Annotated in this window: 48 protein-coding genes (2 of these 48 cut by a window edge); 30 read left to right on the forward strand and 18 right to left on the reverse strand. The window is 72.0% G+C overall.

The annotated features are described in order from the left end of the window. Both AC07FT_RS05460 and AC07FT_RS05465 read left to right on the forward strand, forming a co-directional pair. Positions 1 to 206, forward strand: partial view of a DUF6531 domain-containing protein gene (locus tag AC07FT_RS05460; protein WP_479174152.1) — the 3' end only. The gene continues 4078 nt to the left of window position 1, outside the view; the window shows 206 of its 4284 coding nt (coding positions 4079-4284); its start codon lies beyond the left edge, outside the window; its stop codon occupies positions 204 to 206. After that, positions 203 to 628, forward strand: a complete 426-nt coding sequence (locus AC07FT_RS05465) for a hypothetical protein (RefSeq protein ID WP_479174154.1) — start codon at positions 203 to 205, stop codon at positions 626 to 628. The genes AC07FT_RS05460 and AC07FT_RS05465 overlap by 4 nt, the downstream gene beginning before the upstream one ends. A 736-nt stretch (positions 629 to 1364) precedes the next feature. Here AC07FT_RS05465 and AC07FT_RS05470 read toward each other — a convergent pair. Continuing rightward, the gene (locus AC07FT_RS05470) at positions 1365 to 1733 is read right to left on the reverse strand and encodes a hypothetical protein (RefSeq protein WP_479174156.1); all 369 of its coding nucleotides are present in this window, start codon (positions 1731 to 1733) and stop codon (positions 1365 to 1367) included. Positions 1734 to 2430: 697 nt separating this feature from the next. Between AC07FT_RS05470 and AC07FT_RS05475 the strand changes: the two genes are divergently transcribed. Then, entirely contained in the window at positions 2431 to 3381 is a 951-nt protein-coding gene (locus tag AC07FT_RS05475; RefSeq protein WP_479174158.1) for a CPBP family glutamic-type intramembrane protease, read from the forward strand. A 13-nt stretch (positions 3382 to 3394) separates the two neighbouring features. On the opposite strand, the gene AC07FT_RS05480 is transcribed toward AC07FT_RS05475, so the two are convergent. Next, entirely contained in the window at positions 3395 to 4069 is a 675-nt protein-coding gene (locus AC07FT_RS05480; RefSeq protein WP_479174159.1) for a GntR family transcriptional regulator, read from the reverse strand. Positions 4070 to 4189: 120 nt separating this feature from the next. Here AC07FT_RS05480 and lhpI point away from each other — a divergent pair, with 120 nt between their 5' ends. Continuing rightward, positions 4190 to 5179: a bifunctional Delta(1)-pyrroline-2-carboxylate/Delta(1)-piperideine-2-carboxylate reductase gene (gene lhpI, locus AC07FT_RS05485; RefSeq protein WP_479174161.1), complete on the forward strand. Its 990-nt coding sequence runs from the start codon at positions 4190 to 4192 to the stop codon at positions 5177 to 5179. A 4-nt stretch (positions 5180 to 5183) separates the two neighbouring features. Here the strand turns inward: lhpI and AC07FT_RS05490 are convergent, their stop codons facing one another. Then, positions 5184 to 5711, reverse strand: a complete 528-nt coding sequence (locus tag AC07FT_RS05490) for a hypothetical protein (RefSeq protein WP_479174163.1) — start codon at positions 5709 to 5711, stop codon at positions 5184 to 5186. Continuing rightward, positions 5704 to 6249 (reverse strand): ribonuclease FAU-1 family protein, encoded by a 546-nt coding sequence (locus AC07FT_RS05495; RefSeq protein WP_479174165.1) that lies wholly within the window; start codon positions 6247 to 6249, stop codon positions 5704 to 5706. The genes AC07FT_RS05490 and AC07FT_RS05495 overlap by 8 nt, the downstream gene beginning before the upstream one ends. A gap of 272 nt (positions 6250 to 6521) precedes the next feature. Here AC07FT_RS05495 and AC07FT_RS05500 point away from each other — a divergent pair, with 272 nt between their 5' ends. From AC07FT_RS05500 to argF, 12 genes are all read left to right on the forward strand, one after another. Then, positions 6522 to 7685 (forward strand): AAA family ATPase, encoded by a 1164-nt coding sequence (locus AC07FT_RS05500; RefSeq protein WP_479174167.1) that lies wholly within the window; start codon positions 6522 to 6524, stop codon positions 7683 to 7685. A 169-nt stretch (positions 7686 to 7854) separates the two neighbouring features. Next, positions 7855 to 8238 carry a nucleotide pyrophosphohydrolase gene (locus AC07FT_RS05505; RefSeq protein ID WP_479174169.1) on the forward strand — a complete coding sequence of 128 codons (384 nt, stop codon included), beginning with the start codon at positions 7855 to 7857 and terminating at the stop codon, positions 8236 to 8238. Positions 8239 to 8393: 155 nt separating this feature from the next. Beyond that, positions 8394 to 8879 carry a DUF6099 family protein gene (locus AC07FT_RS05510; protein WP_479174171.1) on the forward strand — a complete coding sequence of 162 codons (486 nt, stop codon included), beginning with the start codon at positions 8394 to 8396 and terminating at the stop codon, positions 8877 to 8879. An 18-nt stretch (positions 8880 to 8897) separates the two neighbouring features. Then, complete coding sequence (locus AC07FT_RS05515) at positions 8898 to 9821, forward strand: LLM class F420-dependent oxidoreductase (RefSeq protein WP_479174172.1); 924 nt, start codon at positions 8898 to 8900, stop codon at positions 9819 to 9821. 69 nt (positions 9822 to 9890) lie between these two features. Next, a complete protein-coding gene (gene mmuM, locus AC07FT_RS05520; protein ID WP_479174174.1) occupies positions 9891 to 10829 on the forward strand; it encodes a homocysteine S-methyltransferase in 939 nt (312 codons plus the stop codon). 33 nt (positions 10830 to 10862) lie between these two features. Beyond that, positions 10863 to 12485 (forward strand): 3' terminal RNA ribose 2'-O-methyltransferase Hen1, encoded by a 1623-nt coding sequence (locus AC07FT_RS05525; RefSeq protein ID WP_479174175.1) that lies wholly within the window; start codon positions 10863 to 10865, stop codon positions 12483 to 12485. Beyond that, positions 12482 to 15100, forward strand: a complete 2619-nt coding sequence (locus AC07FT_RS05530) for a polynucleotide kinase-phosphatase (RefSeq protein ID WP_479174177.1) — start codon at positions 12482 to 12484, stop codon at positions 15098 to 15100. The genes AC07FT_RS05525 and AC07FT_RS05530 overlap by 4 nt, the downstream gene beginning before the upstream one ends. Before the next feature lie 231 nt (positions 15101 to 15331). Beyond that, positions 15332 to 16051, forward strand: coding sequence for a Crp/Fnr family transcriptional regulator (locus AC07FT_RS05535; RefSeq protein WP_471192930.1), 720 nt, complete (start codon positions 15332 to 15334; stop codon positions 16049 to 16051). A 398-nt stretch (positions 16052 to 16449) separates the two neighbouring features. Continuing rightward, positions 16450 to 18555 carry a hypothetical protein gene (locus AC07FT_RS05540; protein WP_479174179.1) on the forward strand — a complete coding sequence of 702 codons (2106 nt, stop codon included), beginning with the start codon at positions 16450 to 16452 and terminating at the stop codon, positions 18553 to 18555. A 14-nt stretch (positions 18556 to 18569) separates the two neighbouring features. Next, a complete protein-coding gene (locus AC07FT_RS05545) occupies positions 18570 to 19370 on the forward strand; it encodes a hypothetical protein (protein ID WP_479174181.1) in 801 nt (266 codons plus the stop codon). Positions 19371 to 19530: 160 nt separating this feature from the next. Further along, on the forward strand, positions 19531 to 20760 hold the full coding sequence (locus AC07FT_RS05550; protein WP_479174182.1) for an arginine deiminase: 1230 nt from the start codon (positions 19531 to 19533) through the stop codon (positions 20758 to 20760). Between the two features lie 147 nt (positions 20761 to 20907). Then, on the forward strand, positions 20908 to 21912 hold the full coding sequence (argF, locus tag AC07FT_RS05555) for an ornithine carbamoyltransferase (RefSeq protein ID WP_471192938.1): 1005 nt from the start codon (positions 20908 to 20910) through the stop codon (positions 21910 to 21912). Between the two features lie 40 nt (positions 21913 to 21952). Here the strand turns inward: argF and AC07FT_RS05560 are convergent, their stop codons facing one another. Next, positions 21953 to 22411, reverse strand: coding sequence for an ATP-binding protein (locus AC07FT_RS05560; protein WP_479174183.1), 459 nt, complete (start codon positions 22409 to 22411; stop codon positions 21953 to 21955). 277 nt (positions 22412 to 22688) lie between these two features. Between AC07FT_RS05560 and AC07FT_RS05565 the strand changes: the two genes are divergently transcribed. Both AC07FT_RS05565 and AC07FT_RS05570 read left to right on the forward strand, forming a co-directional pair. Further along, positions 22689 to 23516, forward strand: a complete 828-nt coding sequence (locus AC07FT_RS05565) for an enoyl-CoA hydratase family protein (protein WP_479174185.1) — start codon at positions 22689 to 22691, stop codon at positions 23514 to 23516. Beyond that, positions 23501 to 25846, forward strand: a complete 2346-nt coding sequence (locus tag AC07FT_RS05570; protein WP_479174186.1) for a bifunctional salicylyl-CoA 5-hydroxylase/oxidoreductase — start codon at positions 23501 to 23503, stop codon at positions 25844 to 25846. Before AC07FT_RS05565 ends, AC07FT_RS05570 begins: the two co-directional genes overlap by 16 nt. On the opposite strand, the gene AC07FT_RS05575 is transcribed toward AC07FT_RS05570, so the two are convergent. Together AC07FT_RS05575 and AC07FT_RS05580 are read right to left on the reverse strand one after the other, a co-directional pair. Continuing rightward, positions 25843 to 26685, reverse strand: a complete 843-nt coding sequence (locus tag AC07FT_RS05575) for a PaaX family transcriptional regulator (protein ID WP_479174188.1) — start codon at positions 26683 to 26685, stop codon at positions 25843 to 25845. The two genes, AC07FT_RS05570 and AC07FT_RS05575, sit on opposite strands and share 4 nt — an antisense overlap. Before the next feature lie 4 nt (positions 26686 to 26689). Beyond that, positions 26690 to 28363: an AMP-binding protein gene (locus AC07FT_RS05580; protein ID WP_479174190.1), complete on the reverse strand. Its 1674-nt coding sequence runs from the start codon at positions 28361 to 28363 to the stop codon at positions 26690 to 26692. Positions 28364 to 28451: 88 nt separating this feature from the next. On the opposite strand from AC07FT_RS05580, the gene AC07FT_RS05585 reads away from it, so the two are divergent. From AC07FT_RS05585 to AC07FT_RS05600, 4 genes are read left to right on the forward strand one after another with little or no spacing between them, the layout of a single operon-like run. Continuing rightward, positions 28452 to 29576 (forward strand): acyl-CoA dehydrogenase family protein, encoded by a 1125-nt coding sequence (locus tag AC07FT_RS05585; RefSeq protein WP_479174192.1) that lies wholly within the window; start codon positions 28452 to 28454, stop codon positions 29574 to 29576. A gap of 5 nt (positions 29577 to 29581) precedes the next feature. Next, entirely contained in the window at positions 29582 to 29986 is a 405-nt protein-coding gene (locus AC07FT_RS05590) for a RidA family protein (protein ID WP_479174519.1), read from the forward strand. A gap of 56 nt (positions 29987 to 30042) precedes the next feature. Beyond that, on the forward strand, positions 30043 to 30576 hold the full coding sequence (locus AC07FT_RS05595) for an ArsR/SmtB family transcription factor (protein WP_471192949.1): 534 nt from the start codon (positions 30043 to 30045) through the stop codon (positions 30574 to 30576). A 35-nt stretch (positions 30577 to 30611) separates the two neighbouring features. Beyond that, on the forward strand, positions 30612 to 31712 hold the full coding sequence (locus AC07FT_RS05600) for a serine hydrolase domain-containing protein (protein WP_479174194.1): 1101 nt from the start codon (positions 30612 to 30614) through the stop codon (positions 31710 to 31712). A gap of 65 nt (positions 31713 to 31777) precedes the next feature. Here AC07FT_RS05600 and AC07FT_RS05605 read toward each other — a convergent pair whose 3' ends face one another. Next, positions 31778 to 33265, reverse strand: a complete 1488-nt coding sequence (locus tag AC07FT_RS05605) for a DUF1254 domain-containing protein (protein WP_479174196.1) — start codon at positions 33263 to 33265, stop codon at positions 31778 to 31780. Positions 33266 to 33439: 174 nt separating this feature from the next. Further along, positions 33440 to 34714, reverse strand: a complete 1275-nt coding sequence (locus tag AC07FT_RS05610; protein ID WP_479174198.1) for a PucR family transcriptional regulator — start codon at positions 34712 to 34714, stop codon at positions 33440 to 33442. Positions 34715 to 34893: 179 nt separating this feature from the next. Here AC07FT_RS05610 and AC07FT_RS05615 point away from each other — a divergent pair, with 179 nt between their 5' ends. From AC07FT_RS05615 to AC07FT_RS05625, 3 genes are all read left to right on the forward strand, one after another. Next, entirely contained in the window at positions 34894 to 36504 is a 1611-nt protein-coding gene (locus AC07FT_RS05615; protein ID WP_479174200.1) for a long-chain-fatty-acid--CoA ligase, read from the forward strand. A 27-nt stretch (positions 36505 to 36531) separates the two neighbouring features. Next, complete coding sequence (locus AC07FT_RS05620; RefSeq protein WP_479174201.1) at positions 36532 to 37122, forward strand: hypothetical protein; 591 nt, start codon at positions 36532 to 36534, stop codon at positions 37120 to 37122. 226 nt (positions 37123 to 37348) lie between these two features. After that, complete coding sequence (locus tag AC07FT_RS05625) at positions 37349 to 37993, forward strand: SRPBCC family protein (RefSeq protein WP_479174203.1); 645 nt, start codon at positions 37349 to 37351, stop codon at positions 37991 to 37993. Between the two features lie 105 nt (positions 37994 to 38098). On the opposite strand, the gene AC07FT_RS05630 is transcribed toward AC07FT_RS05625, so the two are convergent. After that, a complete protein-coding gene (locus AC07FT_RS05630) occupies positions 38099 to 39628 on the reverse strand; it encodes a helix-turn-helix domain-containing protein (protein ID WP_432011750.1) in 1530 nt (509 codons plus the stop codon). Positions 39629 to 39738: 110 nt separating this feature from the next. Between AC07FT_RS05630 and AC07FT_RS05635 the strand changes: the two genes are divergently transcribed. Both AC07FT_RS05635 and AC07FT_RS05640 read left to right on the forward strand, forming a co-directional pair. Beyond that, complete coding sequence (locus AC07FT_RS05635) at positions 39739 to 40719, forward strand: DUF1648 domain-containing protein (protein WP_479174205.1); 981 nt, start codon at positions 39739 to 39741, stop codon at positions 40717 to 40719. A gap of 1 nt (position 40720) precedes the next feature. Then, positions 40721 to 41080 carry a GntR family transcriptional regulator gene (locus AC07FT_RS05640; RefSeq protein WP_479174207.1) on the forward strand — a complete coding sequence of 120 codons (360 nt, stop codon included), beginning with the start codon at positions 40721 to 40723 and terminating at the stop codon, positions 41078 to 41080. Between the two features lie 34 nt (positions 41081 to 41114). On the opposite strand, the gene AC07FT_RS05645 is transcribed toward AC07FT_RS05640, so the two are convergent. Next, complete coding sequence (locus AC07FT_RS05645) at positions 41115 to 41684, reverse strand: Uma2 family endonuclease (protein WP_479174208.1); 570 nt, start codon at positions 41682 to 41684, stop codon at positions 41115 to 41117. A gap of 90 nt (positions 41685 to 41774) precedes the next feature. Then, positions 41775 to 42671 (reverse strand): LysR family transcriptional regulator, encoded by an 897-nt coding sequence (locus AC07FT_RS05650; RefSeq protein WP_479174210.1) that lies wholly within the window; start codon positions 42669 to 42671, stop codon positions 41775 to 41777. A 531-nt stretch (positions 42672 to 43202) separates the two neighbouring features. Between AC07FT_RS05650 and acnA the strand changes: the two genes are divergently transcribed. Then, a complete protein-coding gene (gene acnA, locus AC07FT_RS05655) occupies positions 43203 to 45917 on the forward strand; it encodes an aconitate hydratase AcnA (protein WP_479174211.1) in 2715 nt (904 codons plus the stop codon). A gap of 96 nt (positions 45918 to 46013) precedes the next feature. On the opposite strand, the gene AC07FT_RS05660 is transcribed toward acnA, so the two are convergent. Beyond that, on the reverse strand, positions 46014 to 46895 hold the full coding sequence (locus tag AC07FT_RS05660) for a GNAT family N-acetyltransferase (RefSeq protein WP_479174213.1): 882 nt from the start codon (positions 46893 to 46895) through the stop codon (positions 46014 to 46016). A 161-nt stretch (positions 46896 to 47056) separates the two neighbouring features. Here AC07FT_RS05660 and AC07FT_RS05665 point away from each other — a divergent pair, with 161 nt between their 5' ends. Further along, positions 47057 to 48043, forward strand: coding sequence for an NAD-dependent epimerase/dehydratase family protein (locus tag AC07FT_RS05665; RefSeq protein WP_479174215.1), 987 nt, complete (start codon positions 47057 to 47059; stop codon positions 48041 to 48043). A gap of 57 nt (positions 48044 to 48100) precedes the next feature. Here the strand turns inward: AC07FT_RS05665 and AC07FT_RS05670 are convergent, their stop codons facing one another. The 5 genes from AC07FT_RS05670 to AC07FT_RS05690 all read right to left on the reverse strand — a co-directional run bounded on the left by AC07FT_RS05670 (position 48101) and on the right by AC07FT_RS05690 (position 55545). Further along, on the reverse strand, positions 48101 to 48580 hold the full coding sequence (locus AC07FT_RS05670; protein WP_471192972.1) for a hypothetical protein: 480 nt from the start codon (positions 48578 to 48580) through the stop codon (positions 48101 to 48103). An 11-nt stretch (positions 48581 to 48591) separates the two neighbouring features. Beyond that, positions 48592 to 50340 carry an alpha/beta hydrolase gene (locus AC07FT_RS05675; RefSeq protein WP_479174217.1) on the reverse strand — a complete coding sequence of 583 codons (1749 nt, stop codon included), beginning with the start codon at positions 50338 to 50340 and terminating at the stop codon, positions 48592 to 48594. Positions 50341 to 50349: 9 nt separating this feature from the next. Further along, the gene (locus AC07FT_RS05680; RefSeq protein ID WP_479174218.1) at positions 50350 to 50838 is read right to left on the reverse strand and encodes a hypothetical protein; all 489 of its coding nucleotides are present in this window, start codon (positions 50836 to 50838) and stop codon (positions 50350 to 50352) included. Positions 50839 to 50987: 149 nt separating this feature from the next. Further along, complete coding sequence (locus AC07FT_RS05685; RefSeq protein WP_479174219.1) at positions 50988 to 54842, reverse strand: GH92 family glycosyl hydrolase; 3855 nt, start codon at positions 54840 to 54842, stop codon at positions 50988 to 50990. A gap of 202 nt (positions 54843 to 55044) precedes the next feature. Next, positions 55045 to 55545 carry a hypothetical protein gene (locus AC07FT_RS05690; RefSeq protein ID WP_479174221.1) on the reverse strand — a complete coding sequence of 167 codons (501 nt, stop codon included), beginning with the start codon at positions 55543 to 55545 and terminating at the stop codon, positions 55045 to 55047. Positions 55546 to 55910: 365 nt separating this feature from the next. Between AC07FT_RS05690 and ngcE the strand changes: the two genes are divergently transcribed. Then, a protein-coding gene (gene ngcE / locus AC07FT_RS05695; protein WP_471192981.1) for an N-acetylglucosamine/diacetylchitobiose ABC transporter substrate-binding protein crosses the window boundary here: on the forward strand, positions 55911 to 57318 show its 5' portion. 29 nt of this gene lie beyond the right edge of the window; 1408 of the gene's 1437 nt are visible here — the first part of the coding sequence; its start codon is at positions 55911 to 55913; its stop codon lies off the right edge, out of view.

Raw genomic sequence — 57318 nt, forward strand, 5'->3', positions numbered from 1 at the left:
AGGCTCCTGTCGCCGTGGTCAGAGTGGATCCCGATGGCCCGCACCCGGACTCGACGACTGGCATGACCTGGCGGGAGAAATTCGAGCAACGCATGACCGACAGACGCAACAGAGATGAGCGCGGAGAGCGCGTTCCCCCTACGGGCCTGGCAGAACGACCCCAACATGTGAGAAATCCCCGCAGAAGAAAGTGCAAGAAATCATGACGGTGATCGAACGCCTCTGGCAGGAATACGAACTGCCTGCTGTGGACGGTCTCTATTTCGCCGATGGCAGGGCATATGAGGTGTCGGTCTCCCCGACAGAGCCCGTACTGCGCATCGATGAGACACTCGACGTCGATCAGCTGCTGTCAGAAGAGCCGGATCTCGTCGCTCGTGTCGACGGATTGAGCAGCCATGAACTGGCCGATGGTGATGTCCTGTGGGCTGGGGAAGGCTCCTACGGCTCAGACGGATTCTTCGGCCGCGTCCATTCCGACCGGGGCCTCGTATGGGCGGTCTTCCTGGAGGAAGTCGATCCGTTCCGCACCATCGAGGTGTCAGGTCGGAAAGCCACCTTCACATCGACGTCCGGGTTGACCATCACAGTCGACATGGACGATCCGTCGGGGACCGGGGTTACGTAAATCGTCGGGGCGGGTGGTGGGCCTGGCACCGATGGATGAGGCCCACGCCATTCCGGATCTTGAGCGGTGCGGAGATGTCCGCGGGCTCGGCGGGTGGTTGACACAGCGTGTCCGTAGTCGCTGGCTCTCGACGTCGCGGAAGCCGAACGCACTACGGACGACGAGTCGGGCCATGCGGTTGGTCCCCTCGCTTTTTTGGCCCGGCTCACGCCCAGCAGCAGCTACACCGCCAAGGACTCCTCTGACCAGCATCGACAGCTCACTCGTCTGTGCCCACCCCCGCCGAGAGCGGAAGTACACAGACGCAAATGCGGCGGGACCCGGCGGGACGGCCCTGCCACCGGTGCCAAGAGCCGATGACTTCTCCTCCACTCGCGCTCCTTCAGAGCGGGAGTGGCTTCCTGGCCCAGGCCCGCGACCGCGCGGTCGGCTGCTGGCCCTGACGTCGTTCCTGACTGCCGCATGGACGAGACGGTGCGGTCGTAGGTATCGGTGCGGGAACTGACCGTCGACCGTCGCATGCGCGGGCAGGACGTGGCGGACCGCGGTTACCTGTGGCGGCCACCGCCGTGCGGGACCGTCGGCCTCATCTGCACCAGCACCTCGGAGAGGAGAGGACGGGGCCGCACGCGCGTGGTCAGCTGACCGCCGTCACCAGGATGAGTGGCTCCTTGCCGTCGCTGCCCGCGATGCAGGCGATGGCCCGTTTGCAGAGCAGGGCTTCGTGGAAGTCGTCCTACGGGGCGCCTGGACGGACGACGGACGTGTGGTCGTGCGGGTCGGGCAGTTTCTCGGCGATGTAACTGCGGAAACCACCAAGGCCGGAGAGCTTCGCCAGGACGTCGGCCGGCGGCTGGAGGCCGTCGGCGGCGGCGATCTCCTCGACGCGGGCCACGCGCTTGGTATCGGGGATGGGGGGCGATGCCGTCATCCTGGGCGAGGAGCCAGGCGGGTTGCCGCGCCGGAAGTCGCCTTCACGGTCCTCGATGCCGCGGGTCCACAGCGAGTACTCGGGCTGCCCGGCGGTGACGGGGTGGACAGCGTGGGCGCGGCGGATGAACACCCGGGCATCCGGCTCCGCGCGGCGAATGGCTGCACGCTCCATGTGCCCGTGCTCTGCCCTGCCGAAGGACTTGTGGCACTCTCTTTCGCCTCACCACTGTCCAGGCGGCTTGTTCCGTCCTGAGCAGGAGGGACGGACGCCGACCGTGACGCTCGTTTGACGCTCTGGGGGTCTGCACGAAGGACGATGAGCCGAGAAACGGGCTCTGACCAGGTCTTTTCTGGGATCCGTTCAGGCAGACATCTTTCCGATGACGCATCATGTGGAGTGCGTGATGATCCTGGAGCCGGCCACAAAGGGCTCCTGACCCGCAGGTTCGTCGTGTCCGTCGTCTGGGACCTGCCGACGAGGGCGGTGCGGCCGGAATTCCGGCACCCCAGCAGCTCGCAGACGACGGTGACCGGCAGGGGTACCGCCGGGACCTCGCGGTCGCGATGGACGGCCTTGGCCGGGCCCTCGCTGCCGAGGATGAGGGCGCCGCTCGAGCGGCAGTCCCGGTCCCGGAGGATGCGTTGCCCGTGAGCTTGGCCCGCTTGGCGGCCACGGCCTCCGGGTCGGCCGGGCCGTGAGCCCGGTCGAAGTCGGCGATCAGCTCGTCCAGCCGTCCGGTGGGTCGAAGGATGTAGTCCGCTTTCCCCCTCCAGCAGGAGCCCGGGCCCCGGACCGCCCGTGAGGATGGGAACGGAGCGGGCGCCGACGTCGGATGCGCCGTCCGGTCCGGATACGGGGGAGTGGGCAGATGGCGGGATCTCATGCCGGTGGGAGCGGGGCGTCGCGTACCGGGGCGCTGGGCCGGGCCCTGGTCGGTGGGCTCGTCATGGCGACGGCGCTGGGGGTGGGGACCGGGCTGGGTCCGGCCCTCGCTGATGCGGTGGGGGCGTCGGGGCTGGTGGCGCGTCTGGTACCGGCGGCCCTCGTCACGGCTCTCGCCCTTTCGCTGGTGGCCGTGGCACACCGGGGGCGACCGTTCCGGCGGCTCGGGTTCGGCGGGCCGGGGGCGAGCGCGGTCGCCTTTCTGGCCGGCGCGGCGGTGACAGCCGTGGCGGCGGCGCTCGTGCTGGGCGCGGCGACGGTGGGGGGTCTGCTGCGCTGGTCGGATCCCGATCCCGGTGCGCTGGCCCGGTTCCTCGCCTCCAACGCGGTGGTCGCCGTGCTGCTGGAGGCCCTGCCGGAGGAGACCACACTGCGCGGCTACACCTGGACGTCGCTGCGCTCCCGGTTCGGCGGCAAAGGCACCGCGCTGGCCACCACGGCGGTGTTCCTGCTGGTCCCCGGGGTGTCAACGGTCGTGGCGGCCGGGGCCGCACGGCTGGTCGGACGGGACGCGGGGCCGATCGGCGTCGCGCCGGGCGGACAGGATCCGGTCGACTACCTCGTCCTGATCATGGTGTTCGGGCTGACCCTGGTCGCGGCTCGGACGGCCTTGGCGCGGGCTCCGCTGTGGACCTCCATCGGCGTCCATCTGACCTTTCTGACCGTCAACCGGATCGCCCTGGAGGGCGACGGGCGTCACGCGGGCTGGTACGTCGAGCACGGCGCGGGGACCGCGGGTCTGCTGGTGCCGGTGTATCTGCTGGTGGTCGCGGGTGTGTTCGCGCTGTGGGGACGGCGGAGGCGACGGCATCGCCGGGAGGGGGCGGCGCGCATGGCGGACCTGCCCCGCCCGGAGGCGGTCGGCGCGGTGCGCTGACGGGGCCCGGGCGTCAGGTGGAGTGCGGTGCCCCGGGGCGTGCCCACTCGGCGCGGACGTGGTGCAGATGCGCGCGCAGCAGGCTCTCCAGACGGGCGGTGTCCCGCTCGGCGACGGCGGCCAGGATGGCGCGGTGCTCACCGGCCGCGCCGCCGAGCGAGCCGCGCGCGGCGAGCGCGTCCATGCCGTAGAGCCGGGTCCGGTCGCGCAAGGCGGCCACGGTATCGACAAGTCGACCGTTGCCGCCGAGTGCCAGCAGTTCGAGGTGGAACCGCCGGTCGGCGTCGAGGAGACGGGGCACATCGCGCGCGTCGGCGGCGGCCTCGATCTCCTCCGCGATCGACTCCAGACGGCGCAGGTCCTCCGGTCCGGCGTGGGCGGCGGCCTTGAGGGTGCCGGGGATCTCCAGGAAGAGCCGCATCTCGTGGATCTCGTCGAGGTCGTGTTCGCTCATCGGGACGACGCGGTAGCCACGGTTGCGAACGGGCTCCAGCAGCCCCTGGCCGACCAGCGTCAGCAGGGCCTCGCGCACCGGACTGCTGGAGACACCGAGCCGGGTCGCCAGCGCCGCCGCCGAGTAGATGTCACCGGGGCGGATCTCACCGGAGACCAGAGCCTGCCGGACCATCGCGAGGATCTGGTCGCGCAGGCTGGTGCGGTGCAGCGGTGCGGATTCCGGTTCGGTCACCTGATGCCGCTCCTCTGCTGCGCCGCTGATCTGCCGGTATTCCACGGGCCCTTGACGCCGGGGCGAGGGCGGTTGCATCGTACCCGGCACTGGTAGCCGGTAACCGGTTACCAGCGAGTAATGTCCGAGCCGTCAGCCGCCTCACGCCCCAAGGACGCCATGCTGCGCTTCACCGCCGAGGACACCATCCGTGCGCTGCCGTTCGACGCGCTGATCCCCGCGCTGCGACAGGGCTTCGCCCGCGGTGCCCACACCCCGCCGCGCCACCACCACACCCTGGACGAACGGAGTGACGCCACCCTGCTCCTGATGCCGTCCTGGACCCCGGGGACCTGGGCCGAGGGCGACTTCGTGGGCGTCAAGCTGGTCAACGTCTTCCCCCGGAACGCCGACCAGGGGCGTCCGGCGCTGTCCTCGGCCTACCTCCTCGCCAGCGCCGCCACCGGTGAGCACCTGGCGCTGATCGACGGCAACGAGCTGACCCGGCGCCGCACAATGGCCACCTCCGCACTCGCCGCCTCCTACCTCGCCCGCCCGGACAGCACGACCCTTCTGGTCATCGGCGCGGGTCACATCGCCCGTCTCGCGGCCGCCGCGTACCGCAGTGTGCTCGATATCCGGACGGTGCTCGTCCATGACCGCACCCCCGCACATGCCGAGCGGCTGGCAGGGCAGTTGCGCGCGGAGGGGCTGGACGCGCGGGTGGCGCCGGACCGGGCCGAGGCGGTGGCCTCCGCCGATGTGATCAGCTGCGCGACCCTGGCCACCGAACCCCTGGTATGCGGTGAATGGCTGCGCCCGGGCACCCACCTCGATCTGATCGGCAGCTTCCGGCCCATCATGCGGGAGGCGGACGACACCTGCGTACGGCGCGGCTCCGTCTATGTCGACACCCCGGTCGCGCTGGAGGAGTCCGGCGATCTGACCCAGCCGATCGCCTCCGGCGCGCTCGCCCCGGACGGGGTGCTGGGCACCCTGCCTCAGCTGTGCCGGGAGGAGGTGCCAGGCCGCCGCGGCCACGAGGAGATCACCGTGTTCAAGACCGTCGGCAGCGGACTCGCCGACCTGGCTGCGGCGGCCCTGGTCTACCGCGGGGCGAGGACCGGCTGAGGCGTCACTGTGCCTCGTGCAGGGCGGTCCGCGCCGCGTCGACGAATTCGGTCAGGGCTTGCCAGAACGGCCGGTAGGCGCTGTCGAAGCGGTCCGCCGCCTCCGTGTCCCCGGCGCGCATCGCGCCCAGGGCCCGGTGGAAGCGACCGGTCGACTTCTGCAGTGCGTTCGCCGCGGCGGCCGCGGCGGCCGGACCCTCCAGCTCCACCACCCGGACGCAGCGGCGCAGCTTGCCGTACTCGTCACGTTCGCGTTCGGCCAGTTCGTCGAGGACCGGGGGGCGGCGCCGGACCTCACCGGTCCGGTCGGCCGCGGACACCTCCCAGTACAACTCACCCATGCCGTGGGCCTGTTCGATGAGGTCCAGATAGGCGGTGCGCCGGCTGTCGCGCAGCCGCTCCGCCCGCTGGGCGAGCGCCGCGGTGTCCGCCTGTATACGGGCCGCGCGGGTGTTGCCGCGGCTGGTGACCCAGCTGGCCACGACGGCGGTGCCACCGGTGAGGGCGGCGATCCAGAAGGTGTTGTCAGCCACGGCCGTCCCGTGCCGGGCTCCCGGTGAGCAGGGCGTCGAACCCGCCCTCGCGCACGAGCCGTTCCAGTTCGTCGAGGGCCTCACGGGCCCGTCCGGCGGCGGCCGGGTCGCGCTCGGCGAGTCCGCTCTCCAGGAACTCGTCCTCGTCCAGCCGCAGGGCGGACGTCCGGTCGGCCGAGACCCACAGGTCCAGATCGAGGTCGGTGACGACCAGGGTGTCCGGCTCGACCTCGGTGGGCCGTGTGATGTCGCAGTACCAGCCCTTGAGCGTGCCGGAGGCCGACCGGACCTCCTTGACCGCGTACCAGCGGTCGCGCCAGTAGTGCTCGGTGAAGACGTCACCGCTCTCGAAGCGGACGAAGCCGAAGTCGCGCACCGCCGCACCGGCCCAGGGGGCGCGCACGGTCACCCGTACGCCGTCGTCGGCGACCACGGTGGCGGGGTAACGGACGTCGGGGCGAGGGTGTTTGACGAGTCTGACCGTGATCCCGCCGCCCGGTGTCAGTGTGCCGGGTGTCGTGGTGTCCGTGCCGCTCATGGTGGTTTCGCTCTCCCCGCTTCGGTGGGCGTGCTCGGGCTCGTGCGCGCCGTGTGGTGTGGCGCGCGGCGCCCCGGTGGGCGGTGAGCCGTGGCCGTTCGTCGCCGGTGCCGTCGCCGAGCCTTTCGTACACGTGGTCACAGCGGCCACTCCATTTCCCTGGTCATCCGGCGGCTCAGGGTCATCTTCGGTAACCACCCTTATCCCCCGATGGTAGGAAGATACGGAAGGCGTAACGGTTCGCCGGTATATTCCAGGGATATGTTCCAGGCATGAGCGCATCGGGGCTGCTGCCCAGGACCGAACTGCGGCCCATCGTCTCCGAGTTGAGGCTGTCGGCCTTCAAGAGGCACCGCCGTGCCTCCTTCTCGCTGGGTCCGCTGACCTTGATCTCCGGCCCCAGTGGCAGCGGCAAGTCCGGTGTGCTGGAGGCGTACACGGCCCTCGGGCGGCTCGCGGGCGGCGCCCGGCTCCCGGAGGTGTTCCGCGATCCGGCGGCGTACATCCCGCGCTGGGCGCGGCCGGACCGGCAAGGGCGGCGCGGCTTCCGGATCGGCTGCACGGTGGACGGTCCGGTCGGGCCGGTGCGGCTGGACGTCGCCGTACAGGCCGAGCCCGAGCTGCGGATCGTGGGCGAGCGGCTGACCGGCGCGGGGGAGATCCTGCTGGAGACCGCGCTGCGCGACCCGGGGCGGCGCTGTGTCCAGGCGGCCTGGCACACCGCCGGGGCGGTCGCGGTCACCCGCGCGCCGCTGCCCGACGACCGGCTGGCCACCTCGCTGCTGCCGCTGCGGGTGGCGGGCACCACGGAGGGGCAGCGGCTGGCGCTGTCCGCCGCCGAGCAGGTGGTCATCGCGCTGCGTTCGGTCTTCCCCTGCGATCCGCGGCCGGAGCGGATGCGGGCACCGGCGCCGCCGCGTGACGGCCGGTTACGCGGCGGCTGCGAGAACCTGGCGGCGGTGCTGCGGCGGACCAGCCGGGAGTGCGGCAGCCGCCACGCGGCGCTGGTCGCGGCGGTCCGGGCGGGCTGCGCGGGGCCGGTCGAGGGTCTGGTGACGGAGGGGCGCGCGGACGGGGTGGTGCGGGCCCTGCTGGAACAGGGCCCGCTGGGCTCCATGCCGGTGGAGCAGCTGGGGGACGGCGAGCTGCGGTACATCGCGCTCGCGCTGGTGCTGCTCACCGGACCGGGGGTGCTGGCGGTGGACCCGGCGGCCGATGTGCTGCCCGCCCGCCAGGCGCTGACGGTGCTCGCGGACGGGTTCGACCGGTGCCTGGACCGGCGGCAGGCCCGGGAGCTGGTGGGGGTGGCGGCCCGGATGTGCGCACGGGGGCACATCCGGCTCGTCGGCACGGTCGGGGCGGTGGGGGACCTGACGGGGGCGTTGGGGGGTGCCCCCGTCACGGTGGTAGACCTGGGGCGTGAGCGAGTCTCCTGAGAGCCAGTCCCCGAAGAGTCAGCCCCTGAAGAACCAGTCGTCGGATGGTCGGTCGCCCGGGAGCCAGCCGGTCGGCGGTCAGCCGGTCGGGAGCGGGCCCCCGATGGGCGGGTCCCAGGCCGGCGGGTCCCCGACGAGTGCGTCCCCGGCGAGCGGGTCCGCCGTGGGCATGGAGCCCACGGGCGGATCTGCGGGCGGTGGGCCCCGTCCGTCCGGGGGCCGTGCCGACGGCCTCGACGTGGCGGGGCTCCAGGGCAGGCTGGCCGCGTTCGCGGCGGCGCGCGACTGGCAGCAGTACCACACCCCCAAGAACCTGGCGGCGGCGCTGAGCGTCGAGGCGTCGGAGCTGGTGGAGATCTTCCAATGGCTCACGCCGGAGCAGTCGGCGCGGGTGATGGAGGACGCGGGGCAGGCTGCCCGCGTCGAGGACGAGGTCGCCGATGTGCTGGCCTATCTGCTCCAGTTCTGCGAGGTGTTGGGGGTCGACGCACTCGCCGCGCTCTCCGCGAAGATCGACCGCAATGAGGCACGGTTCCCGGCGAAGGCCCCCTGAACCCCGTCCGTAACTCTCGGTAGTGGCGACGTTATCCACAACGCAACTGTTGTCAACAGATTCCTGAATTCCCCTAGCTTTTCGGCCTGTTAGTCATCACTCTGGGTAGTGGAGGAGTGACGGGTGCGAGAAATCCGTTGAGAGGGGAGCGGGGCATGGACGCGATGCGGCTGATCGGTGTCACGCGGCACGCCCTGGCCAAGGCCGGGAGTGTGCACGACATCGTGGCCGAAGCCTGGCAGGTCCAGGCACTGGCAGAGGCGGTCGGCGGATATTTCGTGGTCAGCGGCCCGGCGGCGGCGCGGGGCGAGGCACGAGGGCTGTGCGAGGCGGGTGGCAGGGCGAGGGGCGCCCTCTTCCACCCCGCGTTGCACCACCCGGCGCTGCACAACGGCGGCTTACGGGCCGCGCAGCTGTCGGAGGTGCGGGACCCCAAGGCGGTGCTGCTCGCGCTGGGGGACCTGCTGGCGGAGGCGGGGTTCGCCCTGGTGGGAGTGGCGTCCAACACCGAGGAGGAGGCGCTGTACTGGCAGTGCGTGGAGGCGATCGACGCGGCGGACGAGGCCAGGGACCGGGTGCACGGCATGCTCAGGCACCTCACGGTGCGGGAGTGGAGCGGAGAGTGGGGCGGCGCGGCATGACGAGGCAGGATGGAGTGCATGGATCTTCGCATCTTCACCGAGCCCCAGCAGGGGGCGAGCTACGACACCCTGCTGACCGTTGCCAAGGCCACCGAGGCCCTTGGCTTCGACGCCTTCTTCCGCTCGGACCATTACCTCCGCATGGGCGATGTCGACGGGCTGCCGGGCCCGACCGACGCGTGGATCACCCTGGCCGGGCTGGCCCGCGAGACCCGGCGGATCCGGCTCGGCACCCTGATGACCGCCGCCACGTTCCGGCTGCCGGGCGTGCTCGCGATCCAGGTGGCGCAGGTCGACCAGATGTCCGGCGGCCGGGTCGAGCTGGGGCTGGGCGCGGGCTGGTTCGATGAGGAGCACCGGGCCTACGGAATCCCGTTCCCGAAGGAGAAGTTCGCCCGGCTGGAAGAGCAGTTGGAGATCGTCACCGGTCTGTGGGAGACACCGGCCGGGGAGACCTTCGGCTACGACGGGGCGCACTACCAGCTGGCCGATTCGCCCGCGCTGCCCAAGCCCGCGGGGAACAGGGTGCCGGTGCTGATCGGCGGTCACGGGGCGACCCGCACCCCGCGGCTGGCGGCGCGGTTCGCGGATGAGTTCAATATGCCCTTCGCCTCGGTCGCCGACACCGTGCGGCAGTTCGGCCGGGTGCGGGAGGCGGCCGAGGCCGCCGGTCGCAAGGGGGACGACCTGGTGTACTCCAACGCGCTGGTGGCCTGCGTCGGCGGGGATGACGCCGAGGTCGCACGGCGGGCCGCGGCGATCGGCCGGGAGGTCGAGGAGCTGAGGGAGAACGGGCTGGCGGGGTCCCCGGCCGAGGTCGTCGACAAGATCGGCCGCTATGCGGAGGCCGGAGCGTCCCGGATCTACCTCCAGATCCTGGACCTGGACGATCTCGACCACCTGGAGCTGATCTCCTCCCAGGTCCAGGCCCAGCTGGGCTGATACCCCGCCCGCCGTCCGGACCAGTTTCAGTCCCAGCCCCGACCAGCCCGCCGACCAGGAGTACCCACGATGTCCGCCCGACCGATGTCCTTCACCGCCGCGCTGGAAGGTCCACCACTCGTCCTCGACGGCGGGCTGTCCAACCAGTTGGAGGCGCAGGGCTGCGATCTGTCCGACGATCTCTGGTCGGCGCGGCTGCTGGCCGACGAACCCGGGCAGATCGAGGCCGCGCACCTGGCCTATGCGCGGGCGGGCGCACAGGTGCTGATCACCAGCAGCTATCAGGCGACCTATGAGGGGTTCGCCCGCCGGGGGGTGGGCCATGAGGAGGCGGCGGAGCTGCTGCGGCGCAGTGTGCGGCTGGCCCGGAGCGCGGCGGAAGAGGCGGCCGGGGCCACGAAGAGGGCTCCGGAGAGTGCCGGACGGGTGTGGGTGGCCGCCTCCGTCGGCCCGTACGGCGCGATGCTCGCGGACGGCAGTGAATACCGCGGGCGGTACGGGCTGAGCGTGGCGGAGCTGGAGCGGTTCCACCGGCCGCGGATCGAGGCACTGGCCGGGGCCGCACCGGATGTGCTGGCGCTGGAGACCGTGCCGGACAGCGATGAGGCGGAGGCGCTGCTGCGGGCGGTCGAGGGGTGCGGGGTGCCCGTCTGGCTCTCGTACAGCATCGCGGGGGAGACCACCCGGGCCGGGCAGCCCCTGGCCGAGGCGTTCGCCCTGGCCGCCGGGCACGACCAGGTGGTCGCCGTCGGCGTCAACTGCTGTGCACCACAGGACGCCGACCGGGCCGTGCGGATCGCGGCCGGCACCACCGGAAAGCCGGTGGTGGTCTATCCGAACAGCGGAGAGGAGTGGGATGCCGCGGCGCGCGGCTGGCGCGGGCGGCCGACGTTCGGCGCGGACCGGGTGCGGGCCTGGCGGGACGCCGGGGCACGGCTCATCGGTGGTTGCTGCCGGGTGGGACCGGACCGGATCGCCGAGTTGGGCGATTTGCTGAGAAAGCATTAGGAACGAGGTCGCCGGACGGTGATACTCGGACGGGTGTTCTTGACGATTACCACCACCGGCACCGATGAGCGCCCCGCGACCGACCTCGGGTTTCTGCTGCACAAGCATCCCGACAAGGCGCAGCGGTTCTCCACCTCCCATGGCACCGCGCATGTCCTCTACCCCGAGGCGACCCCTCAGCGCTGCACAGCGGCGCTGATGCTCGAGGTGGACCCCGTGGCGCTGGTGCGGCGCGGGCGTGGCAAGGGCCGGGGCGGCGCGCCCGACTCCGCACTGGCGCAGTACGTCAACGACCGTCCGTACGCGGCCTCCTCACTGCTCGCCGTGGCGCTGAGCAATGTCTTCTCCAGCGCGCTGCGGGGCCAGTGCAGGGCCCGGCCCGAGCTGCCGGCGCGGCCGATGCCGCTGCGGATCGAGGTGCCCGCGCTGCCCGCCCGCGGCGGTGCCGAGCTGGTCGAGCGGCTCTTCGCACCGCTGGGGTGGACGGTGACGGCCGAACCAGTCGCACTGGACGAGGAGTTCCCCGAATGGGGTGACTCCCGGTACGTCCGGCTGGTGCTGGAGGGCGAGCTGCGGCTGGCCGACGCACTGCGCCATCTGTATGTGCTGCTGCCGGTGCTGGACGGCGCCAAGCACTACTGGGTCGCCCCGGACGAGGTGGACAAGCTGCTGCGGTCCGGGGAGGGCTGGCTGGAGGACCACCCCGAACAGCGGCTGATCACCAGCCGCTATCTGGCCCGCCGCTGGTCGCTGACGCGCAACGCGCTGGAGCGGCTGGAGCTGGCCCGGCTCGCCGAGGCGGACGACACCGAGGTGGAGGAGATCGACAACGCGGTCGCCGGGACCACGGAAGAGTCCGGCGGCGAGGGTGACGATGACGGGACACCGGCGACCGGGGGAGGAGTGGACGACGGGGAGACGGCGGATGCCGGGAAGCCGGTGCCGCTGGCAGTCCAGCGGCGCGAGGCGATCCTCGAGGCGTTGCGCGGGACCGAGTCCGCCCGGGTGCTCGACCTCGGCTGCGGACAGGGGCAGTTGCTGGTGGCGCTGCTGAAGGACGTGCGGTTCACCGAGATCGTCGGCGTCGATGTGTCGATGCGCGCGCTCAACGAGACGGCGCGGCGGCTGCGGCTGGACCGGATGTCCGAGCGGCAGTCGGCCCGGCTGAAGCTGATGCAGGGGTCGCTCGCGTACACCGACAGCAGGCTGCGCGGCTATGACGCGGCGGTGCTCTGCGAGGTGATCGAGCATGTGGATCCCCCGCGGCTGCCCGCTCTGGAGTACGCCGTGTTCGGCGCCGCGCGGCCCCGCGCCGTCGTGCTGACCACGCCCAACGTCGAGTACAACGTGCGCTGGGAGACGCTGCCCGCCGGGAAGGCGCGCCACCCCGACCACCGCTTCGAATGGACCCGGGAGGAGTTCCGCGGCTGGGCCCGGCAGGTCGCCGAACGGCACGGCTACACCGTGGAGTTCCGCCCCGTCGGACCGGACGACCCCGAGGTGGGGCCGCCCACCCAGCTCGCCCTGTTCCGCCTCGGTGACGGCGACACACGCACCGACAGCGGCACAAGCACTGACCACGGCACGAGCACGAGTAGCAGCGACACCGGCACCGAGACCACCAGCACTACGACCGCGAAGGAGGCGGCCGCGTGACCGACACCGACCTCACCACCGCCAGGCGCAGCCTCGCCGTACCCGACCTGTCCCTGGTGGTCCTCATCGGCACCACCGGTTCCGGCAAGTCCACCTTCGCCCGGCGCCATTTCCTGCCCACCCAGGTCGTCTCCTCCGACGTCTGCCGCGGGCTGGTCGCCGATGACGAGAACGACCAGAGCGCCACCCCCGACGCCTTCGACGTCCTGCACTACATCGCGGGCAAGAGGCTGGCGGCCGGCCGGCTGACCGTCGTGGACGCCACCAACGTCCAGCCCGAGGCCCGCCGCAGTCTGATCAGGCTCGCGCGCGAGCACGACGTCCTCCCCGTCGCCATCGTCCTCGACGTCCCCGAGGCCGAGTGCGCCCGGCGCAACGCGGCGCGGCCGGACCGCGCCGGGATGCCCACCCATGTCATCCCGCGCCAGCGCCGCGAGCTGCGCCGTTCCCTGAAGTCCCTGGAGCGCGAGGGCTTCCGCAAGGTGCACGTCCTGCGCGGCCCGGAGGAGGTCGACGCCGCGGAGATCACCACCGAGCGCCGCTACAACGACCTGCGCCACCTCACCGGTCCGTTCGACATCGTCGGTGACATCCACGGCTGCCGCTCCGAGCTGGAGACCCTGCTCGGCAGGCTGGGCTACGTCCTGCGCCGTGACGAGCGCGGCCGCCCGGTCGACGCCACCCACCCCGAGGGCCGTACCGCGGTCTTCGTCGGCGACCTCGTCGACCGTGGCCCCGACAGCCCGGGGGTGCTGCGCCTGGTGATGGGGATGGTGGCCTCGGGCGGGGCGCTGTGCGTGCCCGGCAACCACGAGAACAAGCTCGGCCGCTACCTCAAGGGCCGCAAGGTCCAGGTCACCCACGGCCTCGCCGAGACCGTGGAGCAGCTGGAGCGGGAGCACATCGAGGACCCGGAGTTCGGCGACCGGGCCCGGGTCTTCATCGAGTCGCTGATCAGCCACTATGTGCTGGACGGCGGGGCGCTGGTGGTGTGTCACGCCGGGCTGCCCGAGAAGTACCACGGCCGCACCTCGGGCCGGGTCCGCTCGCACGCGCTGTACGGGGACACCACCGGTGAGACCGATGAGTTCGGGCTGCCCGTGCGCTATCCGTGGGCCCAGGACTACCGGGGCCGCGCCGCGGTGGTCTATGGCCACACACCGACCCCTGTGGCCTCCTGGCTCAACAACACCATCTGTCTGGACACCGGCTGTGTCTTCGGCGGCCGGATGACCGCACTGCGCTGGCCGGAGCGGGAATTGGTGGACGTCCCGGCCGAGCGGATCTGGTACGAGCCGGTGAAGCCGCTGACCAACGAAGCCCCGGGCGGGGCCGAGGGCCGTCCGCTGGACCTCGGAGACGTGCAGGGCCGCCGGGTGGTGGAGACCCGGCACATGGGCCGGATCGCGGTCAAGGAGGAGAACGCGGCGGCGGCGCTGGAGGTGATGAGCCGGTTCGCGGTCGACCCGCGGCTGCTCGGCTACCTCCCGCCCACCATGGCGCCCTGCGCCACCTCCACGGAGGAGGGCTATCTGGAGCACCCGGCCGAGGCATTCGCCGCCTACCGCGCCGACGGGGCGCGCGAGGTGATCTGCGAGGAGAAGCACATGGGCTCCCGCGCGGTGGCCCTGGTCTGCCGTGACGAGGAGGTCGCGCGGAAGCGCTTCGACGCACCGGACGGGGTGTCCGGCATGGTGTACACCCGCACCGGCCGGCCGTTCTTCGACGACCCGGCGCTGATGGAGACCGTGCTGCGCCGGGTGGGCCGGGCCGTCGAGGGCGCCGGGCTCTGGCAGGAGCTGGACACCGACTGGCTGTTGCTGGACGCGGAGCTGATGCCCTGGTCGCTGAAGGCCGCGGGACTGCTGCGCAGCCAGTACGCGGCGGTCGGCGCCGCCTCGCGCGCCGTCCTCCCCGGTGTGCTCACCGCGCTGGAGGGCGCGGCGGCGCGCGGGGTGGAGGTGTCGGGGCTGCTCGACAAGCACCGGGGCCGCGCCGCGGACGCTGCGGCGTTCACCGACGCCTACCGGCGCTACTGCTGGCCCGTCGACGGGCTGGAGGGTGTCCGGATGGCGCCGTTCCAGATCCTCGCCGCACAGGGCCGCAGCCTGGCCGCGCTGCCGCATGACCAGCAGCTCGCGCTGATCGACCGGATGGTCGAGGCCGACACGCCGGGTGACGCCGCTCCGGAGCGGGAGCGGCCGCTGCTCGTCCCCACCCGCCGTCTGATCGTCGACACCGAGGACGACTCCTCCCGCGCCGCCGGGACGCAGTGGTGGCTGGACCTGACGGCGGCCGGGGGCGAGGGCATGGTCGTCAAACCGCTCCAGGGCTTTGTGCGCAAGGGCGACGGCCGTCTGGTCCAGCCGGGTGTGAAATGCCGCGGCCGTGAGTACCTGCGCATCATCTACGGCCCGGAGTACACCCGTCCGGACAATCTGGACCGGCTGCGGGTGCGCCACCTCGGCCACAAGCGCTCCCTCGCGCTGCGGGAGTACGCGCTCGGGCTCGAGGCGCTGGACCGGCTGGCCGACGGTGAGCCGCTGTGGCGGGTGCACGAGGCGGTCTTCGCGGTGCTCGCGCTGGAGTCCGAGCCGGTTGACCCCCGGCTGTAGCCCAGCCCGCCGGAGCCGTCCGCCGGAGTCCGCCCGAGCGGCGGGCTCCGGCGTGCGGTGCCGGGGCACGGCGGGGCGCGACCGGCGCGAGACCATTGACGTGACCGTGCCAGCTGCCTAGCGTGCTGCTCGATCCCATCGTCGCCTTCCGATCGTCTCCACCAGCAGACCGACCCCAGCCCTTCGGTTCTCCGCGAGCGTGACGACCAACGAGCAGAGCGGGGAGGGCGGATGAGTCTCTTCGAGGACGGACGGCCGTTCCTCCACGCGCTTCCCGCCGACGACCGGCGCGCGCTGCTCGCACTCGGCAGTCCCAGGGCCTACGCCCCCTCCGAGGTCGTCCTGCGTGAACACGACCGCACGACCTTCGTCGTCGCCATCACCTCCGGCTGGGCCACCGTCTCGGTGGAGACCGAGCGCGGTGTCCGGCTGATCCTCGCGCTGCGCGGCGCGGGCGAAGTCGTCGGCGACCAGGCCGCGGTGGACCACGGTTCGCGCAGCGCCACCGTCACCGCGCTCGGGCGGATGGAGGCGGTGGTGGTCTCCGGCGACCGGTTCCGCGCCTATCTGGCGGCCCGTCCGGTCGCCACTGTGCTGATCATGCGTCAGTTCAGCTCCCGGCTGCGCAGTTCCGACGGCGAACGGCGCTCCCTCGCCTCCGAGAAGGTACTCCAGCGGCTCGCCGCGCGGCTGGTCGAACTCGCCGAGCGCACCGGTCACTCCGGCCCCGGTGGCGCCATCACCGTCGATCTCCCGCTGCCGCAGCACGACATCGCCGCTGCCGTGGGCTCGACCAGGGAAGCGGTCGCCAAGGCGCTGCGGCTGCTGCGCGACCAGGGTGTCGTACGGACCGCCGCACGCCGTTTCGAGGTGACGGACCTCGGCCTGCTGCGGCTGCTGGCCGAGGGGCGCGCGACGGGCGAACAGATCCTGGCGCGCCCCCGCGACTGAGCGCCGGCGCGTACGCCCCGCCCGTTTCCGCGACTGTGTAAACGGCTACAGCCCCCGGACCGCTCCCCGGGCACGCTGGACGGGCACGGGAGCGGGACCGTGTGCGACGGGGGTGCACACGGCCCGGCGCCCGGTACCGGAGAGGGGCGGTGGGACGGGCAGGGGGAGAGACGTCCCGCCGCCCGCTCCGGACCCCGCCTCCGGCGGGCCGGCAGTCGGGCACCCGGGCGGCACGGCACAGGCGGCACGACCACCGGGCGGCACGGCACGGGCGGTACGGCGCACCGGGGCACAGCACCCCGGGCCCCGGGCCCCGGCGCTCCCGCATCCCACACCCCCACGCGAAGACGACGAGCCCCCGGCCATCCGGGGGCGGGCGGCGCGAAGGACGGCGGGCCATGAACGGAACCGAGAACACCGACCTCACCGCGGACACCGGCATCCGGCGGCTGGACATCCCTCAGGGCGGCCCGCTGGACGGCGCGGGCGAGCCGGGCGGCGCCCGCACCGCGCGCGAGGCCCGGGCCCATCTGCACATCGCCGACGGTCCGGCACCGCTGCCCGCCGGATCCGGCGAGGAGGTGTGGTCCGCTCTCCCCGAAGGGCCCGTATCCGAGGAGGAGTTGGCGCGGCTGCACCGGCTCCACCGGCCCGCCCCCGGTCACTGCGCCCTGCGGGAGCGGCTGCGGCGCACCCATCTGCTCGCGCTGTGCGGCGAACCCGGCACCGGCCGGGCCTGGACCGGTCTCGCACTCCTGGCCGCCTGTGCCGCACGCACCGGAGGCGGGGTCGAACGCCTCGGCCCCGGCCTGCTCCTCGGCACCTCCGTGGAGCGGCAGCGGTTCCACCGAGGTCATGGCTACCTCATCGAACTCCCCGCCGGAGCCACCGATTCCACCGACTCCACCGGAGCCATGACCACGCCGGGGCCGCCACCGACGGACATCCGCCTCGACCGGCTGCGCACCCGGCTCGTCGAGCACGGGGCGTTCGCCGTGGTCCTCGTTCCCGGCGGCCCGGTGGCCGAACGGCTGCTGGGCACCGGCCGTCATGCGCTGCCGTACGAGCCGCCCGCCGCCGACGGCGTCCTCGACGGCCATCTCGCCGACCTGCTCGCGGAGGGCCCCGCCGAACTGCTGGAACCGGCCCGGTCCACCGCCGCCCGGCCCGAAGTGGCCGAGGCCCTCGGTCTGGACGAGCTGCGCCCCGCTGAGGCGGCGCGGCTCGCCGGCCACCTCGCCGATCACGCACGGGGACGGATCTCCGACGCCCGGCTGCTGGCGCACTGCCGGTCGTTCGCCCCGCGCCAGGCGCGTGCGTGGTTCACGGCCCCCGGCCGCCCCGACACCCTGCCCGCGGCCCTGCCCGAACTGCGGGCCGCCGCGCTGCGGATCGCCCTCGCCGTCTTCAACGGCTCCGCGCACAGTCTCACCTCCGAGGCCGCCGAACTGCTGACCTGGGAGCTGGCCGTCACCCTCGACCCCCAGTACGCCCCGGGCCGACCGCTGTTCACCGCCCGCCCCGGGGTCGCCCCCGCCACCGCCCGCGCGGTGTGCGGCGACGGTGTGGAGGACCTCGGCGAAGCGTCCGTGCCGGTCCGCGCCGTGTGGTTCCAGGGGCGGCGGCTGGCGCCCGCGGTGCTCTGCGAGGTGTGGGACGGGCACCACAACCTCCGCGGTCCGGTGGCCCGTTGGCTGCGGACGCTGTGCGACGACCCGCGTCCGCAGGTCTGGGTGCGGGCCGCGGTCGCCGCGGGGGTGCTGTGCGCCCGCGACTACCTCTACGGACTGGTCGAACTGCTGCTGCCGCTGGTGCGCAGCGACAGCCCGGTGCAGCGCATGGCGGCCGCCACCGCGCTCGCCGAGGCGTCCCGCGCCCCCGAGATACGCCCCGCCGTGGACGGTCTGCTGCGCGCCTGGGCGCGTGGTGAGGACGAACGCGAGCGCGAGACCGCGGCGCTCGCCCACGGCTACGGCCTGGCGGCGGGTTCGGTCCCGGCGTCCCTGGCGGAGCTGGGCCGGATCGCCTGTGCCGACGGCGGCGTCACCACCTCCTACGGGGCGGTGCGGCTGCTGGCCGGGACGGAGCCGGAAGCGGTGCTGGACGGGCTCACCCACTGGCTGCGCGACCCGCGCAGACCCCGCCGTGACCTGGCGCTGCTGACGGCGCTGCGCGCGGTCACCACCCGCACCTCGTATCTGTGGGGTCTCGCGGAGGTGCCGGAGCTGGAGCCCTACGCCGCCTGGCCGTTGGCCACGGCGCTGCTGGCCGCCCGGCCCGGCTGCGCGCCCCAGCTGTCCGAACTGCTGCGGGCCGCGCTGACCTGGGCCCGTTCGGCCGGTGCCGCCGAGGACGCGCTCGTCGGCTGGATCCGGCGGGCGGCCCGCGACGAACGGCAACTGGCGGTGTTGTGCGGCTTCCTGCCCCGGTTGGCACAGGACGGAGACGAACCGCTCGACGTCCGGGCGGCCACGCGGATACGGGAGGTGCTGGAAGCGCTGTGAGGAGAGGAACGGGGATGGTGAAGGAGACGGAGACGGACCGCACGACGTGTGCGGAGGAGGAGAGCGGGCCCGGCGGCGCGCGGGAGGCCACGCCCCGCGACACCCCCGCCCGCCGGTTCTCGGTGACCGGCGCGCGGCGGCTGCGCGAGGCGCTGCGCACTGGCGGGGACGACCTCGCTGCCGCGCTGCGCGAGGCCGACGACGGGGTACTGCTCAGCGCGCTCGACGAGGGGCCGCCCGCCGGGCGGGCCACCCGGATCGTCGTCGAGCTGGTGCGCCGGGCGCCGGAGCGGGGGCCGGGGCTGGCGGACGCGGTCTGCGAGAAGGTGCTGGTAGCCCATCTCTACCTCGATGCCCCGGCCGGTCGCCAGAACCCCGGCGGGACGGGTCCGGAGCCGGACGCCCGGCTGCGCGTGCGCAACGCGCTGATGCTCTACGAGGGCCTGGTGCGCCCGTACGCGGAGCGCGGGGCGGTGCCCGAGCTGATGGCGTGTGTCCTGCCCGGTCTGTGGAGTGCGGGTGACGGCGCCGGCGGTGAGGTGGTGCGCCGGATCCTCGGCACCCGGAAGCCCACCGGATTCGGTGAGCGGGGCTGGAAGGCGCTGTTCGGCGCGGTCGCCGAGGAGTGCCGGGAGCGCGAGGAGGAGGTGCGCCGGACCGCCCGGCCGAAGACGCGGCGGCGGCGCTTCCGGCCGCGGCGCGGGGCGGACGACGGCGGGCGGATCGAACTGCAGCCGGGCCAGCTGTGGGTTTCGGCCCTGCTGGGCTTCATCGCCGTGGCGCTGGTGCTGATCGTGGTGCTCGCGGCGGGATGAGCGGGGCCGTCACCCGCTGTGCCCCCGGCCCCGGCGGCGGTCCGCAGCGGCGCTCCCGGCCCTCCGCGACCGGGCCGGGGGAAGGCAGGTACCGGACATCATCGCGGATACGTGTGTCGCGGGACGTTCACCGTGGGCCCGGAGCGGCGAAGATGGGTGCATGGGATTCCACGTGGACTCCGAGGCCGGGCGGCTGCGCCGCGTCATCCTGCACCGCCCCGACCTGGAGCTGAAGCGGCTCACACCGTCCAACAAGGACGCACTGCTCTTCGACGACGTCCTGTGGGTGCGGCGGGCCCGCCAGGAGCACGACGGTTTCGCCGATGTGCTGCGCGACCGCGGTGTCGAGGTCCACCTCTTCGGCGATCTGCTCGCCGAGAGCCTCGCCCTTCCACCGGCGCGGTCGCTGGTGCTGGACCGGGTCTTCGACGAGAAGGAGTACGGTCCGCTCGTCACCGACCATCTGCGCGCCGCCTTCGACGAGCTCACCGCCCCCGAGCTGACCGAGGCGCTGATCGGCGGAATGACCAAGCGGGAGTATCTGGCGCGGTACCCGGAACCGGTCTCCGTCCGGTTCCACGCCATGGACGCCGATGACTTCCTCGTCAATCCGCTGCCCAATCACCTCTTCACCCGGGACGCCTCCGCGTGGGTCTACGACGGGGTCTCCATCAACGCGATGCGCTGGCCCGCCCGCTGGCACGAGACCGTCCACTACGAGGCCGTCTACCGGCACCACCCGCTCTTCGCCGACGAGGACTTCCACGTCTGGTCGGAGGGACAGGCGGCCTACCCCTCGACCATCGAGGGCGGCGATGTGCTGGTGATCGGCAAGGGCGCGGTGCTGATCGGCATGAGCGAGCGGACCACCCCGCAGGCGGTGGAGATGATGGCCCACCGGCTCTTCGCGGCGGGTTCGGCCCGCACCATCGTGGCCCTGGACATGCCCAAGGGGCGGGCCTTCATGCACCTGGACACCGTGATGACGATGGTCGACGGGGACACCTTCACCCAGTACGCGGGGCTCGGGATGCTCCGCTCGTACACCATCGAACCGGGCGCGGGCGGCCATGAGCTCAAGGTCACCGACCATCCGCCCGAGCACATGCACCGTGCGATAGCCGCCGCACTCGGACTGGACTCCATCCGGGTGCTCACCGCCACCCAGGACGTCCACGCCGCCGAGCGCGAGCAGTGGGACGACGGCTGCAACGTGCTCGCGGTCGAGCCGGGTGTGGTGGTCGCCTACGAGCGGAACGCGACGACCAACACCTTCCTGCGCAAGCGGGGCATCGAGGTCATCGACATCCCGGGCAGCGAGCTGGGGCGGGGCCGGGGCGGACCGCGGTGTATGAGCTGTCCGGTCGAGCGGGATCCCGTGGAAGGGTAGGCGGCGGACCGGCCCCGGATCCGTACGAAGGAAGCCGCACGAAGGACCCCCTCCGTATATATGCAGTCCTTCGTATATGCTTCCATGGTTCCTGGCCGCGGCACCGCCGCCGCAGCCGTGTTCCACCGTGACCGAGGAGCCCACCCCATGGCGATTGACCTCACCGGCCGCCATTTTCTCAAGGAGCTGGACTTCACCGCCGACGAGTTCCGCCGGCTGGTCGGCCTGGCGGCCGAGCTGAAGGCGGCCAAGCGCGCGGGCGCGGAGGTGCGGCGGCTCCAGGGCAAGAACATCGCCCTGGTCTTCGAGAAGACCTCGACCCGCACCCGCTGCGCCTTCGAGGTCGCCGCCGCCGACCAGGGCGCCTCGACGACGTATCTGGACCCGGTCGGCTCGCAGATCGGGCACAAGGAGTCGGTCAAGGACACGGCGCGGGTGCTGGGCCGGATGTTCGACGCCATCGAGTACCGGGGGCACGGCCAGGGCGTCGTCGAGGAGCTGGCCGCGCACGCCGGGGTGCCGGTCTACAACGGGCTCACCGACGAGTGGCACCCCACCCAGATGCTCGCCGACGTGCTCACCATGACCGAGCACAGCGAGAAGCCGCTGGACCGGATCGCCTTCGCCTACCTCGGTGACGCCCGCTACAACATGGGCAACTCCTACCTCGTCACGGGCGCCCTGCTGGGCATGGACGTCCGGATCGTGGCGCCCCGGCTGCTGTGGCCGGACAACACCATCGTGGAGCTGGCCCGGCAGCTGGCCGCCGCCTCCGGTGCCCGCGTCTCGCTGACCGAGGACGTCGAGGAGGGGGTGCGCGGGGCGGACTTCGTCGCCACCGACGTCTGGGTGTCGATGGGGGAGCCCAAGGAGGTGTGGGACGAGCGGATAGCGCTGCTGGGCCCGTACGCGGTGACGATGGACGTGCTGCGCGCGACCGGCAATGCCGCGGTGAAGTTCCTGCACTGCCTCCCGGCCTTCCACGACCTGGGTACCGACGTGGGCCGGGAGATCCACGAGCGGCACGGGCTGACCTCGCTCGAGGTCTCCGAGGAGGTCTTCGAGTCCGCGCACTCCGTCGTCTTCGACGAGGCGGAGAACCGGATGCACACCATCAAGGCGGTGCTGGTCGCCACGCTCAGCACGCCCTGACGCCGTCGGCGCGGACGGCCGCCCGGGACCGGGCGGCCGGTCAGTGGCCCCGGGGCTGGAGGGTGAACCAGACGGCCTTGCCGAAGGCGGTGGGCCGGTAGCCCGCGTCCGCGCTCAGGGTGCGGATGAGCAGCAGTCCGCGGCCGCGCTCGGCCAGGTTCGGTGAACCGTCGGGGTGGTCGCCGCCGGGTCTCTTGGGGCCCTCGGGGCGGCCGGGACCGTCGAACCCGCCGGGCGGGGTCGGGTCCTGGTCGTGCACCTCCACCTGCCAGCCGCCGGTCGGCACCAGCTCGACCACCAGCTCTATCGGCTCGTCGCCGTCGGTGTGCTGCACCGCGTTGGCGACCAGTTCGGCCGTCAGCAGCTCCGCGGTGTCCCCGTCCACCGGAGCCCCGATGTCCGCCAGGGTGTTACGGATCAGCGCACGGGCCAGCGGTACGGCGGCCGTCGTGTGCGGCAGTGCGAACCGCCAGGTGGCGGCACGGAGGGGTTCGGGCAACGTCCTGGTCCAGTCGTCAGCGGAGCCTTTCGGCCGGGTGTACGGCAGTCCCCCCGGGTGAGTCCGGGGGGAGATACCGCAGCCCTTGACGGTATGAAGCGGACGATAGTGCCGGAAGGGACCGTGGACCACTCTTGCCGGGACTTATGACCTGACGGGGGTCCGGTGGAACGCGCCCGCCCGAGCTGTCTTATCGCGTACTCGTGACGACAGTCATGATGCGGTGATAACTTCAACTGGCAGGCAGTAGCCGTCAGGCCGAAGGAGGCCAGGGCCCATGAGTCCGTTCACCGGCTCCGCGTCCCGCACCGAGAAGTGGCGCCATCTGAGCCTCACGCTCGACGACGGCGTGGCGAACGTCACCCTCGCCCGCCCCGAGAAACTGAACGCGCTCACCTTCGGCGCCTACGCCGATCTGCGTGACCTCCTCGCCGAGCTGGCCCGTGAGGGATCGGTACGGGCCCTGGTGCTGGGCGGCGAGGGCCGCGGCTTCTGCTCCGGCGGCGACGTGGACGACATCATCGGCGCGACCCTCGCCATGGACACCCGGCAGCTCCTGGACTTCAACCGGATGACCGGCCAGGTGGTGCGCGCCCTGCGGGAGTGCCCCTTCCCGGTGGTGGCCGCGGTGCACGGGGCCGCGGCCGGGGCCGGGGCCGTCCTCGCGCTCGCCGCCGACTTCCGGGTCGCCGACCCCACCGCGCGCTTCGCCTTCCTCTTCACCAAGGTCGGGCTCTCCGGCGGCGACATGGGCGCCGCGTATCTGCTGCCCCGCGTCGTCGGACTCGGCCACGCCACCCGGCTGCTGATGCTGGGCGAACCGGTGCGCGCCGCCGAGGCCGAGCGCATCGGGCTGATCAGCGTGATGGCGGACGAGGGCGAGGCACAGCAGCGGGCCGAGGCGCTGGCCCGGCGGCTCGCCGACGGACCCTCGCTCGCCCTCGCCCAGACCAAGGCGCTGCTCACCTCCGAGCTCGACATGCCGCTGTCCGCGTCGATCGAGATGGACGCGGCCACCCAGGCGCTGCTGATGAACGGCGCGGACTACGCCGAGTTCCACGCCGCGTTCACCGCCCGCCGCGAGCCCCGGTGGCAGGGCCGGTGACGGCCGGACGGCCGGCCCGGATCGCCATCGTGGGCGGCGGGCCCGGTGGTCTGTACGCGGCGGTGCTGCTGGCCCGGCTGGACCCCCGGCGCGAGATCACCGTCTGGGAGCGCAACGCGTCCGACCGGACCTTCGGCTTCGGCGTGGTCCTCTCCGACGAGACCCTCGGCGGGATCGAGCACGCCGACCCGGCCGCGCACACCGCGCTGTCCCGGGAGTTCGTCCGCTGGGACGACATCGACGTCGTGCACCGCGGCCGGACGCTCACCTCCGGCGGCCACGGCTTCGCCGCCCTCGGCCGGCGCAGACTGCTGGAGATCCTCCACCAGCGCTGCCGCGACCTCGGCGTGCGGCTCCACTTCGAGGCCCCCGCGCCCTCCGCCGCGTCCCTCGCCCGCAGCCATGACCTGGTGATCGCCGCCGACGGTGTGCACAGCGCCACCCGGCATGCCCATGCCGACGCCTTCCGTCCGCGGCTCACCACCCATCGCTGCCGCTACATCTGGCTCGCCGCCGACTTCGCCCTGGAGGCGTTCCGCTTCGAGACCGCCGAGACCGCACACGGCGTGCTCCAGCTCCACGGCTACCCCTACGCCCGCCCGGCGCCCGGATCCCCGGGCGCCAGCACCGTCATCGTCGAGGCGCGCGAGGAGGTGTGGCGGCGGGCCGGGTTCGACGGCCTCACCGAGCAGGAGTCCGCGGACGCCTGCGCCGAACTCTTCGCCGACGCCCTCGGCGGACGGCCGCTGCGCGGCAACGGCTCGCAGTGGACCGCGTTCCGCACCGTGGTCAACGAGCGCTGGTCGCACGGCAATACGGTGCTGCTCGGCGACGCCGCCCACACCGCGCACTTCTCCATCGGCTCGGGCACCAAACTGGCCGTCGAGGACGCCCTCGCGCTCGCCGCCGCTCTCCAGGAGCATCCTGAGCTGCCCGAGGCGCTGGCCGCGTACGAGGCCGAGCGCCGTCCCGTCGTCGAGTCCACCCAGCGGGCCGCCCGCGCCAGTCTGGAGTGGTTCGAGAACCTGTCGCTCTACCTCGACCAGCCGCCGCGGCAGTTCGCGTTCAATCTGCTGACCCGCAGCCGCCGGGTCACCCATGACAACCTGCGGCTGCGTGACACCGGCTTCGTCTCCGCGGTCGAACGGGAGGCGGAGGTGCCCGAGGGCACACCGCCCATGTTCACCCCCTTCCGGCTGCGCGGACTCACCCTGCGCAACCGGGTGGTGGTGTCCCCGATGGACATGTACTCCGCACAGGACGGCATCCCCGGCGACTTCCACCTGGTCCACCTCGGCGGGCGCGCCCTGGGCGGCGCGGGCCTGGTGATGACCGAGATGGTCTGTGTGAGCCCGCGGGGGCGGATCACGCCCGGCTGCGCAGGGCTCTACACGGACTCCCACGAGGCGGCCTGGCGCCGGATCGTGGACTTCGCCCATGCGCAGTCCCCGGGCGTGGCCGTCGGCGTCCAGCTCGGCCACAGCGGCCGCAAGGGGTCCACCCGGCTGATGTGGGAGGGGATCGACGATCCGCTGCCGGAGGGCAACTGGCCGCTGGTGGCCCCCTCGCCGCTGCCCTACCGCCCCGGGGTCAGCCAGATACCGGAGGCGCTGGACGCCGACGGACTCACCGCCGTCCGCGAGCAGTTCGTGGCCGCTGCCGAGCGGGCCGCCCGCGCCGGGTTCGACCTCCTGGAACTCCACTGCGCCCACGGCTATCTGCTCTCCGGTTTCCTCTCCCCGCTCACCAACCGGCGCACCGACGCCTACGGCGGTTCGCTCCGGGCGCGGCTGCGCTATCCGCTGGAGGTCTTCGACGCCGTCCGCGCCGTGTGGCCCCGCGACTCCCCCATGACGGTGCGCATCTCCGCCACCGACTGGGCCGAGGGCGGCACCACCGCCGAGGACGCGGTGACCATCGCGGCGGCCTTCGCCGACCACGGCGCCGACGCGGTCGATGTCTCCACCGGCCAGGTCGTCGCCCATGAGCGGCCCGAGTACGGCCGCTCCTACCAGGCCCCGTTCGCCGACCGCATCCGCAACGAGCTCGGTGTCCCCGTCATCGCCGTGGGCGCCATCTCCTCCTGGGACGACGTCAACTCCCTGATCCTGGCCGGCCGCGCCGACCTCTGCGCCCTGGCCCGCCCCCATCTCTACGACCCCCAGTGGACCCTGCACGCGGCGGCCGAGCAGGAGTACTCCGGCCCCGGGGCGCCCTGGCCGCTGCCGTACCGGGCGGGCAGCCGCAAGCCGCCGACCGGGCGGACGGACGGGCCCAAACCGCGGCTGGCGCTGGACGGGCCGGTGGCGGGCCGGGCCGTGACCGCCTAGGCGACACCCGCCAGCGCCGCCTCGGCGTACCCGGCCCCGGTCTCCCGCAGCAGTCCGTCCAGGCGTGCGAAGACCTCGGCGGCACGCACCCCGGGCCAGTCCTCCGGCAGCAGCGCGGCGGGCAGTCCGGGGTCGGCGTAGGGAAGCAGCCGCCAGGAGTCCAGGGCCAGCAGATGGTCGCGGTAGGCGTCCTCGCCGTCCTCGGGGGACGGACCGCGCTCGCTCCACCGGCGCAGCACCGGTTCGTGGCCGGCGAGGAACGACCGGTGCAGGGCGGCCAGTTCGTCCAGGTCCCACCAGCGGCGCACGGCCTCCGCGGTGGGCGTGAACCCGGCGTGGGCGCCGCGGAAGAGGTCCACGTACGGCGAGAGGCCGAGGCGCTGGAGCGTGTGCCGGGTCTCGTCGTAGAGCTGGTCCGGGGCGATCCAGACGCCCGGCGCGGCGGTGCCGAAGCCCAGCCGGGACAGCCGGGAGCGCAGCAGATGCCTCTTGTTGCGCTCCTGTTCGGGCACCGAGAAGACGGCGAGCAGCCAGCCCCGCCCGGTGTCCGCCTCGGGGCCCGCGTAGATGCGCCGGTCGCCGTCGTCCAGGAGCTGCCGGGCGTCGGCGGACAGTGAGTATCCGGCCGACCCGTCGGCCGTGCGGTCGGCGACCAGCAGTCCGCGCCGCTTGAGCCGGGAGACCGCGGAGCGCACCGACGGCGGATCCACGCCCACCGCGCCCATCAGCCGGATCAGCGCGGCGATGGGCACCGGTCCGGCGGGACGGTCGGCGCTGCCGCGCCCGTAGGCGCCGTAGTAGCTGACGATCAGGGAACGCGGGGTGTGCTGGCCGGTCACGCGCTTACTGTAGAGCGCTCTCGCGCAGCCGGTAGCGCTGGAGCTTGCCGGTGGCCGTGCGGGGGAGGGCGTCCAGGAAGACGAAGGCGCGCGGGCATTTGTACGGGGTGAGTTCGGCGGTGGTGAACTCCTTGAGCGCGGTGACGGTCTCCTCGGTGCCCGGCACACCCGGCCGCAGCACCACATGGGCGACCACGACCATGCCCCGGGTGGGGTCCGGCCGTCCGGTGACCGCGGCCTCCACCACATCGGGGTGGCGCAACAGGGCGTCCTCGACCTCCGGGCCCGCGATGTTGTACCCGGCGGAGATGATCATGTCGTCGGCGCGGGCCACATAGCGGAAGTAGCCGTCCGGTTCGCGGACGTAGGTGTCCCCGGTGAGGTTCCAGCCGTCGCGGACGTACTCCCGCTGCCGCTCGTCCGCCAGATAGCGGCAGCCGGTCGGTCCGCGCACCGCGAGCAGCCCCGGTTCGCCGTCCGGTACCGGGCGCAGCACGGCGTCCACCACGCGTGCCTCGAAACCGGGCACCGGAACGCCGGTGGTGCCGGGGCGGATCGCCTCGTCCGCGGCGGCGATGAAGATGTGCAGCAGCTCGGTGGCGCCGATGCCGTTGATGATCCGCAGACCGGTGGTCCGGTGCCAGTCGTGCCAGGTGGCGGCGGGCAGGTTCTCCCCGGCGGAGACACAGCGGCGCAGCGAGGAGATGTCGAACGCCTCCGGGGCGCCCTCGATCCTGCCCAGCATCGCGCGGTAGGCGGTGGGCGCGGTGAACAACACCGAGACCCGGTGGCGCGCTATGTCGGCGAGCAGCCGCTCGGGTCCGCCCCAGTCGGCCAGCAGGGCCGACGCCCCGGCGCGCAGCGGGAAGACCACGAGACCGCCGAGGCCGAAGGTGAAGCCCAGCGGCGGGCTGCCCGCGAAGACGTCGTCCGGGGTGGGCCGCAGCACCTGGGCCGAGAAGGTGTCGGCGATGGCCAGCACATCGCGGTGGAAGTGCATACAGCCCTTGGGGCGTCCGGTCGTTCCGGAGGTGAAGGCGATCAGCGCGACATCGTCGGCGGAGGTCGCCACCGCCTGGTACGTCGCGGGCGCGTCGGCGGCGAGCCGGATCAGATCGTCGGGGCCGTCACCGCCGAAGCGGGTGGTCCGCAGCTGAGGTATCCCGGCCTTCTCCAGCTCCTCGGCGCACCGGACGTCGCACAGGGCATGCCGTATCCGGGCGATCTCGCAGACGGTGGCCAGTTCGCGGGAGCGCTGGGCGGCCAGCACGGTCACCGCGACCGCGCCCGCCTTCATCACCGCGAGCCAGCAGGCGGCCAGCCAGGGGGTGGTGGGGCCGCGCAGCAGTACCCGGTTGCCGGGGACCACCCCGAGGGTGGTGGTGAGGGTGTGGGCGATCCGGTCGACGTGACCGCGCAGTTCGCCGTAGGTCCACACCTCGCCACGGGCGCCGCGCAGGGCGGGCCGGTCGGCGCCGTACCGCTCCAGCGTGCGGTCCAGCAGCTCCGTCCCGCAGTTGAGGCGGTCGGGGGCGCGCTGTCCGGGGAGGTCGAGCAGCAGCTCGGGCCACTGATCCGGGGGCGGGAGATGGTCACGGGCGAAGGTGTCGGTGTGGCCCGACGGTCTGAGCTCCCTCACGGACGCGCCCCCTCTGCCTGCCCGGATTGTCTGCCGCATGGCTGCCTGAAGTCGCTGAGTCAGCGTAACGTGATGGTGACGACAGTCAATATGCCGCGATAAGAGTTGAGGCGAGGGAGGGTGCCCCGTGTCGTCTTTCGCACTGGATCCGGAGCGGCGTCACTGGTGCGCGCGGCTGCGCGCACTGGCCCGCGATCGGTTGCGTCCCCTCGCGGAGGGCGGTGTCCCCGGCCGCCTCAACCGCCCGCTGACCGCCGCCCTCGGTGAATACGGCCTGCTGCGGCGGCTGTTCCCGGCCGGAGCGCCGGTCCGCGCGCTCGATCTGTGTCTGCTGCGCGAATCGCTCGCCATGGAGTGCACGGAGGCGGAGACCGCGCTCGCCCTCCAGGGGCTCGGCGCCTATCCGATCGTGCTGTCCGGGACCGAGAAGCAGTACGCGCGCTGGATGCCCGGGGTGCGGGAGGGCCATGTGGTGGCCGCCTTCGCGCTGAGCGAGCCGCAGGCCGGTTCCGACGCCGCGGCCCTGAGTCTGCGGGCCGAGCCGGACGGCCCTGCCGGATGGCGGCTGACCGGTGAGAAGTGCTGGATCTCCAACGCTCCCGAGGCCGACTTCACCGTGGTGTTCGCCCGGACCACCGAGGGCGCGGGGTCCCGCGGGGTCACCGCCTTCCTGGTGCCCGCCGACCGCCCCGGACTCGGTGGTGAACCACTGGAGATGCTCAGCCCGCACCCCATCGGCCGGCTGGTCTTCGACGGGGTGCCGGTCACGGCGGAGGACGTGCTCGGCGAACCCGACGCGGGTTTCGGCGTCGCCATGCGGACCCTGAACCTGATGCGGCCGAGCGTGGGAGCGTTCGCGGTCGGCATGGCGCAGGCCGCGCTGGACGCGGCGCTGGCGCACGCCGAGCGGCGCACCGCCTTCGGCGGACCGCTGAAGGACCTCCAGTCCGTCGCCCACCAGCTCGCCGAGATGGCCACCCGCACCGAGGCCGCCCGCCTGCTGGTCTACGCGGCGGCGAGCGCCTACGACGACGACGCGCCCGATATCGCCCGCCGCTCCGCCATGGCCAAGCTGCTGGCGACCGAGACCGCGCAGTTCGTCGTGGACACCGCCGTGCAGATCCACGGCGCCCGCGCCCTGCAGCGGGGGCATCTGCTCGAGCACCTCTACCGGGAGGTCCGCGCCCCGCGCATCTACGAGGGCGCGACCGAGGTCCAGCGCACCATCATCGCGAAGGAGTTGTACCGGTGACGGAACTGACAGGTGCCGTAGCGCGCATCAACCCCGCCGAACTGGCCCCGCCCACCGGCTTCAGCCACGCCGTCACGGCGCTGGGCGGACGGCTGGTGTTCCTGGCCGGGCAGACCGCCCTGGACGGCGCCGGGAAGATCGTCGGCGACACCCTGCCCGCCCAGTTCCGGCAGACGCTGGCCAATCTGCTCACCGCGCTGGCGGCGGCCGGCGGTGCCCCGGCCGACCTCGCCCGGCTGACCGTGTACGCCCGCGATGTCGCCGACTATCGCGCGCACGCGTCCGAACTCGGCCGCATCTGGCGGGAGATGGCGGGCCGCGACTACCCGGCGATGGCGGTCATCGGCATCGTCCGGCTCTGGGACGAGGAGGCGATGGTGGAACTGGAAGGGATCGCCGTACTGCCCTAGGCGGACCTCCTGAGCCCGCTTGCTTCGTTATTCCGTAATAACGTAATCTCTGGGGCATGGCTTCCGACTCGTTGCAGCGGCGCATCGACGCGCTGGAAGAGCGGGTGGCGCGGCTGGAAACCGCGCGGGACGCCTCCCCGGACGCGGAGTCCGCGCCCCGGGAGGACACGTTCTGGGCGCTCGAAGGGCTGCGTCACCGGCTCGCCGGGCGCGGCCAGGTGCTGTTCACCGGCGCGCTCGACCTGCCCACCGGGGAGCACTACGAGTGGCAGCAGGGCGCGTTCGCGGACGGGGTGCTCGCCGCCGACTGGGCCGAGTATGCCGCGTCGTACGCCGCGCTGGGCCATCCGGTGCGGCTCACCCTGCTGCGCGCGGTGCTGCGCGGCACGCGGTCGGCGACCGAGCTCCAGGACGTGGCCGGGCTGAACACGACCGGTCAGCTGTACCACCACCTGAAGCAGCTCACGACCACGGGCTGGCTGCAGGCCGAGGGCCGCGGCCACTACCACGTGCCCGCGGGCCGGGTGGTGCCGCTGCTGGTGCTGGTGTCGGCCGTGGTGCCGCCCGGAAGCCACCAGGAAACGGAATGACGGGGGAGTCACCCATGAACCGAAGGACCTTTCTGATGACCGCGACCGCCGCCGCCACCGGCGCGTCGGTCGCGGGCGCGGCGCTGCTGCCCGGCAGCGCCGCGGCGGCGGGCGGACCGTCCGCCCGGATGCGGCGGGCCCTGGAGAAGGCGCTGGCCTCCGGCGCCCCGGGCGCGGTCTGCGGAGTCATCCGCGGCGGACGCACGCATGTCGAGGGCGCGGGCCGGCTCCGGGCCCGTGGCGGACGCGCGGTGGCGCCGGACGGCGGGACGGTGTTCCAGCTCGGCTCGATCGGCAAGACGCTCACCGCCACCGCGCTCGCCCGCGCCGTCCACGCGGGCACCACCCGACTCGACGCGCCGCTGACACTGCCCGCCCGGTTCCCCGTCCCGCACAAGGGCGGCCGCCGGATCACCCTGCGCGATCTGGCCACCCACAGCTCCGGGCTGCCCTCGCTGCCGCCGAACCTCTTCACCGGCGCCGATCCGTACAACCCCTACGCCCACTACACCCTGGACGACCTCGCCGAGGGGCTGGCCGCGACGGAACTGGCGACGGTGCCGGGGAAGACCTACGCCTACTCCAACCTCGGCTTCGGACTGCTCGGCCAGGCCCTGGCCTTCGACGGCGTGGACGCGATGCTCCGGCGCCGGGTCACCGGACCGCTGGGCCTGCGGGACACCAGGACGACGCTGACGCGGGACATGGCGGCCCGCAAGGCCGTCGGCCATCTCGAGGGCAAGGCCGTACCGGACTGGCGCGACCCGGTGCTCAGCGCCGCGGGCACCTCGATGTACAGCACCGCGGACGACATGCTGCGCTACCTCGGCGCCCAACTCCGGCCGGAGCGCTCACCGTTCCGCGAGGCCGTCGAGCTGACCCAGCGCCCGCACTTCACCGCGGACGAGGGGCTGCGCCTCGGCCTCGGCTGGCACCTCTCCCCGCTGCCGAGCGGTCACACCATGGCCTGGCACAACGGCGGCACCGGCGGCTTCAGCAGCTGCGCGGCGTTCAGCCGGGGCAGCGGTACGGCGGTGGTGATGATGGTGAACACCGCCAGTGAGGAGACCGAGGACCGGGCCCGCCCGGTCGACGCCCTCACCATCGGACTGCTGCGCGAACTCGACGCGGCCTGATCCGGACCACCCGGGTGGCCGCCCGCACACGGGGGCGGGCGGCCACCCGGGGGAAGCACCGTCGCCTACTGCTGGTGCCCTGGGGCCACCCTCTCGATCGCCGGCGGCTTCCAGCCGGTGCCGTCGAGCATGCCGGGCAGGGCGTCACCGGAGGGTGCGTAGAGGCGCCACATGAGACTGAAACCGTCGGCGGGCGCGGGAAGCCAGTTCTTCCGCTCGGCCTCGTCGGCCGGCTCGTCGTGCTGGACGTAGAGATCTATGGAGCCGTCGCTGTTGCGATGCAGGTCCGAGCGGTCGTTGAGCACGTACCTGTCGATCGGGTTCGGCACGAAGAACCCGTTCTTGTCGTACATGGTGAGGGACCAGAAACCCTTCACCGGCGGCAGCTGCCCGGCCGGGATGTGCAGCACGTAGCGGTGGGCACCCGACAGCGGCCGGGACTGCTTGTCGGCCCGCGCGAAGGGATACACGGAGATGTGCGACAACGGCGCTCCGAGGCCGATCTGGTCCACGACGGCCCGCCGCCGGTAGTCGGTGCCGTAGGCGCCGGTGTTCAGCACGAGGTACCCGTTGTGAGACGGTGCGCCGGCGGCGTACATCCGCTTCACCACCTCGTCGATATGCGCCCGGCCCTGGGCGACCGCGTCACGCATACCGCGCAGGGTGGCGGCGCTGAGCCGGTGGCTGCGGGCGGGGTCCCTACCCGGTCCGACACCGATCGCCCTGAGCCGCTTGAGCAGCTTCCGGTCCCGCGGCATCGGCTGGAAGGTCCGCAGTTCCCTGCCGAGCGCGGTGTAGAACGTCAGCGGGTCGTCACCGGGCTGAGTGCCGGGAACCGTGGCGACGTTCAGCGTGGTGTCCGGGGGACAGGGCTTCGACGGGGTGTGCGGACGGCCGTAGCGGGACAGCGGGGTGACCGTGTACCGCTTCTGGACCGCGTTGACGGCCGGGGTGTCCGATGCGCCGCGGATCAGCGTGCGGCCGATGATCCACACGCGTTTGTAGGGCGATTCGATGCGGTGCACCCCGGCGGGCAGGGTGCCGGTGTATCCGGGAGGTACGACGGCGAAGTCGCCGCCACGGGTCAGACGGTGGGTCCCCGTACCGGGCGGCCCGTCATGCGAGGTGATGTTGTAGAAGTTCTCCGTCCACGGTGTCAGCATCTCCATGACGTAGAACCGGTTCTTGACCGCCGGCACATGGATCACCTGGGGCTCGTCCGACAGGTCGAGCCATGCGAGCGAGTACAGCGTGTCGGCGTTGGGTGCGACGACGGACCGCTGATCCGGCCGGGGAGCCACCAGCTTCGACAGGTGGTTGAACCGGTTGACCGGTCCGTTGCCGGAACCGTCGGAAGAATTGACGCTCGTCGAGGTCTGGAACACGCGCTCGGTGTCCAGCAGCGGCAGGCCGTAGTCGTACGCCCGCTGCCCGAGGGCGTAGCCGGTGCGGTAGTCACCGCCCTTGCCCTCCTTGGAATCCGCGCTTGCGGCGGCCGGCACGAGCAGCACACCCGCGACCACAGCCGCTGCGGCCTTGGTGAGGTACCTCAATTCCGTTGCCCCTTCCGGTTGTCGTGTACGAGGTCCGGCGGGCGAAGTTATGCGAGCGCGACGGACGGCGTCTCGGCGTGAGGCGACAAGATGGCGGGGGTGCTTTGTCGTCGAGCGCCAAGGACCGGGCCCCAGCCGTGCCGCAGCGCGCACGGTGGCTCGCTCAGCGGTACCTCAGAAGGTGCCCTCGCCGTCGATGACGGGCAGCAGCGCCAGGGCGACGCGCAGATCGAGGGTGTCCTCCTCGGTGCCGCGGCCGAGCAGCCGTTCCGCCTGGAGGACGCGATACCGCACGGTGTTCCCGTGCACACCGAGCTGTTGACCGGTCCGGGACCGGCTCACGTTCTCATCGAGGTACACCGTCAGGGTCTTCGCCAGGCGCCGCGTCGCCTCGTCACGGTCGGCCAGCTTCCCCAGGACACGGTGGACGAACGTCGTGGCCAGGTCCATGTCGACGCTCGCCATGGCGGCGACCGCCACATCGGCGTACCAGGTGACGCGTTCGGCACCGGCCCCGGTCAGCGAGGCGACGCGGCGGGCGTGGACCGCCTCGTTGTACGTCCGGCGGAACCCGGTCAGCCCTGAACCCGGTTCACCGATCGCCAGCCGCACTCCGTCCGGTGCCGGGCCACCGGATCCCGGGAGCGGGGGGCGTCCGGCGGAGAAGCCGCAGCTACCACTCACCCACATCACCGCGGCGCGCAGACCGGTCGGCTGGATGAGCGTGGCGTCGCCGCCGAGACCGGCCGCGGCCTTCGCCAGTGCCGGCTCCAGAACGTCCAGCGCGTCCTCGTCGGCGGCGGTGTCCATCCACGCGAGGACGGCCACATGACGGCGCTCCAGGCCGTAGCGCAGCCGCCGTTCGGCGCGCCGGGCGTCCTTTTCCCGGCCGGCCATGATGTCGGCGATCACCTCGGTGCGCGCCGCGGACGTGCTCCGCAACCACAACCGCTGCTCGGCCTCATAGACCCGCTCGGCTTCGGCGACCGAGGCGTCGACGTAGGTGAAGAGCCATGCGGACCCGAGCTCGACCGCTTTGAGCAGCTCCCGCTGAGTGTCGGCGCGCCGGGCGATGCGCGCCAGGAGCCACTCCCAGACCACTTCGTGTCCCAGGCGGTAGAAACGCGTCAACGACGCGAAGGCCACCTGCCGCTGCACCTCGGTGCGGGCGAAGGCGAGGGTGGCCGGGGGGAGCTCGACCCGCCGGGGGTCCGCGCCGCGCTCCATCAGCTGGGCGAACAGCCGGATGTTGGCCTCCGTGCTGCCGAGGTTCTCCCCTCGGCTGTCCGCGTTGTCGAACAGCTGGGGAAACTCGGCGCGGATGGTCCCCGCCGCGTGCGCGGCCAGCTCTGCGGAACCCTCGAGCAGCTCAGCGGCCACGGGGCGCAGTACACGGGACCAGGCCCGATGCGCGGCCGGTTCCCGCGCGGGCGCCCACTCGACCTCCACGGGGCGAATCTAGCCGGTGAACGGACGGTCCGGCCAGAGCTGTGCCGGGGTGGTCGCGGGGAGTGAGTTGTCGCCCGGCGACAACGGGCGGGCCGGCTCTCGTCGTCGGGCGACGAGAGCCGCCCGGAGGGTTCTTCGTACTGTGCGCCCCACGCCGAGCCGCAGCAAGGAGAACTTCGTTGATCAATGGACTCACCATGGACGACCGCCCGCTCACCCTGACCGCGGTCGTCGAGCGTGCCGAAACGTTTCACCACGGTCGCTCCGTCGTCACCCGGCGCCCGGACGGTGGCATCGTCCGGACCACGCTGGGCGCCTGCGCGCACAGGGCCCGGCGCCTCGCGGCCGCGCTCGTGTCCCTGGGAGTGGAAGCGGGGGACCGGGTCGCGACACTGCTGTGGAACCAGGCCGAACATCTGGAACTGTATTTCGCGGTGCCCTCGATGGGGGCCGTGATCCACACACTCAACCCCCGGTTGCACCCCGATGACCTGGGTGCCATCGCCGCCGACGCGGACGACAAGGTCCTCGTCGTCGACGACTCATTGCTCGGGGTGCTGGCGGGGTTCCATGACGCGCATGCCTTCCGGCACATCGTCGTCGTGGGCCGCGCCGACGACACACCGGTGGGGACACGGGGCTACGAAGAGCTGATCGCCTCCGCCGAGCCGATGCGGTGGCCGGTCCTGGATGAACGGCGGGCGGCCGCGATGTGCTACACGTCGGGCACGACCGGCCGCCCCAAAGGGGTGGTGTACTCGCACCGAGCCCTGGTGCTCCACTCCCTGGTGGCGGCACTGCCGGACCAGTTGGAGGTCTCGGCTCGCGACACGGTGCTGCCGGTCGTGCCGATGTTCCACGCGAACGCGTGGGGTCTGCCGTACGCCGCCGCCCTCACCGGCGCCGCTCTGGTGCTGCCCGGCCCCCGGCTCGACCCGGTGAGCGTGCTGGACCTCCTGGCCGGGGAGCGCGTCACCATGACCGCCGGTGTCCCCACCGTGTGGATGGGGATGCTCGCCGCCCTCGACGCCGAGCCCTGGCGGTGGGACCTCGACGGGCTGGAGCGGCTCATCGTGGGCGGTGCCGCCGTGCCCCGCAGCATGCTCGAAGGCTTCGACCGGCATGGACTGCACGTCATCCAGGCCTGGGGCATGACGGAGACCGCTCCTGTCGGCAGTGTCTGCCGCCTGCCCGAAGAGCTCGACGGGGCCGCGCCCGACGAGAGGTACGAGTTCCGTGGCCGGCAGGGCATCGCCGCCCCGTTCGTCGACATCCGGGCCAGAGGCGACGGCGGCCGGCTGATCGCCTGGGATGACCGGGCCATGGGCGAGCTGGAGGTCCGCGGTCCCTGGGTCGCGGCGTCGTATCACCCCCGTGGCTCCGGTGCGGCGAGCTTCACCGCCGACGGCTGGTTCCGTACCGGTGACATCGTCCGCATCGACTCCCGTGGCTGCCTCCGCATCTGCGACCGCGCCAAGGATCTCGTCAAGTCCGGCGGTGAATGGATTTCCTCGGTGGACCTGGAGAACCACCTCATGGCCCACCCCGCCGTGGCCCAGGCCGCGGTCATCGCCGTCTCCGACGACCGCTGGGGCGAGCGGCCGCTCGCTGTCATCGCGCTCCACGAGGGCGCCACCGCATCACCCGACGAGCTGCGCGAGCACCTGAGCCGGGAGTTCGCGAAATGGCAGCTGCCCGACCGGTTCGAGTTCATGGCCACGATCCCGACGACCGCGACCGGCAAGTTCCAGAAGACCGCGCTGCGCGAGCGATTCACGCTCGGTGGCTGATTCGTCATTCCCAGGAAGGAATTCACCATGGCCAGGTTCGACATCACCATGACCAATGCCGCCGTCGAGCGGCTGATCGAGACCACCGACAACCCCCGCCATCTCTATCTCCTGCACGCCTACAACCGGCACCGCTACCTGGAGATGGCGGGGCGCTGGGAAGAGATCTTCGCGCCCGAGATGACCGTGGAGCACCCCGTCTACCACTTCAACGTCTTCGGCACCCACACGATCCTCGAGGGCGCCGACGCGGTGAAGAGCGTCTACAGCGAGTGGGCGCGGACCGGACAGTCGATCTTCTATGCCGAGAACGAGAAGCTGGCCGTCGGTGACAACGTCATCTGCTCCACCGCGGTGCTCTACCAGCAGACGCCCGGTGCCGTGCTCGCCGCCGGCGGTGCGCCGGTCGACCCCGATGCCACGTACCTGGTCAAGAACCTCGAGCACATGATCTGGCCGTACGACGACGAAGGGCGGCTGGTCGGTGAGGACGTGTGGGAGGTCGACGAATCCACGCGCGAGATCATCCCGCTGGATCCCTCCCAGGTGCTGACGTCCAGTCAGTCCGCCGCGCTTCTGGAACCGCTGATCAAGCCCCTCCCCATCCGCCCCTTCTGATCCCGCGCGGTAGGTCCTGCGCCGTCCCCGGCCGGCCGATGTGGCGGCACACGATGCCGGGAGTCGCGGACGCCCCGTTGAGCTGTCGCCTCATGACGTTATAACCTCTAACGAAAGCGTGAGGTTCTATCTGCCGGGCGGGTGCGCGGTGTTGGCGCGCGCCCGCCCGACGGGCAGCTCTCACGTCCCTGACCGACAACGCGTCTCCGACCGCGAGGAGAACTCCATGTCCGGCATCCATGGCACTGGTGTCCGCGCTTCTCTGGCAACCGTCCCGCTCGTCCTCGGCCTCCTCGGTGCCGCCGCCCCCGCCGGGGCCGTCGGCTCCCACACCTCCCACCCCGGCAGGTCCCTCACCTGCCGGGGGAAGGGCGTCGACCCCGACGCTCTCGTCCGCCACCGGACCGAGACCGTGATCAATGCCCCGCTGCGCACCATCTGGAAGGCGCAGACGGACGTGGAGGGCTGGCCCTCCTGGCAGCCCTCCGTCCAGACGGTGGAGCGCCTCGACCACGGCCCCTTCCACAAGGGTTCGGCGTTCCGGTGGAGGGTTCCGGTGCCCCCCAACCCCTCGACTCCCGCCACCAGCCTGGAGATCACCTCGACCGTCCGGCAGATCAAGCACCACTCGTGCATCCGCTGGACCGGCCCCGCGGTCGGCGAAGGGCTGCGTATCGACGGCGTCCACATCTGGAACTTCACCGAGGTCAAGGGCGGTGCCGTCCGTGTGGGCACCGAGGAGACCCATACCGGCGACCAGGTCGAAGCGGACGTACCCGCCGCCACCCGGATCCTCCGCGCCGGCCTCGAAGCATGGCTGCGCGATCTGAAGTCCGCGGCCGAAGCCCGTGCCCACCACCGGCCGTGGTGACCCGTGCGGCGGGACCCCGCTCATCCGCTCGATGCCGCCGCACCTCCACCTGCCCCGCTTCGAGACGGGTGGACAGGTCATCCGGGGTGCGGCGGCATCCGCAGTTCAGATGTCGCGGAAGGTCTCGATCTGGGCGCCGATCGAGTTCAGCCGCTCCGCCAGGTCCTCGTAACCGCGGTTGATGACATAGACGTTGCGCAGTACCGAGGTGCCGGGTGCCGCCATCATCGCCAGCAGCACCACCACCGCGGGCCGCAGCGCGGGCGGGCACATCATCTCGGCGGCGCGCCAGCGGGTCGGGCCCTCGACCAGGACCCGGTGCGGGTCGAGCAGTTTGACGTGCGCGCCCAGCCGGTTGAGCTCGGTCAGATAGATGGCGCGGTTGTCGTAGACCCAGTCATGGATCAGCGTCGAGCCCTGGGCGGCGGCCGCGATGGCGGCGAAGAAGGGCACGTTGTCGATGTTGACACCGGGGAACGGCATCGGGTGGATCTTGTCGATCGGGGCCTGGAGCTTGGACGGGCGGACCGTCAGATCGAGCAGCCGGGTGCGGCCGTTGTCCGCCGGGTACTCCCGGGAGCGCTCGTGGTCCAGCCCCATCTCCTCCAGGATGGCCAGCTCGATCTCCAGGAACTCCACCGGAACCCGCCGGATCGTCAGCTCCGACTCCGTCACCACGGCGGCGGCCAGCAGGCTCATCGCCTCCACCGGGTCCTCGGAGGGCGCGTAGTCCACGTCCCGGTCGATGTCGGTGACCCCGTGCACGGTGAGGGTGGTGGTGCCCACGCCCTCGACCTTCACCCCCAACTCCTCCAGGAAGAAGCACAGGTCCTGGACCATGTAGTTGGAGGAGGCGTTGCGGATCACCGTGACCCCGTCGTGCCGGGCGGCGGCCAGCAGCGCGTTCTCGGTCACGGTGTCACCGCGTTCGGTCAGCACGATGGCGCGGCCGGGGGTGACCGAGCGGTCCACCTGGGCGTGGTACATCCCGTCGGTGGCGGTCACTTCGAGGCCGAAGGGGCGCAGTGCGGTCATATGGGGCTGCACGGTGCGGGTGCCGAGGTCGCAGCCGCCCGCGTAGGGGATCCGGAACCGGTCCAGCCGGTGCAGCAGCGGACCGAGGAACATGATGACGCTGCGTGTCCGGCGGGCGGCCTCGGTGTCCATGGTGGCGAGGTCGAGTTCGGCGGGCGGCACGATCTCCAGATCGGCCCCGTCGTTGATCCAGCGGGTGCGGACGCCGATGCTGCCGAGCACTTCGAGGATGCGGTAGACCTCCTCGATCCGGGCGACCCTGCGCAGCGTCGTACGGCCGGAGTTGAGGAGCGAGGCGCACAACAGCGCCACACAGGCGTTCTTGCTCGTCTTCACGTCGATGGCGCCGGAGAGTTGGCGGCCGCCCACCACCCGCAGATGCATCGGACCGGCGTAGCCCAGGGAGACGATCTCGCTGTCCAGGGCCTCCCCGATCCTGGCGATCATCTCAAGACTGATGTTCTGATTCCCCCGCTCGATGCGGTTGACCGCGCTCTGGCTGGTGCCGAGCGCCTCGGCGAGCTGTGACTGGGTCCAGCCGCGGTGCTGTCGGGCGTCACGGATGAGCTTGCCGATACGTGAGAGGTAGTCGTCAGTCATAACTCCGAGGCTATCTCAGATATGAGATGCGTATGGTGCTCGTGAGGTGGGCGTGGCGCGGTCTGTCCAGTTGGAAGTTGTTCTACTAATATGCGAACAAGGGGGTTGCCATGCACCGTTCCGTCCGCCGCGCGATCGTCGTCGCCGCGCCGTTCCCGCTGGCCTGGGCCGGTGTGGTGGGAGTCTTCACCGCACTGGCCGGCCGATTGCCGGACCGGCTCGCCACTCACTTCGGCACCTCCGGCCGGGCCGACGGATTCACCGGTCCGGGTGCCTTCCTCTCGGTGGTGACGGCCCTCTTCCTCGTCCCCGGAGCGGTCGCCGCGGGGCTCGCCTCCCGCGCACGCACCCCGCTCGGGGAGCGGCGGGTGATGGTCGCTGTCGGTTACGGAGCCCCCGCCCAGCTCGGCTGTGTCCTCGTCCTGCTGCTCCTCGCCAATGCCGAGGCCGGGACGGCGGGTCCGGAAGGGGTGGAGTTCCCGCTGTGGCGGCTGGCGGCGTCCTCCGCCGTCGCGGTGGCCGTCGGCTGGATGGGCTGGCTGCTCGCGGGGCTGGACACCGCGCCACCGGCCGGAGGCGCCGACCCGGGCCGCGGGCCGCGTCTTCCGCTCGCCGAGGGGGAGTTGGCCGGCTGGACCCGCGCCGTGGGATCGCCGGTACTGCTCGGCGTGGGCGGGACCGCCGCCGTGCTCGGCGGGGCGCTGGCCTTCGCCGCGGGTCCGGCGGCCGGGCTGCCGCCGGCCGCCATCGGCTCGGTCGTCGCGCTGTTCTCCGGCTGCCGGGTGACCGTGGACCGCCGGGGTCTGACCGTCACCGCCCGGTTCGCCCCGCGCCCCCGGCTGCGGGTGCCGCTGGAGCGGATCGAGGGCGCCCTCAGCCGGGAGGTCCGCGCCGCGGAACTGGGCGGCTGGGGCTACCGGTCGGCGGCGGGGCGCAGCGGTCTGGTGCTCCGCTCGGGCGAGGCGCTGAGCCTGCGGCTGGCCACCGGCCGGGAGTTCGTGGTGACCGTGGACGACGCGGCCACCGCGGCCGCCCTGCTCAACACCCTCGCCGAACGAGGCCGTACGACCGCTCCGGAAAGGCGGGGCTGAGATGCTCTTCCGTGTCGACCCCGGCTCCCCCGTCCCGCTGGGGGACCAGATCGCCGCCTCGGTGCGCGGCGCCATCGCCGACGGCTCGGTGGGCCCCGGCGAGCGGCTGCCCGCCGCCCGCGCCCTCGCCGACTCCCTAGGCGTCAACCTGCACACGGTGCTCCGGGGCTATCAGCGCCTCCGTGACGAGGGCTTGATCGAACTGCGCCGCGGCCGCGGCGCGGTGGTCGGCGCGGACCACTCACCCGCCCGCGCCCGCCTCCTGGACGGCGTTCAGGGCCTGGTGGCGGAGGCCCGTTCGCTGGGCCTCTCCGACGAGGAGGTCCTGTCGCTGGTCAGAGCCCGCCTCGCAAGCGGCTGAACGAGCGCCCTCGAGGCGCGACCCTCCAGGGAGGTCAGAGCTCCGAAGTGTCCAGCTCCAGATCGAACGGTTCCGGGAGCGCGAGGGGGGTGCCGAAGGGGAGGGGGCCGTCCGCCCTGGTGTAGCCGAGGTTCCCGGGCGCCGAGTACAGCGTGCAGGCGCGCTGCTGCCGGTCGACCAGGAGATACAGCGGCGCGCCGTACTCGGCGTAGCGGCGGCGCTTGACGATCCGGTCGGTGTCCCCATTGGAGTCGGAGGTGATCTCGACGACCAGCAGGGTCTGATCAGGGGTCAGTGCTTCCCCACCTTTTGCGAGCTCACGGGGCACGACGGCCAGATCCGGCACGTACCAGTTGCTGCTGCCAGGCAGATCCAGATTGCCTGACCCGGCTCGGCAGTCGAGCTTGCGCAAGGCGGGACCGATCTGCTCGCGGATCAGGTCCGCCGCGTTCTCGTCATCCCAGCTCGGTGACAACGGTGTGATGACCCCCTCGACGATCTGCACCCGGTCGTCCCCCTGGATGTGCTGGATCGCGTACTTCAGCGCGGTTTCGGGGTCGTCGGCCGCATACGAGGCGGCGCCCTCATGAGGTTGTGCGCTCATCGGTCCTCCATGAGACGTCGGGGATGCGGCACGTCGACTCTGCCAGGTGTATCGCAATCCTCCTCGGGGGAGGGCGGTTCGGCCCGTTCCTCACCCATACCGCTGAGGGTCCCCCGTCACCAGCGCCGCCAGTGAGCGGGCCGGGCCGTCGACCGCCGGGCCGTGGAGGAGGTCGGTGCGGTGGGTCAGGCGCGGGGCGATCAGCGGGACCGTGGCCGTGCCGGGTACACCCTCGGCGGCGGTGTGCGGCAGCAGGGCCAGACCGTGGCCCGCGGCGACCAGTGCCAGCAGTCCGCGCACCTCCGTGCCCTGGTAGGTCAGTGCGGCGCGGAAGCCGCCGGTGCGGGCCAGGGCGCGGAGCCGGACGAGGGGCATCGCGGTGTCCGGGGCGTCCAGCCAGCGGCTGTCGGCGAGGTCGGCCAGGCGCAGACCGAGCCGCCGGGCCAGCGGATGGCCGGCAGGCAGCGCCACGACGAGCGGGCCCTCGGCGACCCCGGCCGCGGTGAGCGCTCCGGCGGGGGCCGGCGGCGGGTCGGCGGGGGCGGCCGGGCCGTCGATCAGGCCCAGGTCCAGCGCCCCGCGCGCCAGCGCGGCCGGGACCTCCTGGCGGCCCAGGACCCGCACCGTGATCCGCACGCCGGGGTGGGTCCCGCGCATCTGCTTCAGCGCCGCCGCGATCCGCGGGGTGAGGGCCAGGGGTGAGGCGCCGAGTGTCAGCCGGGCGGTTCCGGGCCCGGCCAGCCGCTCCACCTCCGCCCGGGCCGCGTCCAGCCGCACCAGCAGCGGACCGGCGTGCTCCAGCAGCCGCGCCCCCGCGGTGGTGAGCGTCACCGGCTGCCGGGTGAGCAGCGGGGCGCACAGATCCGCCTCCAGCGTCGCGATGTGCCGGGACACCGCCGACGGGGTGGACCCCAGCTCGTGGGCGGCCTCGGCGAGGGAGCCGCAGCGGGCCACGGAGACGAAGGTACGGAGCAGGTGCGGATCCATGGGGAGCAGTATCGCGGTGGGCACGGGCGGCCGGGTGCGGAACTCCGAGCCCTCCGCGACCAGTTCGGCCCGCCCCGGCCGGCGCCCCGCGCACGGGACCGCGCCATAAGCGGAACGGTCCGCTCACCGCGGGGACCGGGGCGGTCCCGGTCCGGCCACTTTCGGCCGCCCCCGGACTTCGCCGGACGCCGCCGAACGTGACGGACGCCGCACCGGGCCCGCGCCGGACCCGCCGCGGTCCGTCCGTGATCCGCCACGACCTGCGGCGGACCCGCCCGACGATCACCCGTTCCGGTGACCGCGCCACCCGCCCCCACGCGGCGTGACACCCCTCCGCGGCAGGGCAGAGCTGACCGCGCGAGGGTGATGTATTAGAGTTATCTCGACATCGAGATATCTGCTGAAGGTGCACCGCCTTCCACTCGCACCGGTAAGGGTTACCTAACTTAGCCCTACCTTAGCGGACGGGCGCGGGCGGGCGGCGGCAGCATTGCGGTGGTACGCGCGAATTCATGCATGAAGGAGACTGTCGTGTCGGCGAACAGCTTCGACGCCCGCAGCACGCTGCAGGTGGGCGACGAGTCGTACGAGATCTTCAGGCTGGACAAGGTGGAGGGGTCCGCCCGCCTGCCGTACAGCCTGAAGGTGCTGCTGGAGAACCTGCTCCGCACCGAGGACGGCGCGAACATCACCGCCGACCACATCCGGGCGCTCGGTGGCTGGGACTCCCAGGCCCAGCCCAGCCAGGAGATCCAGTTCACGCCGGCCCGCGTGATCATGCAGGACTTCACCGGTGTGCCCTGTGTGGTCGACCTCGCCACCATGCGTGAGGCCGTCAAGGAGCTGGGCGGTGACCCGGCGAAGATCAACCCGCTGGCCCCGGCCGAGCTGGTCATCGACCACTCCGTCATCGCCGACAAGTTCGGCACGAAGGACGCCTTCGGCCAGAACGTGGAGCTGGAGTACGGCCGCAACAAGGAGCGCTACCAGTTCCTGCGCTGGGGCCAGACCGCCTTCGACGAGTTCAAGGTCGTCCCGCCCGGCACCGGCATCGTCCACCAGGTGAACATCGAGCACCTGGCCCGGACGGTCATGGTCCGAGGCGGCCAGGCCTACCCCGACACCCTCGTCGGCACCGACTCGCACACCACCATGGTCAACGGCCTCGGTGTGCTGGGCTGGGGCGTCGGCGGTATCGAGGCCGAGGCCGCGATGCTGGGCCAGCCGGTCTCCATGCTCATCCCGCGCGTCGTCGGCTTCAAGCTCACCGGTGAGCTGAAGCCCGGCACCACCGCCACCGACCTGGTGCTGACCATCACCGAGATGCTGCGCAAGCACGGCGTCGTCGGCAAGTTCGTCGAGTTCTACGGCGAGGGCGTCGCCGCCACCTCGCTGGCCAACCGCGCCACCATCGGCAACATGTCGCCGGAGTTCGGCTCCACCGCCGCGATCTTCCCGATCGACGACGAGACCCTGAACTACCTGCGCCTGACCGGCCGCGACGCCCAGCAGGTCGCGCTGGTCGAGGCGTACGCCAAGGAGCAGGGGCTCTGGCTCGACCCGGCCGCCGAGCCCGACTTCTCCGAGAAGCTGGAGCTGGACCTCTCGACGGTCGTCCCGTCGATCGCCGGTCCGAAGCGCCCGCAGGACCGCATCGTCCTGGCCGAGGCCGCCACGCAGTTCGAGCGCGACGTCCTCAACTACGTCGCGGACGCCGACGAGGCCGGCGAGGAGTCCTTCCCGGCCTCCGACGCCCCGGCCGCCGTCAACGGCGTGCCGAGCCGCCCGGTCACGGTCACCGCCCCCGACGGTTCGACCTACGAGATCGACCACGGTGCGGTGACGGTCGCGGCCATCACCTCCTGCACCAACACCTCGAACCCGTACGTCATGGTCGCCGCCGCGCTCGTCGCGAAGAAGGCCGTGGAGAAGGGCCTGACCCGCAAGCCGTGGGTCAAGACCACCCTCGCCCCGGGTTCGAAGGTCGTCACCGACTACTTCGACAAGGCGGGGCTCACCCCCTATCTCGACAAGGTCGGCTTCAACCTCGTCGGCTACGGCTGCACCACCTGCATCGGCAACTCCGGCCCGCTGCCGGAGGAGGTCTCCAAGGCCGTCAACGACCACGACCTCGCGGTCACCTCGGTCCTCTCCGGCAACCGGAACTTCGAGGGCCGGATCAACCCCGACGTCAAGATGAACTACCTGGCCTCCCCGCCGCTGGTCGTCGCGTACGCCCTCGCGGGCTCCATGAAGGTGGACATCACGCGTGACGCCCTGGGTACCGACCAGGACGGCAACGCGGTCTTCCTGAAGGACATCTGGCCGTCCGAGGCCGAGGTCAACGATGTCGTGGCCAACGCCATCGGCGAGGACATGTTCAACAAGTCCTACCAGGACGTCTTCGCGGGCGACGCCCAGTGGCAGGCGCTGCCGATCCCGACCGGCAACACCTTCGAGTGGGACGCGGAGTCGACCTACGTCCGCAAGCCCCCGTACTTCGAGGGCATGCAGCACGAGCCGGCCCCGGTCTCCGACATCGCCGGCGCCCGCGTGCTGGCCAAGCTCGGCGACTCGGTGACGACGGACCACATCTCGCCCGCCGGTGCGATCAAGGCCGACACCCCGGCCGGCAAGTACCTCACGGAGCACGGCGTCGAGCGCCGCGACTTCAACAGCTACGGCTCCCGCCGCGGCAACCACGAGGTCATGATCCGCGGCACGTTCGCCAACATCCGGCTGCGCAACCAGATCGCGCCGGGCACCGAGGGCGGTTTCACCCGCGACTTCACCCAGGCCGACGCGCCGGTGTCGTTCATCTACGACGCCTCCCGCAACTACATCGAGCAGGGCATCCCGCTGGTCGTCCTGGCCGGCAAGGAGTACGGCTCCGGCTCGTCCCGCGACTGGGCCGCCAAGGGCACCGCGCTCCTCGGCGTCAAGGCCGTCATCGCCGAGTCCTACGAGCGCATCCACCGCTCGAACCTCATCGGCATGGGCGTCCTCCCGCTGCAGTTCCCGGAGGGCGCGAACGCCGAGTCCCTCGGCCTGACCGGCGAGGAGACCTTCTCCTTCACCGGCGTCGAGGAGCTCAACAACGGCACCACGCCGCGCACCGTCAAGGTCACCACCGACACCGGTGTCGAGTTCGACGCGGTCGTCCGCATCGACACCCCCGGTGAGGCGGACTACTACCGCAACGGCGGCATCATGCAGTACGTGCTGCGCTCGCTGATCCGCAAGTAAGGCCGATCCGCACGCAGGCACGCCGATCCCGGCGACGGCCGGACGGGCCGCACCCCCGAGCGGGGTGCGGCCCGTCCGCGTACCCGGTGTCCCGGATCAGAGGAAGGTCCCCGAGGGGATGTAGGGCGCAGGGGGCGGCATACCGCGCAGACAGACATAGCCGCCGGCGGACAGTTCGAGCCCGGCTTCCAGACCCACGTCCACCGCCCACTGCTGCTCGGCGGTCAGCGCCGGGACCCGGGCGTCCGCGCCCTCCGGCAGACACAGCAGGGCCGCCGTCAGCAGCCGCTTGGCCAGCCGGCGCGAGGTGGCGGCCAGCAGCTCGACCTTGCCGTCCTCGCCGACGTAGCAGTAGCCGCTGCCCGCCAGGTCGTCCACCACCAGCAACCGCCGCTGAGCCATCAGCAGTTCGTGGTCGACCCCGTGGGCGCCGCCCCGGGTGCGGCGGTCCACCGAGTCCAGCAGGTCCCGGTGGCGGGCCACCCCCTCGTGCACCGCGCCGTCCGGCGGGGACAGCCGCGCCTTGGTCTCCGGGCCGACGGTGCCGCGCAGCCGCATCGCCGGATGCACGGCGAACCCCGCACGCCGGTAGGTGGCCACCGCACGCGGATCCTCGGATCCGCAGATGATCCCGCGCAGACATCCCCGGCCGTACAGCAGCGTCGCCGCGAGCAACTCCCGGCCGACGCCCTGCCGCTGGGCCCGCGGCAGCACCGCGAACATCGACAGCCCCCAGGTGCCCTCGCGGCGCGTGGACAGCGCGGCGCCCAGCGGCATTCCGCCGTCCTCCACGGCGAGCCAGCAGCCGCCCGGATCGCTGCGGGCGAGATGCCGGTTGCGGTCGTGGACCTCGGCGACGTACTCCGGTGGCCAGCCGTCCGGGCCCGCGAGCGCGGCGGCGTCCCCGAACGCGGCCGAGACCACCTCCCACACCGCCTCGGCGTCCTTGTCGGTGTCGTGCAACTGGCGGAGGATCATGTCTCCATCCTGCCCAATCGGCGGGCGCGGGCGGGCGCGATGAACATGATGACCGCGCCGCGTGTCCGGGGCGCACGGAAGCGCCGCTGTCCGCCGGGGGCGATTCTGCTGACAGCAGGGAACCCTGGGCCGGACCGCGATGAGCGGGCAGAGTCGCCGTCATGAGACTTCTGATGCTGGGCGGGACGGAGTTCGTGGGCCGGGCCGTCACCGAGGAGGCGCTGGCCCGCGGGTGGGAGGTCACGGTGTTCCACCGCGGCCACCACCCCCCGCCGCCCGGGGTCACCGCACTGCACGGCGACCGCACCGCCCCCGGCGGACTCGCCGCCCTGGAGCGCGGGGTGTGGGAGGTCGTGGTGGACACCTGGTCGGGCGCGCCCTCGGCGGTCCGGGACACCGCGCGGCTGCTCACCGGGCGCGCCGGGACGTACGCCTACGTCTCCAGCCGCTCGGTGTACGCCTATCCGGCCCCGGCCGGGCTGGCGGAGGACGGGCCGGTGGTGGAGGCATCCCCGGACGCCGACGGCGGCGACTACGCCACCGTGAAACGGGGCGGGGAGCTGGCGGTCCGCGATGCCTTCGGCGAACGGGCCCTGCTGGCCCGTGCGGGGCTGGTCATCGGCCCCTACGAGAACATCGGGCGGCTCCCCTGGTGGCTGAACCGGATCGCCCGCGGCGGTCCGGTGCTCGCCCCCGGTCCGCGTGATCTGCCCCTCCAGTACATCGACGGGCGCGACCTCGCCCGGTGGGTGCTGGACGCCGCACAGGGCGGGCTCGGCGGTGCGTACAACGTGGTCAGCCCGCCGGGTCACACCACGATGGGGGAGCTGCTGGAGAGCTGTGTCCGGGTCACCGGATCCGGGGCGGAGCTGCGCTGGGCCGCTCCGGAGACCGTGCTGGCGGCCGGGATCGAGCCGTGGACCGAACTGCCGGTCTGGCTGCCGCCGGGAGAGCTGTGCGACACCATGCACCGCGGCGATGTCTCCAAGGCGCTGGCGGCGGGACTGCGCTGCCGCCCGGTGGCCGAGACGGTGGCGGACACCTGGACCTGGCTGAGCGCGCTGGGCGGGGTGGCCCCGCACCGTCCGGACCGCCCGCCGGTGGGTCTGGACGCCGAACGGGAGGCCGAGGTGGTGCGGAACCTGTGACCCGCGCCCGGCCGTCCCCGTGCCCCGGCGGCACGGGGACGGCCGTGGTGCGCGGCGTCAGTACGCGGCCACCGTCCCGCCCTCCGGGACCCGGAAGCAGGCGGAGACCAGTGTGAAGCCGATCCCCGGCTCCGCGCCGCGTTCGGCGTCCCGCGCGGTCGGGATGAGCAGGGTGGCCTTCAGCGTGAAGGGTGCCCGGGCGCAGTCGGCGATCAGATACGGCGCCGCGGCGACGGTCTCCTCCCGCCCCTCGGAAACGATCGTCCAGCCGTGCCGGGGCAGGTCCTCCCGGAGTCCCTCCCAGGCGGTGCGCAGCTCGTCGGCCGGAACCCCGTACACCGACCACGGGTGCCGGATGACGTAGAAGGTGTCGGGGTCCAGATCGCCGCACGGGCCCACACCCGGGCCCGGTGCGGTGGTCCGCCCCTTCACCCGCAGCAGGTCGTACAGCTCGCTGGAGAGCCGCCCGGCCTCCCGCCGCGGCGCGGAGACCTCCCGCACCTCGGCGGCGCGGCCCGGGATGTCGGATGCGGACATCACGGCCCCCGCTACCGTACGCGGACGTCGTCGTAGCGGCCCGCCACCACCCGCGCCTGGTTCTCCAGGGTCTCGGACCCGGCGAGCCAGTAGTTGCCGTGACCGGTGGTGTCGGTGGTCATCTGGCGGGCACCGAACTCCCCGTCGCTGGGCGTCACCCAGTGCAGCCCCTCGCGGTGGCCGTGGGACACGGCACCCCAGTCGGGGACCCAGTCGTCGTCGGCCGTCTGGTTCCAGACGTGTCCCTCGGGTACGTCCAGCTCCCGCGCCCGGCCCACCTGGACCCCGGGGCTGCCGCTCAGCATCACGTCGTCCGCGGGCAGATCGCCCTGCCGGGCGGCCGACCCCACGACCACGGTGCCGTAGCTGTGGCCCTGCACCGAGATGTGGTCGCCGGCCGACGGGTCGTGCGCGGTGCGCAGCCCCGTCAGGAAGTCGTTGAGGTCTCCCGCCGCCCGGTCGGCGTACTTGTCCTTCATGGCCTCCGGGACGAAGCTCTGCGGGGCGTCGTATCCGTACCAGGTGATCGTGGACACCTTCGGCTCGCCGGGCAGCGCGGTGGCGGCCTGCCACAGATTGGTGCCCGCGATGAGCGGTTTGTTGATCCCGCCGAGCGTGCCCTTGGTGCCGCCGACCATCACCGCGGTGTGGTCGGCGGTGTCCGGATTGCCGTTGGCCACGATCGCGCGCCCGTTCTCCTCGGGGTCGAACGCCAGCAGATACGCCGGGGGGAGTCCACTGCCGGCCGGGGTGTATCCGGACGGCCGGGTGTTGTCGAAGGCGTCCACCTTGCCGGTGTCGTCGAAACGCATCTGAATGCGCTTCATACCGTTGAGCGCGGCCTTGAGGTGTTCGCGCCGCGCGTCCCACGCCCGCCATTCGGAGGTGATGACCGTCGACCGGCCGGCCAGGATGAACTTCGGTTTCGGCGCGGGCGGATAATTGTCCAGTTCGGTCTGGTATTTCGCGCGCTGTTCGGTGAAGACGACCCGGTTGGCCTCATCGCGGTCCTCGACGGGAAGCCCGTTCAGGACCCCCACGCTCGCCGGGTACAGCGAGATGTATTCGGCCCGCTCCTCGGCGGACAGTCCGTTCCACCAGGCCCGGTTCTCCGCGGGTGACTTCTCCTCGGGGACCGGGGGCAGATAGCGGCCCACCGACTCGCTCACCGCGCCGCGGTCCTTCGCGGCGTCGTTCCAGTCCTCCTTGGTCACCGACAGATCGGCTTCCGTGATCAGCTGGCCGAGCGTCCTGGCGTACTTGCCGTCCGCCTCCGCCGCGTCCCCCAGGGCGTCACCGATCCGGTCGGCGAAGCCCTGGGCCCGCATCTGCGGGGTGATGGACACATACGGGGTCCGGCCGTCCCCGGAGGAACCGCCCACGGCGCCCGGCAGCAGCGGCGTGGGCGCGTGGTACTCGACCGAACCGTTCTCCCGGACCGTCATGCCCGCGGTCCGGGCGTCCTGCACGGCGTCGTCGAGCTTCTTCTTCGCCGACCGCAGCTCCGAGGCCAGCCCGTTGAGGGCGGTGAGGATCAGCGCGCACTCCACCTGCGTGTAGTGGAAGTTCTCGCGGAGCCGCTCCAGCCGGGACAGCGCCGCGGTGACGCCGTCACCCTTCAGCGCGCCGCGGAGCTTGGCGTTGATCTCCTGGTCGAGACGGTCCTTGGCGGCCCCGGCGTTGCTGCTGACCTTGTGCCAGCCGTCCGCGGCCTGTTCGAACTGTGCGGGGTCGAGCGCCCGCAGCTGTGCGTAGGTCACCACGGCCGGTCACCAGCTCCCCGAGGGGCCGCCCGGCGGCGGGACCGGCCGGGTCTTCTGCTCCCTGAAGAGCTTCTCGATGGCCTCGTCCTGTCGGGCGAGGTCATTGCCCGCCTTGGTCAGCTTGCCCATCAGCTCGGCGCACTCGTCGCGGACGACGGAGAGCCGGGCCTCCCAGGAGTTGAAGACCCGCTGTTGCGTCCCCGTGCTCTCCAGGCCCGCCACGGACTTCCCGCCGACGCCGGCGCCGTCCTGGCCGTGGCGGAGGTCGCCCAGGGCCCGCACCACGTTGCGGTGCAGATCGCCCAGGGATGTCGATGCGGTATTCCACGGGCCTTTCGACGACTTCAGATCGCCGTCGCCGGCACCGTCCTTACCCGCACCCGTTTCCCCGTTCACACCCGCCAGCCGGGTACTGACTCCGTCACGGCCGGTATCCGTTCCACCGGCGGTGGCATAGAACTCCTGCCACCGCTCGGACAGTCGTACGTCCCCCATACTGCCCTTTCTCTATCCGCTCAGGTGTTCCCAGCGCGGAACTAGGAAGGTAACAGAGCGAATTCAGCCGGGGAACTCCGAACAGGCCGCTGTGACAAGGGTGTTGAGGCCGGGGCCCGCGTCATGGCGGGCCCCGGCCCCGGCCGGCCTCAGCCGAGCAGTTCGACCTCCGCGAGGGTGGCCCTGTCATCGGCCACCAGACGGTAGTGGCCGTACGATCCGGGCGTGCGGACCGAGAAGACCCGGGTCTGCCGGTCCCAGGTGAAGGACTGGTCCGACCGCCGGTCAAGGTCCTTCCAGTGCGAACCGTCGGCCGAACCCTGGAGCGTCCAGCCGGATGGCGCGTCGCCCCGGTCCGCCGAGGTCAGGGTGTACTGCACGGCGCGGCCGGGATCCTTGACCGGCAGGTCCACCGAGGTGAAGGCGGTCTGCGTGCCCGAGGTGTCGTCCAGCAGGGCGGTACCGCCGCCGGGCACCGTCAGATCGCCGCGCGGCGAGGGCACCTCGTCGTCCCGGGTGACGGAGGAGGGCGCAGCGCCCTTCCCCGTACCCCAGCGCGAGGGCTTGGGGCCCATGGTGAAGTCCAGCGTGCCGCCCCGGGCGAGGAGCCTGTGCGGGAGCGCGGTGCTGTGCCAGGGCTTGCCGTTCACCCGAAGGCCCTGGACGTACACGTTCCGCGCGCTGTTGCGCGGGGCCCTGATCACCAGGTCGCGGCCGTTGTCCAGGTGCACCGTGGCCTTGGTGAACAGCGGCGAGCCGACCGCGTACTCCGAACCGCCCATCACCAGCGGATAGAACCCCAGCGCGCTGAAGACGTACCAGGCGGACTGCTCGCCGTTGTCCTCGTCGCCGTGGTAGCCCTGACCGATCTCGCTGCCGGTGTAGAGCCGGGAGAGCACCTCGCGTACGGTCGCTTGCGTCTTCCAGGGTTGTCCCGCCGCGTCGTACATGTAGGCGGCGTGATGGGCGACCTGATTGCTGTGGCCGTACATGCCCATGCGGACATCACGGGCCTCGGTCATCTCGTGGATGACGCCGCCGTAGGACCCGGCGAACTCGGGGGAGGCGGTCTCCGGGGTGGTGAAGTAGGTGTCCAGCTTCTTCGCGAGCCCGGACCGGCCGCCGTAGAGGTTGGCCAGGCCCCGGCTGTCCTGGGGCGCGGTGAAGGCGTAGCCCCAGCCGTTGGTCTCGGTGTAGTCGTGGCCCCAGACCCGGGGGTCGTACTTCTCCGGCGGCAGCCGCCACTTCCCGTCCGCGTCCCGGCCCTGGAAGAACCCGGCCCGGGGGTCGAAGAGCCGGACGTAGTTCCGGGCACGGTTCAGGAAGTACTCCGACTCCTTCTTGTAGCGCGCCTTCTTGGTCCTGGCGTAGAGCGCCTCGCCCATGCGCGCGATCCCGAAGTCGTTGAGGTAGCCCTCCAGCGCCCAGGACAGACCCTCATGGGTCTCGGTGCTCGTGTAGCCGAGGAAGGGGGAGGTGGCCATGCCCTTGCGGCCGACACCGGGGGAGGGCGGGACGGTGGTCGCGTTCTTCACCGCCGCCTCGTACGCGGCCTCCCCGTCGAGCCCGACGCCCTTGAGGTAGGCGTCCGCGAAGGCCACGTCGGAACTGGTGCCGGTCATCAGGTCGGCGTAGCCGGGGGAGGACCAGCGGGATATCCAGCCCCCGTCCTTGTACTGCTGGACGAAGCCGTCGGCCAGCTCGGCCGCCCGCCGGGGGGTGAGCAGGGAATAGGCGGGCCAGGTGGTGCGGTAGGTGTCCCAGAACCCGTTGTTGACGTAGACCTTGCCGTCGACGATCTTCGCGCCGGTGCGGGTCGGGGTGTTCTCGCCGGTGGGTCCGGAGAAGGGGCTCGCGTACCGGTAGCGGGGCTTGCGGACGGTCCCGGTGTTCTCGAAGGCGGAGTTGGGATACAGGTACAGCCGGTAGAGGCTGGAGTAGAGGGTGGTGAGCTGGTCCGGGTCGGCCCCCTCGACCTCGATCACCCCCAGCACCTCGTCCCAGGCCCGCTGGGCCTCCCGCTCGACCCGGGCGAAGGAGGACGACTCCGGAATCTCCCGCTCCAGATTGGTCTTCGCCTGGTCCACGCCGAGGAGCGAGGTGGCCAGCCGCAGGGTCACGGTGCGGTCCTCGCCGGGGGCGAAGCGGAAGTAGCCGGTGACGTCCTCGCCACCGCCGCCCGGCAGTCTGCCGCTCGCGGTCACGGGCGCGTCGAAGACGCCGTAGACGAACATCCGGGTGGCGCCGGTGGACAGTCCGCTCTTCACATCGGAGTAGCCGCTCACCACCCCGCGTTCCGCGTCGAGGGTCAGCCCGCCGTCACCGGAGACGTTGTCGAACAGGACGCTCGCCTGCTTCCCCGGGTAGGTGAAGCGCATCATCGCCGCGTGGTCGGTGGGCGCGATCCGGGTCTTCAGCCCGTTCTCGAAGGTCACCCCGTACGCGTACGGCCGGGCGGTCTCGCGTTCATGGCGGAACGGCAGCGCGCGGGCGGTCCGGGAGGCGTCCGGGACGCCGGACGCGGCGGACGGCATCAGCTGGAAGGTCTGCCGGTCGCCCATCCAGGGGCTGGGCTCGTGGCTGGTGCCGAACGCCTGGATGGTGGGGAGGTTGTCGGCGTTGTTGGCGCGGGCGTACTGGTAGAGCCAGTCGGTGGAGCCCGCGTTCGTCACCGGCGTCCAGAAGTTGAAGCCATGGGGTACGGCGGTGGCCGGGAAGGTGTTGCCGCGCGAGAAGGAGCCGCTGGAGTTGGTGCCGCGGGTGGTCACGGCGTGGTCGGACAGATGCGCCGGGGGCTTCTCCGGCCGCTCCGGGGTCAGCGAGATGTCGTCCACCCACCCCTGGAACCGCGCCGGACCCTTGGGGGAGTCGTACGCCACCAGGATCCGGTCGACCGTCCGGCCCGCGGCGACCGCGCCGATCCGGGACTCCTTGTGGTTCCACTGGTTGACGTAGAGCGTCTTGGAGGCCGCCTGTCCGTCCGGGCTCATCCGGGCGCCGTGCTGGTCCACCGCCCCCGCCAGCTCGCTGAGGTAGCTGCCGTCGGTGAAGGCGAGGTCGACGGAGACATGGGTGGCCGGATAGGAGAGATCGGTCTCCGGCATCGAGGGGAAGACCCGGTACGAGAGCACGGTGTTCCGGTCGACGGCCGTGTTCGCGTCGAAGACCTTGTTGTACGCATACGCGCGGCCGTCCGGTTTGTGGGTGCCCGCGTAGCGCAGCGCGTGGGTGCCGGTGAAGCCCGCGCGCGCCTTGGCGGTGGGCGACCCGGTGGGGCCGCGGTCGGTGTGGCTGCGCATCTCGGAGGGGGCGGGCGGGGCGCCGCCGGCGACCGCCAGCTGCACCTCGGCGAGCTGGACGAGGTCGTCCCCGGCGTTGCGGGTGATCTCCAGCCGGAAGTGCCGGTAGCCGGTGGAGTTGTCGAAGCCGAACTCCCGGGTCTGCTGGCGCGAGCCGAAGGTCTCGCCCTCGCGGCTGTCCAGGGCGGTCCAGTGCGAGCCGTCGGCGGAGCCCTTGAGGGTCCAGTCCTTCGGGTCGCGGCCGGGGGCGTCGTTGGCGGAGGTGAGGGCGTAGCGGACGGCCTCGACCGGTTCGCTCACCTCGAACTCCAGCCACGCGGTCTTCTCGAACACGAGCCATTTGCTGGTGAGCTCGCCGTCGACCAGGTTCTCCTTGGTCTCCCCGCCGGAGGCGTTCTCCCCGCTGGCCCGGACCCCGGTGACCTTGTCGGTGACGTTGCCGGGGATACCGGAGGCGTAGCCGCCGTCGACGCCGGAGGCCTTCTTCTTCCCGTCGGGGCCGGTCTCGACCGTGTCGCGCCAGTCCGGCTGTGGATCGTCCGCTTCGAAGGACGAGGCGAACGTCCGCTCGGCGCGGTCCGCGGTGTCCGGTCCGCGCGGTACGGCCGTCGCCGTGCCCTGTGCCGTGACCGCCAGCAGAACGGCGGCCAGCAGGGCGGCCGTTCGTCCGGTTCTCCGTCGTCGCCGCGGTCGTCCCTGTCGCATGCTCCGCCTCCCCATGCGTATGACAACGTTGTCAAGCTGTATCGCGCAGAGATAAGTAGGACGGCCGGGGGAGGGCGGTGTCAAGAACGCGACGGGGATCGGACTCGGCGGGAGGCGGAGCGACGGCCCGGCCCACGCACCGTGGGCCGTACGCCCGTTGGGGGGTACGGCCCACGGCCATCAGGGTGATTCGGAAGCGCGGTCAGTCGGCGGTGTCGGACTTGGTGCCGAGGGAGAGCCGGCACTTCTTCGCCTTCTTGGCGCTGTCCGCCTCGAACGCCACGACCTTGATGGTCTTGTCGGAGTCGCCCGGGACCGAGGCGTCGGACTTGGTGCCCGTGGTCACCACCTTGCCCCCGTCGTCCACGAAGCCGACCAGCAGGGTGTAGTAGGCGGTGGTGGAGCTGGAGTTGCTGATCTTGATGTTGGCGTAGGGCTTGCCGTCCGATCCCCAGCCGCAGGTGCCCATCTTGGCGTCCGAGGTGACCAGGCCGGATCCGCCGGTGGGGCTGTCCGTGGGGTCGTCATACGGGTCGTCGGTGGGGTCTTCGGTCGGCTCTTCGGTGGGCTCGACGGGGAGCTGGGCCATGCCCTTGCCTATCGCGGCGCCGCCCTTGGTGTCTCCTGCCGATGAGCCGCCACCGTCGGAGCCGCATCCCGCGGTCAGAGCGAGTGTCGCGGCCACGACAACGCTGGTGGTCAAGGGGAGCTGCTTCCGGGACACGGGGGAACCGCCTCTCGAGTGATCATGCGCACGGCGGCACGCCGTACGGGCTGTGGCCCCCTACGGTATGTCGGACAGGTCTCAACTCGGGAAAGACTGTTACCCAATGAAGATTCGATCTTGCCCAGTTGATACCAAGTGGACTATACCTGTCGCCCCAGGGGGAGGGCCGCACCGCCGCCCTCTTGACGCGGGCCCGGCGGGCCTCCGCACTCCCCGGCGCACACCCAGCAATACTCCGCTTCACGCTTCAACTGACCCGCGGTGTCGGGCCCCTCGCCGGAGGCGAGATGTACGGGAGACCGTTACACCGCCTGAGTCCTGACGAAGGCGAGGACTTGAGCATGGGATCCACATCGGATGTCGGCCGCCGTGACCTGGTAAAGCGGTCAGCGGCGCTCGGACTGATCGCCGTGCCGTCCGTCAGCGTGCTGACTGCCTGCGCAAGCGGCGGCGACGACGATTCCAACAAGGTCGACAAGGGCAAGAAGAGCGCCAAGAACCCGCTTGCCGTCAATGAGAGCGCCGGACTCGACGTCGTCATCTTCGACGGCGGCTTCGGTCAGCAGTACGCCAAGGACGCGGAGAGCGAGTTCACCAAGGCGTTCCCGAAGACCGAGGGCAAGGTCAAGCACTCGGCCACCCAGAAGATCCAGACCACCCTCCAGCCGCGCTTCAACGGCGGCACCCCGCCGGACCTCATCGACAACTCCGGCGCCGAGCAGATGGACTTCGGCACCCTGGTCGGCAAGAAGCAGCTGACGGACCTCACCCCGCTGCTGGACGCGCCCTCCATCGACGACCCGAAGAAGAAGGTGCGCGACACCCTCCGCCCCGGTGTCGTGGAGATGGGGCAGTTCGAGGGCAAGCCCGTCTGGGTGCTCTACTACGCCTACACCGTCTACGGCGTCTGGTACTCCAAGACCAATCTGGCGAAGCTGGACGTGGAGTACCCGGAGACCTGGGACGACATGCTCGCGGTCTGCGCCAAGGCCAAGAAGAAGGGCATCGCGGGCTGGACCTACCCGGGCAAGTACCCCTACTACCTGCCCTTCAGCCTCTATCCCTTCATGGCGAAGATCGGCGGCGCCGATGTCCTGACCGCCATCGACAACCTGGAGCCCAACGCCTGGAAGCACCCGGCCGTCAAGGCCGCCTTCGAGGCGTACTACGAGCTCTACCGGAAGGGCTACATCCTCAAGGGCACCCCGGGGCTGACCCACATCGAGTCCCAGACCGCGTGGAACGAGGGCAAGGCGCTGTTCATCCCGAACGGTTCCTGGGTGGAGAACGAGGCGAAGAAGACCACGCCGAAGAACTTCCAGATGACCGTGGCGGCGCCGTCCAGCCTGGACAGCGGGGACAAGATGCCGTTCGGCACCCTGTGGGCCTCCGGCGGTGAGCCCTTCATCGTGCCCAAGTCGGCGAAGAACCCCGAGGGCGGCATGGAGCTGCTGCGCATCATGCTGGGGGAGAAGTCCACCAAGAACTTCGTCCAGCAGGTCTCCTCGCTCACCTCGCTCAACGGCGGCACCGAGGGCCTGTCCCTGCCGCCGGGGCTGGCGTCCGCGCAGGAGGCCCTGGAGAAGGCCGGGAAGAACGTCGTCAACCCGCGGCTCCAGGACTGGTACGTGGCGCTCCAGAAGCAGCAGATCGGCGTCGGCGTGCTGGGCGAGATGATGGCGGGCCGGATGAACCCGGCCGAGGCGATCAAGAAGATCCAGAGCTTCGCCGACGCGACGGTCAAGGACG

This window comes from Streptomyces sp. NPDC045899, assembly GCF_056431485.1.

Coding starts and splice junctions, on each gene's coding strand:
- AC07FT_RS05465 (WP_479174154.1), top strand. CDS start 203: ATGACGGTGATCGAACGCCTCTGGCAGGAATACGAACTGCCTGCTGTG.
- AC07FT_RS05470 (WP_479174156.1), bottom strand. CDS start 1,733: ATGGAGCGTGCAGCCATTCGCCGCGCGGAGCCGGATGCCCGGGTGTTC.
- AC07FT_RS05475 (WP_479174158.1), top strand. CDS start 2,431: ATGGCGGGATCTCATGCCGGTGGGAGCGGGGCGTCGCGTACCGGGGCG.
- lhpI (WP_479174161.1), top strand. CDS start 4,190: ATGTCCGAGCCGTCAGCCGCCTCACGCCCCAAGGACGCCATGCTGCGC.
- AC07FT_RS05495 (WP_479174165.1), bottom strand. CDS start 6,249: ATGAGCGGCACGGACACCACGACACCCGGCACACTGACACCGGGCGGC.
- AC07FT_RS05500 (WP_479174167.1), top strand. CDS start 6,522: ATGAGCGCATCGGGGCTGCTGCCCAGGACCGAACTGCGGCCCATCGTC.
- AC07FT_RS05505 (WP_479174169.1), top strand. CDS start 7,855: ATGGAGCCCACGGGCGGATCTGCGGGCGGTGGGCCCCGTCCGTCCGGG.
- AC07FT_RS05510 (WP_479174171.1), top strand. CDS start 8,394: ATGGACGCGATGCGGCTGATCGGTGTCACGCGGCACGCCCTGGCCAAG.
- AC07FT_RS05515 (WP_479174172.1), top strand. CDS start 8,898: ATGGATCTTCGCATCTTCACCGAGCCCCAGCAGGGGGCGAGCTACGAC.
- mmuM (WP_479174174.1), top strand. CDS start 9,891: ATGTCCGCCCGACCGATGTCCTTCACCGCCGCGCTGGAAGGTCCACCA.
- AC07FT_RS05535 (WP_471192930.1), top strand. CDS start 15,332: ATGAGTCTCTTCGAGGACGGACGGCCGTTCCTCCACGCGCTTCCCGCC.
- AC07FT_RS05540 (WP_479174179.1), top strand. CDS start 16,450: ATGAACGGAACCGAGAACACCGACCTCACCGCGGACACCGGCATCCGG.
- AC07FT_RS05545 (WP_479174181.1), top strand. CDS start 18,570: ATGGTGAAGGAGACGGAGACGGACCGCACGACGTGTGCGGAGGAGGAG.
- AC07FT_RS05550 (WP_479174182.1), top strand. CDS start 19,531: ATGGGATTCCACGTGGACTCCGAGGCCGGGCGGCTGCGCCGCGTCATC.
- argF (WP_471192938.1), top strand. CDS start 20,908: ATGGCGATTGACCTCACCGGCCGCCATTTTCTCAAGGAGCTGGACTTC.
- AC07FT_RS05565 (WP_479174185.1), top strand. CDS start 22,689: ATGAGTCCGTTCACCGGCTCCGCGTCCCGCACCGAGAAGTGGCGCCAT.
- AC07FT_RS05580 (WP_479174190.1), bottom strand. CDS start 28,363: ATGCGGCAGACAATCCGGGCAGGCAGAGGGGGCGCGTCCGTGAGGGAG.
- AC07FT_RS05595 (WP_471192949.1), top strand. CDS start 30,043: ATGGCTTCCGACTCGTTGCAGCGGCGCATCGACGCGCTGGAAGAGCGG.
- AC07FT_RS05600 (WP_479174194.1), top strand. CDS start 30,612: ATGACCGCGACCGCCGCCGCCACCGGCGCGTCGGTCGCGGGCGCGGCG.
- AC07FT_RS05620 (WP_479174201.1), top strand. CDS start 36,532: ATGGCCAGGTTCGACATCACCATGACCAATGCCGCCGTCGAGCGGCTG.
- AC07FT_RS05625 (WP_479174203.1), top strand. CDS start 37,349: ATGTCCGGCATCCATGGCACTGGTGTCCGCGCTTCTCTGGCAACCGTC.
- AC07FT_RS05630 (WP_432011750.1), bottom strand. CDS start 39,628: ATGACTGACGACTACCTCTCACGTATCGGCAAGCTCATCCGTGACGCC.
- AC07FT_RS05635 (WP_479174205.1), top strand. CDS start 39,739: ATGCACCGTTCCGTCCGCCGCGCGATCGTCGTCGCCGCGCCGTTCCCG.
- AC07FT_RS05640 (WP_479174207.1), top strand. CDS start 40,721: ATGCTCTTCCGTGTCGACCCCGGCTCCCCCGTCCCGCTGGGGGACCAG.
- AC07FT_RS05645 (WP_479174208.1), bottom strand. CDS start 41,684: ATGAGCGCACAACCTCATGAGGGCGCCGCCTCGTATGCGGCCGACGAC.
- AC07FT_RS05650 (WP_479174210.1), bottom strand. CDS start 42,671: ATGGATCCGCACCTGCTCCGTACCTTCGTCTCCGTGGCCCGCTGCGGC.
- AC07FT_RS05660 (WP_479174213.1), bottom strand. CDS start 46,895: ATGATCCTCCGCCAGTTGCACGACACCGACAAGGACGCCGAGGCGGTG.
- AC07FT_RS05665 (WP_479174215.1), top strand. CDS start 47,057: ATGAGACTTCTGATGCTGGGCGGGACGGAGTTCGTGGGCCGGGCCGTC.
- AC07FT_RS05670 (WP_471192972.1), bottom strand. CDS start 48,580: ATGTCCGCATCCGACATCCCGGGCCGCGCCGCCGAGGTGCGGGAGGTC.
- AC07FT_RS05680 (WP_479174218.1), bottom strand. CDS start 50,838: ATGGGGGACGTACGACTGTCCGAGCGGTGGCAGGAGTTCTATGCCACC.
- AC07FT_RS05685 (WP_479174219.1), bottom strand. CDS start 54,842: ATGCGACAGGGACGACCGCGGCGACGACGGAGAACCGGACGAACGGCC.